Source organism: Leisingera sp. CC-HEC096 (assembly GCF_059429235.1).
This window is the reverse complement of sequence record NZ_JCAIJS010000001.1, coordinates 1670129-1724792: the sequence shown is the minus strand read 5'-3', so window position 1 is coordinate 1724792 and position 54664 is coordinate 1670129. Positions and strand designations below refer to the sequence as shown.

59 protein-coding genes and 1 tRNA gene (2 of these 60 cut by a window edge) are annotated in these 54664 nt (G+C 64.0%); 39 read left to right on the top strand and 21 right to left on the bottom strand.

Features of this window, described 5'->3' with window-relative positions:
• Positions 1-247, top strand: the 3' portion of a protein-coding gene (locus AC5STI_RS08440; RefSeq protein WP_495446344.1) for a GNAT family N-acetyltransferase. 233 nt of this gene lie to the left of the window's left edge; 247 of the gene's 480 nt are visible here — the last part of the coding sequence; its start codon lies beyond the left edge, outside the window; its stop codon occupies positions 245-247.
• Positions 248-266: 19 nt separating this feature from the next.
• Here the strand turns inward: AC5STI_RS08440 and AC5STI_RS08435 are convergent, their stop codons facing one another.
• The 4 genes from AC5STI_RS08435 to AC5STI_RS08420 form a co-directional block, all read right to left on the bottom strand.
• Entirely contained in the window at positions 267-569 is a 303-nt protein-coding gene (locus AC5STI_RS08435) for an antibiotic biosynthesis monooxygenase family protein (RefSeq protein ID WP_475046687.1), read from the bottom strand.
• Positions 570-641: 72 nt separating this feature from the next.
• Positions 642-1553: a pirin family protein gene (locus AC5STI_RS08430; protein ID WP_495446343.1), complete on the bottom strand. Its 912-nt coding sequence runs from the start codon at positions 1551-1553 to the stop codon at positions 642-644.
• Between the two features lie 191 nt (positions 1554-1744).
• Entirely contained in the window at positions 1745-2926 is a 1182-nt protein-coding gene (locus AC5STI_RS08425; protein ID WP_495446342.1) for a 4Fe-4S double cluster binding domain-containing protein, read from the bottom strand.
• Between the two features lie 50 nt (positions 2927-2976).
• Positions 2977-3852 (bottom strand): LysR family transcriptional regulator, encoded by an 876-nt coding sequence (locus AC5STI_RS08420; protein WP_495446341.1) that lies wholly within the window; start codon positions 3850-3852, stop codon positions 2977-2979.
• Positions 3853-3973: 121 nt separating this feature from the next.
• Between AC5STI_RS08420 and AC5STI_RS08415 the strand changes: the two genes are divergently transcribed.
• Together AC5STI_RS08415 and AC5STI_RS08410 are read left to right on the top strand one after the other, a co-directional pair.
• Positions 3974-4930 carry an NAD(P)-dependent oxidoreductase gene (locus AC5STI_RS08415; RefSeq protein WP_495447743.1) on the top strand — a complete coding sequence of 319 codons (957 nt, stop codon included), beginning with the start codon at positions 3974-3976 and terminating at the stop codon, positions 4928-4930.
• Positions 4931-5028: 98 nt separating this feature from the next.
• The gene (locus AC5STI_RS08410; RefSeq protein WP_495446340.1) at positions 5029-5502 is read left to right on the top strand and encodes a hypothetical protein; all 474 of its coding nucleotides are present in this window, start codon (positions 5029-5031) and stop codon (positions 5500-5502) included.
• Between the two features lie 12 nt (positions 5503-5514).
• Here the strand turns inward: AC5STI_RS08410 and AC5STI_RS08405 are convergent, their stop codons facing one another.
• The 3 genes from AC5STI_RS08405 to AC5STI_RS08395 are packed head-to-tail and all read right to left on the bottom strand — an operon-like array spanning position 5515 to position 8300.
• The gene (locus AC5STI_RS08405) at positions 5515-6141 is read right to left on the bottom strand and encodes a TadE/TadG family type IV pilus assembly protein (protein ID WP_495446339.1); all 627 of its coding nucleotides are present in this window, start codon (positions 6139-6141) and stop codon (positions 5515-5517) included.
• Between the two features lie 6 nt (positions 6142-6147).
• A complete protein-coding gene (locus AC5STI_RS08400) occupies positions 6148-6684 on the bottom strand; it encodes a TadE/TadG family type IV pilus assembly protein (RefSeq protein WP_475046678.1) in 537 nt (178 codons plus the stop codon).
• Entirely contained in the window at positions 6681-8300 is a 1620-nt protein-coding gene (locus tag AC5STI_RS08395; RefSeq protein WP_495446338.1) for a pilus assembly protein TadG-related protein, read from the bottom strand. Before AC5STI_RS08395 ends, AC5STI_RS08400 begins: the two co-directional genes overlap by 4 nt.
• Positions 8301-8648: 348 nt before the next feature.
• Here AC5STI_RS08395 and AC5STI_RS08390 point away from each other — a divergent pair, with 348 nt between their 5' ends.
• From AC5STI_RS08390 to ribD, 18 genes are all read left to right on the top strand, one after another.
• Positions 8649-10079, top strand: a complete 1431-nt coding sequence (locus tag AC5STI_RS08390) for a Glu/Leu/Phe/Val family dehydrogenase (protein WP_495446337.1) — start codon at positions 8649-8651, stop codon at positions 10077-10079.
• Between the two features lie 281 nt (positions 10080-10360).
• Entirely contained in the window at positions 10361-11614 is a 1254-nt protein-coding gene (locus AC5STI_RS08385; RefSeq protein WP_495446336.1) for a sarcosine oxidase subunit beta family protein, read from the top strand.
• 66 nt (positions 11615-11680) lie between these two features.
• A complete protein-coding gene (locus AC5STI_RS08380; RefSeq protein ID WP_475046671.1) occupies positions 11681-11950 on the top strand; it encodes a sarcosine oxidase subunit delta in 270 nt (89 codons plus the stop codon).
• Positions 11947-14892, top strand: coding sequence for a sarcosine oxidase subunit alpha family protein (locus tag AC5STI_RS08375; protein WP_495446335.1), 2946 nt, complete (start codon positions 11947-11949; stop codon positions 14890-14892). The genes AC5STI_RS08380 and AC5STI_RS08375 overlap by 4 nt, the downstream gene beginning before the upstream one ends.
• On the top strand, positions 14885-15430 hold the full coding sequence (locus AC5STI_RS08370) for a sarcosine oxidase subunit gamma (protein ID WP_495446334.1): 546 nt from the start codon (positions 14885-14887) through the stop codon (positions 15428-15430). The genes AC5STI_RS08375 and AC5STI_RS08370 overlap by 8 nt, the downstream gene beginning before the upstream one ends.
• A gap of 37 nt (positions 15431-15467) precedes the next feature.
• Complete coding sequence (locus tag AC5STI_RS08365; protein WP_475046666.1) at positions 15468-15806, top strand: hypothetical protein; 339 nt, start codon at positions 15468-15470, stop codon at positions 15804-15806.
• A 1-nt stretch (position 15807) separates the two neighbouring features.
• The gene (dnaG, locus tag AC5STI_RS08360) at positions 15808-17799 is read left to right on the top strand and encodes a DNA primase (protein ID WP_495446333.1); all 1992 of its coding nucleotides are present in this window, start codon (positions 15808-15810) and stop codon (positions 17797-17799) included.
• 132 nt (positions 17800-17931) lie between these two features.
• Positions 17932-19920, top strand: coding sequence for an RNA polymerase sigma factor RpoD (gene rpoD / locus AC5STI_RS08355; RefSeq protein WP_475046663.1), 1989 nt, complete (start codon positions 17932-17934; stop codon positions 19918-19920).
• 39 nt (positions 19921-19959) lie between these two features.
• Positions 19960-20616, top strand: a complete 657-nt coding sequence (locus tag AC5STI_RS08350) for a hypothetical protein (RefSeq protein WP_495446332.1) — start codon at positions 19960-19962, stop codon at positions 20614-20616.
• Positions 20617-20649: 33 nt separating this feature from the next.
• Entirely contained in the window at positions 20650-21078 is a 429-nt protein-coding gene (locus AC5STI_RS08345; protein ID WP_495446331.1) for a thiol-disulfide oxidoreductase DCC family protein, read from the top strand.
• Positions 21075-21620, top strand: a complete 546-nt coding sequence (locus AC5STI_RS08340) for a DUF4166 domain-containing protein (RefSeq protein ID WP_495446330.1) — start codon at positions 21075-21077, stop codon at positions 21618-21620. The genes AC5STI_RS08345 and AC5STI_RS08340 overlap by 4 nt, the downstream gene beginning before the upstream one ends.
• Before the next feature lie 83 nt (positions 21621-21703).
• On the top strand, positions 21704-22000 hold the full coding sequence (locus tag AC5STI_RS08335) for a hypothetical protein (protein ID WP_495446329.1): 297 nt from the start codon (positions 21704-21706) through the stop codon (positions 21998-22000).
• A gap of 106 nt (positions 22001-22106) precedes the next feature.
• On the top strand, positions 22107-22508 hold the full coding sequence (locus tag AC5STI_RS08330; RefSeq protein WP_495446328.1) for a hypothetical protein: 402 nt from the start codon (positions 22107-22109) through the stop codon (positions 22506-22508).
• Between the two features lie 127 nt (positions 22509-22635).
• Positions 22636-23046, top strand: coding sequence for a hypothetical protein (locus AC5STI_RS08325; RefSeq protein ID WP_490399023.1), 411 nt, complete (start codon positions 22636-22638; stop codon positions 23044-23046).
• A 47-nt stretch (positions 23047-23093) separates the two neighbouring features.
• Entirely contained in the window at positions 23094-23519 is a 426-nt protein-coding gene (locus AC5STI_RS08320) for a hypothetical protein (protein ID WP_495446327.1), read from the top strand.
• 60 nt (positions 23520-23579) lie between these two features.
• On the top strand, positions 23580-23996 hold the full coding sequence (locus AC5STI_RS08315) for a secondary thiamine-phosphate synthase enzyme YjbQ (protein WP_490399025.1): 417 nt from the start codon (positions 23580-23582) through the stop codon (positions 23994-23996).
• A gap of 123 nt (positions 23997-24119) precedes the next feature.
• Positions 24120-24587: a transcriptional regulator NrdR gene (gene nrdR / locus AC5STI_RS08310; RefSeq protein WP_027236911.1), complete on the top strand. Its 468-nt coding sequence runs from the start codon at positions 24120-24122 to the stop codon at positions 24585-24587.
• Positions 24587-25684 carry a bifunctional diaminohydroxyphosphoribosylaminopyrimidine deaminase/5-amino-6-(5-phosphoribosylamino)uracil reductase RibD gene (gene ribD, locus AC5STI_RS08305; protein WP_475046646.1) on the top strand — a complete coding sequence of 366 codons (1098 nt, stop codon included), beginning with the start codon at positions 24587-24589 and terminating at the stop codon, positions 25682-25684. Before nrdR ends, ribD begins: the two co-directional genes overlap by 1 nt.
• Positions 25685-25869: 185 nt before the next feature.
• On the opposite strand, the gene AC5STI_RS08300 is transcribed toward ribD, so the two are convergent.
• The 3 genes from AC5STI_RS08300 to AC5STI_RS08290 form a co-directional block, all read right to left on the bottom strand.
• Positions 25870-27882, bottom strand: coding sequence for a capsule polysaccharide biogenesis protein (locus AC5STI_RS08300; protein ID WP_495446326.1), 2013 nt, complete (start codon positions 27880-27882; stop codon positions 25870-25872).
• Between the two features lie 6 nt (positions 27883-27888).
• Positions 27889-29022, bottom strand: coding sequence for a polysaccharide biosynthesis/export family protein (locus tag AC5STI_RS08295; RefSeq protein ID WP_490399028.1), 1134 nt, complete (start codon positions 29020-29022; stop codon positions 27889-27891).
• 95 nt (positions 29023-29117) lie between these two features.
• Positions 29118-30410: a capsule polysaccharide biogenesis protein gene (locus tag AC5STI_RS08290; RefSeq protein WP_495446325.1), complete on the bottom strand. Its 1293-nt coding sequence runs from the start codon at positions 30408-30410 to the stop codon at positions 29118-29120.
• 164 nt (positions 30411-30574) lie between these two features.
• On the opposite strand from AC5STI_RS08290, the gene AC5STI_RS08285 reads away from it, so the two are divergent.
• Positions 30575-31162 (top strand): riboflavin synthase, encoded by a 588-nt coding sequence (locus tag AC5STI_RS08285; protein WP_495446324.1) that lies wholly within the window; start codon positions 30575-30577, stop codon positions 31160-31162.
• A gap of 165 nt (positions 31163-31327) precedes the next feature.
• Here the strand turns inward: AC5STI_RS08285 and AC5STI_RS08280 are convergent, their stop codons facing one another.
• A complete protein-coding gene (locus AC5STI_RS08280; protein ID WP_495446323.1) occupies positions 31328-32380 on the bottom strand; it encodes a proline racemase family protein in 1053 nt (350 codons plus the stop codon).
• A gap of 194 nt (positions 32381-32574) precedes the next feature.
• Here AC5STI_RS08280 and ribB point away from each other — a divergent pair, with 194 nt between their 5' ends.
• The 5 genes from ribB (at position 32575) to AC5STI_RS08255 (ending at position 36073) form a co-directional block, all read left to right on the top strand.
• Positions 32575-33702, top strand: coding sequence for a 3,4-dihydroxy-2-butanone-4-phosphate synthase (gene ribB / locus AC5STI_RS08275; RefSeq protein WP_495446322.1), 1128 nt, complete (start codon positions 32575-32577; stop codon positions 33700-33702).
• A gap of 1 nt (position 33703) precedes the next feature.
• Positions 33704-34255 (top strand): 6,7-dimethyl-8-ribityllumazine synthase, encoded by a 552-nt coding sequence (locus tag AC5STI_RS08270; RefSeq protein WP_475046633.1) that lies wholly within the window; start codon positions 33704-33706, stop codon positions 34253-34255.
• The gene (nusB, locus tag AC5STI_RS08265; RefSeq protein WP_495446321.1) at positions 34252-34734 is read left to right on the top strand and encodes a transcription antitermination factor NusB; all 483 of its coding nucleotides are present in this window, start codon (positions 34252-34254) and stop codon (positions 34732-34734) included. The genes AC5STI_RS08270 and nusB overlap by 4 nt, the downstream gene beginning before the upstream one ends.
• Positions 34735-34905: 171 nt before the next feature.
• On the top strand, positions 34906-35235 hold the full coding sequence (locus AC5STI_RS08260) for a hypothetical protein (RefSeq protein ID WP_495446320.1): 330 nt from the start codon (positions 34906-34908) through the stop codon (positions 35233-35235).
• Between the two features lie 355 nt (positions 35236-35590).
• Positions 35591-36073, top strand: coding sequence for an MmcB family DNA repair protein (locus tag AC5STI_RS08255; protein WP_495446319.1), 483 nt, complete (start codon positions 35591-35593; stop codon positions 36071-36073).
• A gap of 241 nt (positions 36074-36314) precedes the next feature.
• On the opposite strand, the gene AC5STI_RS08250 is transcribed toward AC5STI_RS08255, so the two are convergent.
• Entirely contained in the window at positions 36315-36500 is a 186-nt protein-coding gene (locus AC5STI_RS08250) for a DUF6324 family protein (RefSeq protein ID WP_421054530.1), read from the bottom strand.
• A gap of 71 nt (positions 36501-36571) precedes the next feature.
• Between AC5STI_RS08250 and AC5STI_RS08245 the strand changes: the two genes are divergently transcribed.
• Entirely contained in the window at positions 36572-37087 is a 516-nt protein-coding gene (locus AC5STI_RS08245; RefSeq protein ID WP_495447742.1) for a GNAT family N-acetyltransferase, read from the top strand.
• Between the two features lie 185 nt (positions 37088-37272).
• Positions 37273-37349: transfer RNA gene (locus AC5STI_RS08240), tRNA-His, on the top strand.
• Positions 37350-37550: 201 nt separating this feature from the next.
• Here AC5STI_RS08240 and AC5STI_RS08235 read toward each other — a convergent pair.
• Entirely contained in the window at positions 37551-37910 is a 360-nt protein-coding gene (locus AC5STI_RS08235) for a hypothetical protein (RefSeq protein ID WP_475046626.1), read from the bottom strand.
• Between the two features lie 217 nt (positions 37911-38127).
• On the opposite strand from AC5STI_RS08235, the gene AC5STI_RS08230 reads away from it, so the two are divergent.
• Positions 38128-38658 (top strand): hypothetical protein, encoded by a 531-nt coding sequence (locus tag AC5STI_RS08230; protein WP_495446318.1) that lies wholly within the window; start codon positions 38128-38130, stop codon positions 38656-38658.
• Between the two features lie 10 nt (positions 38659-38668).
• Here the strand turns inward: AC5STI_RS08230 and AC5STI_RS08225 are convergent, their stop codons facing one another.
• The gene (locus AC5STI_RS08225) at positions 38669-38974 is read right to left on the bottom strand and encodes a DUF6476 family protein (protein WP_495446317.1); all 306 of its coding nucleotides are present in this window, start codon (positions 38972-38974) and stop codon (positions 38669-38671) included.
• Here AC5STI_RS08225 and AC5STI_RS08220 point away from each other — a divergent pair.
• The 3 genes from AC5STI_RS08220 to AC5STI_RS08210 all read left to right on the top strand — a co-directional run bounded on the left by AC5STI_RS08220 (position 38973) and on the right by AC5STI_RS08210 (position 41860).
• Positions 38973-39998 (top strand): RluA family pseudouridine synthase, encoded by a 1026-nt coding sequence (locus tag AC5STI_RS08220; protein WP_490399048.1) that lies wholly within the window; start codon positions 38973-38975, stop codon positions 39996-39998. The two genes, AC5STI_RS08225 and AC5STI_RS08220, sit on opposite strands and share 2 nt — an antisense overlap.
• Before the next feature lie 161 nt (positions 39999-40159).
• Positions 40160-41056, top strand: a complete 897-nt coding sequence (gene rpoH, locus AC5STI_RS08215; protein ID WP_475046619.1) for an RNA polymerase sigma factor RpoH — start codon at positions 40160-40162, stop codon at positions 41054-41056.
• A 534-nt stretch (positions 41057-41590) separates the two neighbouring features.
• A complete protein-coding gene (locus AC5STI_RS08210) occupies positions 41591-41860 on the top strand; it encodes a DksA/TraR family C4-type zinc finger protein (protein ID WP_495446316.1) in 270 nt (89 codons plus the stop codon).
• Here the strand turns inward: AC5STI_RS08210 and AC5STI_RS08205 are convergent, their stop codons facing one another.
• The 6 genes from AC5STI_RS08205 to AC5STI_RS08180 all read right to left on the bottom strand — a co-directional run bounded on the left by AC5STI_RS08205 (position 41861) and on the right by AC5STI_RS08180 (position 47634).
• A complete protein-coding gene (locus AC5STI_RS08205) occupies positions 41861-43195 on the bottom strand; it encodes a methyltransferase family protein (RefSeq protein WP_495446315.1) in 1335 nt (444 codons plus the stop codon).
• A 131-nt stretch (positions 43196-43326) separates the two neighbouring features.
• On the bottom strand, positions 43327-43788 hold the full coding sequence (locus AC5STI_RS08200; RefSeq protein ID WP_495446314.1) for a DUF995 domain-containing protein: 462 nt from the start codon (positions 43786-43788) through the stop codon (positions 43327-43329).
• A gap of 133 nt (positions 43789-43921) precedes the next feature.
• Complete coding sequence (locus AC5STI_RS08195) at positions 43922-44401, bottom strand: GNAT family N-acetyltransferase (protein WP_495446313.1); 480 nt, start codon at positions 44399-44401, stop codon at positions 43922-43924.
• A complete protein-coding gene (locus tag AC5STI_RS08190; protein ID WP_495446312.1) occupies positions 44401-46221 on the bottom strand; it encodes a M3 family oligoendopeptidase in 1821 nt (606 codons plus the stop codon). Before AC5STI_RS08190 ends, AC5STI_RS08195 begins: the two co-directional genes overlap by 1 nt.
• A gap of 160 nt (positions 46222-46381) precedes the next feature.
• Positions 46382-47344, bottom strand: a complete 963-nt coding sequence (locus AC5STI_RS08185) for an alpha/beta fold hydrolase (protein ID WP_495446311.1) — start codon at positions 47342-47344, stop codon at positions 46382-46384.
• A complete protein-coding gene (locus AC5STI_RS08180) occupies positions 47344-47634 on the bottom strand; it encodes an SCP2 sterol-binding domain-containing protein (protein WP_475046608.1) in 291 nt (96 codons plus the stop codon). Before AC5STI_RS08180 ends, AC5STI_RS08185 begins: the two co-directional genes overlap by 1 nt.
• Before the next feature lie 100 nt (positions 47635-47734).
• On the opposite strand from AC5STI_RS08180, the gene AC5STI_RS08175 reads away from it, so the two are divergent.
• From AC5STI_RS08175 to AC5STI_RS08155, 5 genes are all read left to right on the top strand, one after another.
• On the top strand, positions 47735-48301 hold the full coding sequence (locus tag AC5STI_RS08175) for a tetratricopeptide repeat protein (protein ID WP_495446310.1): 567 nt from the start codon (positions 47735-47737) through the stop codon (positions 48299-48301).
• Between the two features lie 27 nt (positions 48302-48328).
• Positions 48329-51271 (top strand): helicase-related protein, encoded by a 2943-nt coding sequence (locus tag AC5STI_RS08170; protein ID WP_495446309.1) that lies wholly within the window; start codon positions 48329-48331, stop codon positions 51269-51271.
• Positions 51272-51278: 7 nt separating this feature from the next.
• Positions 51279-51653, top strand: a complete 375-nt coding sequence (locus tag AC5STI_RS08165; RefSeq protein ID WP_475046604.1) for an RNA-binding S4 domain-containing protein — start codon at positions 51279-51281, stop codon at positions 51651-51653.
• A gap of 62 nt (positions 51654-51715) precedes the next feature.
• The gene (fdxA, locus tag AC5STI_RS08160) at positions 51716-52054 is read left to right on the top strand and encodes a ferredoxin FdxA (RefSeq protein ID WP_027236939.1); all 339 of its coding nucleotides are present in this window, start codon (positions 51716-51718) and stop codon (positions 52052-52054) included.
• Positions 52055-52353: 299 nt separating this feature from the next.
• Positions 52354-52863, top strand: a complete 510-nt coding sequence (locus tag AC5STI_RS08155) for a CarD family transcriptional regulator (protein WP_027236940.1) — start codon at positions 52354-52356, stop codon at positions 52861-52863.
• A gap of 67 nt (positions 52864-52930) precedes the next feature.
• On the opposite strand, the gene cobS is transcribed toward AC5STI_RS08155, so the two are convergent.
• Positions 52931-53689 carry an adenosylcobinamide-GDP ribazoletransferase gene (gene cobS / locus AC5STI_RS08150; protein WP_495446308.1) on the bottom strand — a complete coding sequence of 253 codons (759 nt, stop codon included), beginning with the start codon at positions 53687-53689 and terminating at the stop codon, positions 52931-52933.
• 101 nt (positions 53690-53790) lie between these two features.
• Between cobS and cobT the strand changes: the two genes are divergently transcribed.
• Positions 53791-54664, top strand: the 5' portion of a protein-coding gene (gene cobT, locus AC5STI_RS08145; RefSeq protein WP_495446307.1) for a nicotinate-nucleotide--dimethylbenzimidazole phosphoribosyltransferase. It continues 143 nt past the right edge of the window; the window shows 874 of its 1017 coding nt (coding positions 1-874); it begins with the start codon at positions 53791-53793; the stop codon falls past the right edge of the window.

The window sequence follows — 54664 nt, the reverse complement described above, 5'->3', positions numbered from 1 at the left end:
GTCTTATCCGGAGGACGGCAGCAAAACCCGCAACCTTGGCTATCTGTTGGCCGAAGCCGCCTGGGGCCAGGGGCTGGCGAGCGAGCTGATCAGCGGCTTGCAGGCGCATTTCAGCGGCAGCGGCATTTGCCTGAGCGGCGGTGTCATGCAGGAGAACGCGGCCTCGGCCCGGGTGCTGGAGAAGGCGGGGTTCACGCCCCAGCCTGCGGTCGGGGAGACCGTCTACAGATGGTGCGCGGACGGCTGAGGCCCGCGGGGGCAGCCTGTCAGCTCAGCAGGCCGATCATGTCGTAGTGGTCGATCTGGCGGCTCAGCACCATCGGGTCCTCCTCCGGCAGCACATGCGGCTGCTCCCAGTCCTCGCCGGCAAAGGCCTGCAGCGCGTCGATGCTCTCCCACACCATCACCACGCAGAAGGTGGATGGCGAATCCGGACGCGGCAGGCCGGCCGTGACCGAAACCAGCCCCGGCTGGCGGCGCACGTGCGGCACGGCGGTGTTGGTAAGGAAATCCTTGAAGTCGAGGATCTTGTCGTCGCGGACGGTGGCACGGAACACCCGGATAATCATCTCTCCCCCCATCTGGTCGTTGGACGGGGGGAGTATATCACATCAAGGGTCCCATTGGCGGGCCGCAGCCGGTCAGTGCGCGGGCTTTATGAAAGTCCCGTTGCGCAGGTCGCGGAAGGCTTGGTGCAGTTCGGCCTGGGTGTTCATCACGATCGGCCCGTGCCAGGCCACCGGCTCATTGATCGGCGCGCCGGAGATCAGCAGGAAGCGCACGCCTTCGGGGCCTGCCTGCACGGTGATTTCGTCGCCGGTGCCAAAGCGGATCAGGGTGCGGTCGCCGGACAGGTCGCGGATGTTGACCTCCTGGCCTGCGACCTCCTTCTCCAGCAGCACCCCTTGCGGGGCTGAGGCATCGGCAAAGGCGGCCTCGCCTTCGAACACATAGGCGAACGCCCGGCGGTAGGTGTCGATTGGCAGAGTTTTCCTGACGCCCGCCGGGACGTAAACATCCAGGTACTGCGGGTCGGCGGCAATGCCGTCCACCAGGCCGCGCTTGCCCCAGAAATCGCCGGCAATCACCTTCACGCGGGTGCCGTCATCGTCGATGATCTCAGGAATGTCGGCACCCTTCACGTCCTGATAGCGCGGCGCAGTCATCTTCTGGCTGGCGGGCAGGTTGCCCCACAGCTGGAAGCCGTGCATCTGGCCCTTGGCGTTGCCCGAAGGCATCTCCTGGTGCAGGATGCCCGAGCCTGCGGTCATCCATTGCACGTCGCCCGCGCCAAGGGTGCCCTCGTTGCCCAGCGAGTCGCCGTGCTCGACCGTGCCTGCCAGCACATAAGTGATGGTCTCGATGCCGCGGTGCGGATGCCAGGGGAAGCCGCGCAGGTAGTCCTCCGGGTTTTCGTTGCGGAAGTCGTCGAACAGCAGGAACGGGTCCAGCTCCGACGGGTCCTGAAAGCCGAAGGCGCGGTGCAGCTTGACGCCGGCGCCCTCGGTATGGGGCTGGGCGGCGCGGGTTTCGAGAATGGGTCTGAGGGACATATCTATGCCTCCTGTAAACGTTGACTGCGCTAAGATAGGATGTGCGCTGCCGTCCTGAAACCTGCTGCCGGACACGGAGGTTGTGCGCAGGTGAACAATTGCCTTCCCCGCAGCCCGCAGGGCTGCCCGGCCCAACGGGACGCGGTGCCGCAGGTAGCAAGGACGGGCGGGAGCCCTCGCGCTTGTCGGTGCTAACCGGGAGAAGACGCGGCCCACCAATCAGCGGGTTTGCGCCGCGCGCCATGTTTGGCGGACAGCCGCAGCGCCAGTTTGCGCAGCGGGCCAAGCGCCAGCTTCAGCCACAACCGGTTGCGGCGTTTGGAATAGTCGCGGTTGAACGGGCAGACCCGCATGCAGATGGCGCAGTCAGACGCCATCCTGGCCCAGAAGGAAAAGCACTTTTCGGCATCCGAAGTCCATTTCCTGACCCCCTTGATGGCCGAGACATTTGCGGTTTCGGTGGAGGGTGGCCCGTAGGGCAGCGCCTTCACCGGACAGGCATCGGCGCATTTGGTGCAGATATCGCAAAAAGCCTTCACCCCCAGCGGCTGCGGCACGTCATGGGCCAGCGGCAGATTGGTGAAGATCTTGGAGAACCTGAGGCGCGGCCCGAATTCCGGGGTGATGACCATCTGGTTGCGGGCGTATTCGCCCAAGCCCGCCTTGACCGCATAGGGGATCACCAGGCCGGTGTCATTCATCGACGGTACCGCCTCATAGCCCAGGTTGCGGATATAGGCGGCCAGCTGCATCACGATGGAGGCCTCGTGGCTGTATTCCCGCCCCGTCGCGGCGCCTGCCAGCGCGGAGGGGTAGGTGGCCACCAGGTCCTTGTCCATCTCGTGGCCCAGCACGATCACGCTGGTCAGCCCCTCGGGCAGATCGTGCGGCGCCTCGGACATGTCGCGGGCATCGACGCGCGCGGTATAGAGCCAGCGTTCGTCCAGATCGGTGATGCCGCAGAGACCGGCGCCAAAGAACCTGGCAATGCGCTTCACCTCGGCGGACATTTTGGCCGGGTCGCTTATCTCCAGCGCCTCCTTGGCGACTGGCGTGTCGGGGCGGATGGCGGCCTGGAACCCCTCGCGGATGCCTTCATCTGCCCGGCGGCCGGAGACCACGTCGGATATCAGCCAGGCCGCGTTGCGCAGGGCAAAGTCGCGCTGGGCGAAGCCATCCCCGCGGCGCGGGGCAGCCTCCATCCGGTAGGAGGCGAAGAACTTGGCGGTGTGTTTGGATTTCACCCGCTCATCCCAAAAGGCGCGCGTGAAGATGTCGTTGCGCTGCGAGAACCGCTCGAATTCATCGGTGACGTCGATGCCTGCGGCGGCATCGCCGTCGCGCTGGGGCGGTGTGTTGTGGGGCCAGGGCATGGACGGACGCTAGCCGCCAATCCCGGACCCGGCAAGGGCCGGCTTGTGCCTCAGGCGAACAGGGGCACGATCCAGTCGCGCACCAGGGCGGTCTCGGCGCTGTTCGGGGCCTCCCCGGCGGCGGGCATCAGATAGTGCCCCTGGCCCATTGGAATCTCGGCGTCCAGAACCTGCGCCAGCCGGCCTTGCGACAGCGGCAGCTCCGCGTAGCGGCGCATCAGCATGGCGACGCCGGCGCCGGATGCCGCCAGTTCGATCGCCGCCAGCGAAGTGTCGACATAGAGCGGCGCGCTGCGGTCTTTGAGCGGCACGCAGTCCTGCTCCGACAGCCTCAGCCAGTGGTCCTGGTAGCCGTGGATGTGGATCAAGGTCTGGTCAAAAAGCTGATCCACCGACTGCAGCTGCTCTGCCAGCTGCGGCTGCGCGACCGGAATCACGCTTTCGGTGGAGAGCAGATGCGCACGGCGGTCGAACCAGCCCGACGGGCCAAGCCGCAGGTCAATATCCACATCCTCGTCCTGGGTGCTGTCCGCCCAGACCGCGGAAATCAGCCGGATGCGGATATGCGGGTGCGCGCTGTGAAACGCCCCCAGCCGCGGCGCCACCCACAGGACCGCGGTGGAAACCGGCGCCCGCAGGGTCACGGTCCGGGTCTGGGCATGGCCCAGCAGACCACGGGTGGAATAGGCGATATCGGTCAGCGCCTGCGCGACGGAGGGGTAGTAGGCGTGGCCCAGCTGCGTCAGCTCCAGATGCCGCGACCGGCGCAGGAACAGGGTGATGCCAAAGCTCTTCTCAAGGCTGCGCACCTGGTGGCTGACCGCGGCCTGGGTCAGGCCCAGCTCCTCGGCGGCGGCGGTGAAGCTTTGCAGGCGGGCGGCGGCCTCAAAGGCGCGCAGCCAGACGAGATTGGGCAGATCGGACATTTGCGTTGCAAAAATTCTTGGGGCCAGACCGCGTTATTATTCGTTTTTGTTTTGGCCGGGGTCAAGCTAGCCATATCGCATGTGATACCCCGGGGAGGAGAAGCAGGACATGAAAACCGAAATGAAGATCGGCTTTATCGGCCTCGGCAACGTCGGCGGCAAGCTGGCGGGCAGCCTGGTGCGCAACGGACTGGACGTGGCCGTGCATGATCTGGATGCGGCGCTGGTTGAGACGTTCGTGGCGCGGGGCGCCAAGGCGGGCGGGAGCCCGGCGCAGATGATGCAGGACTGCGATGCGGTGATCACCTGCCTTCCAAGCCCGGCGGCCTCGGATGCGGTGGTCACCGAAATGCTGCCGCATGTGCAGCCCGGCAAGATCTGGATGGAGATGTCCACCACCGACGTGGAGGAGGTGAAACGCCTGGGCGCCCTTATCGTTGAGCGCGGCGGTGAGCCGGTCGACTGCCCGGTCTCCGGCGGCTGCCACCGTGCCGACACCGGCAATATCTCGATCTATGCAGGCTGCGAGCGCGCCACCTTCGACCGCATCCTGCCGATCCTGACCACCATGGGCCGCCGCATCCTGCATGTGGGTGAGATCGGGAATTCCTCGACCCTGAAGGTGATGACCAACTACTTGGCCAACTTGAACCTGCTCGCGGTTATGGAAGCGCTGACGGTGATGAAGGCCTGCGGCATGGACCTGGGCATGACGTTCGAGGCAATCTCGATGTCCTCGGGCACGTCCTTTGCGCATGAGACCGAAAGCCAGCTGATCCTGTCCGGCTCTCGCGATGTGAACTTCACCATGGATCTGGTGATGAAGGACATCGGGTTGTTCCAGACCCTGGCCGACCGCCACAATGTGCCGCTGGAGCTGTCGCCGCTGATGATCGAGATGATGAAGGACGGCCAGCGCCGATATGGCGAGCGGGCGCAGTCCGACCGGATGATCGAGCGTCTGGAGGAGGCCACCGGCCTGTCGGTCACTGCGCCGGGCTTTCCGCAGGAGCTGATCGACGATGAGCCGGAAGAGCCCGGCTATGAGGTGTCCGTGCGCCGCGCTGCGGCGGAATAGGCCGCACAGGCGCGACGCATTCAGCCCCTGCTTTGGCGGGGGCTGTTTTCTTTTGCGAATCCGGTTTATGCCCGGCAGAGCAGTAAGGGGAGCAGCTGATGAGCAACGAGATCCTGGCCACAATCGAGGCTTCCGGAGCGCGGCGGGTGATGGGAACAGCGATGCTGGGCCTGACCGGTGCCCTGCTGGTCTATGTGGCTTTTTACGCGCCGCCGTCGCCGGCCTGGCTGGTGTTCCTGCTTGCAGTGGGGGCTGCGGCGCTGTGGCTGGCGGTGCGGATGTGGCAGGCCACGGTGCACCGGATCGAGCTGACCACTGAGGAGCTGCGCTGCTCTGACGGGCAGGTGATCGCAAGGGTGGAGGATATCGAAGCCATCGACCGCGGTTTTTTTGCCTTCAAGCCGTCAAACGGCTTTCTGATCCGCACCGGCACGCCCGGAGACAGAACCTGGATGCCAGGGCTGTGGTGGCGGTCCGGCCGCCGGATCGGCATTGGCGGTGTGACGCCCGGATCGCAGGGCAAGGCGATGTCGGAAATCCTGGCCGCGATGCTGGTTCAGCGCGGCCAGTAAACGCAGGCTGGCTCAGTCGGTGCCTTCGCCGCCATCATCATGGCTGCCGGTGCCTGTTGCGCTGCCTTCGAAGGCAACCAGGGGGGCGAAGCGCGGCCGGGTAAAGATGAAGTTGTCCAGGTTCAGCGTCGGCAGGCCGATATTGAAAGCGGGGTCCATCTCGTTGAAGGTCTCGACCAGAATGACCCGCTCCTGATCCGGCATGTCCGGCAGCTTGGCAGATACCGTGTTGATGGTGGCGTCTGTCCAGGTGGTGTTGGAGGTGCCGCGCACCTCTGACCAGTCCACATAATACTTGTCATCGCCATCGTCCCAGCGCACCACGGAAACACGCAGGCCCAGCTGAGAATCCTGCCGGATCAGCAGCTTGGTCATCTCGTACATGCTGTCGAGGTAGGCGTCGTTGATCGCGGTGGTCTCGCGCGAGATCAGGTCGGAAACGGTGTAGGCCGCCTTGAGGTTGACACCGTCGCGGCGGAAGGCGTCAAAGAAAGTGTAGATGGCGGCGAACAGGCCCAGAAGCAGGGGCGCGTAAAAGACAAATTCGACCGAGACATTGCCTTCCGTGCTGCGCAGGAAAGTGCGCAGGCGGCGGGGCAGGGCAGTTCCGGGTATTTTCCGTGTCAGGGCTGTCAGCATAGCGTCTTACCTCGGTTCCTGAACAAATGCGGAGGTTGCGATCAGGCTGATCCGGCCGTCGCCGTCCTTGTACAGGCTTTCGCCCAGACCCCAGGTCGGGAAGACCGGGTTGAATTTCATGCAGGCGCGGACCAGCATCAGCTCGTTCGATTTGCCGTGTTCAAATGTGCGCACAGGTTTGGGATCTTCGATGCTGTTCACACAGTCCGGATCCGGGTCGACCGGTGACCAGTTGAAAGGGTCCACTTGCACCATCTCCAACCGGAGCGATGTGGCGCAGTTTTCGATGAACCCCGAAAGATCGCAGATCTCGTCGCGAACCTGCGCGTGGCTTTTGTTGGCGCCGGTGTTCAGGCGGATGTCGCGGACCGTCTGGTCCAGCGCGCGTTCCAGCTGCGAATGGCGCAGGTTGATGAGGCCCAGCTCTACCGTTGACATCAGGATCATGATGAAGGCCGGGATGACGATGGCGAATTCCACGGTGGCGTTGCCATCTTCGCGCGCCCGGAAGCGGCGCAGGCTTTGTGCGGTGCGTCGGATCATTGGGTCAGCCTCAGCTGGCGGATGGAGGTTGCAATCGAGGCGAAGGCGTCGGAGATTTCCAGGCCGTCCACATCGAAGTAATGAGAGTCGGAGCTGGCGCAGTCCTGCAGCACCGCCACCCCGTTGGAGGGCGCCTCAAAGCCGATGGTATAGACGATGATCCCCTGGTCCTTGGCCGCTTGGCAGATGCTGCGCGTGCGGGCATTCTTGGTCGAGTTGCCGTAGTAGTCGTAGACACCGTAGTACCAGGTGGACTTGGCGGAACTGGTTCCCATCCAGTCTCGGTAGAGGTTGTAGTACAAGTATTTGAGAGATGTGTAAGCGAACAGGTCTGAATAGCTCAGCCTTTGCGGGTTGTCGCCGTAGGGTTCATCCTTCCAATAGCTCGACACGTCGTGCCAGTAATACTTTCCGGTGGAAGGATTGAGGGTCGAGTAACGCTCCGACGCGGCATCAAACCAGACGTTAGAAACGCCTTCGCGGTGATCGTTCTCGACGTAATACTGCGAGGTATTCTGTCCGTCAGTCATCAGCACGATGACCTTGACGGTATCCGCATCGGTATACTCTGACGGACGCGCTGAGAAATCGTTGGGGACGGTTGCGCCAGCGCCGGTTGTGAGTGCATTGATAACCGGGCGTGCGGAGGGGTCAAGCAGGGTAGTGCCCCATTTCATCCCGATATCAATGGAGGTATTCCCGCCGCCCCAAAGGTTCTCGATGAAACCTTTCAAGACCGTTGCGTCTTTTTGAAACGGAAGAATCTCCCGGCTCGGATCGTCCTCGCAAACCGGGGTGCTGACCAGCCGCGGCGTGCTGTAGTAGGTGCGGTTGTCCCTGCTCCTGCTGTCCCAAGGGGTGAAATGCATAGTGCCTTCCAGAGCCGCCGCTGGTGACAGGGAGGTCGTTAGGAAGTCCGAAGCCGAGAAATTGGCGCAGCGCGAGTAGATCGTGTCGCCAGGAGTCGAGATGTTATACTGCTCGTACAGCTCCTCAGGCAGCGAGACCTGAGTGGCGTAAGGCACGATCGACATCGACATTTTGCCGTCAGTGGTATTGGCCACCATGGTGTCGACAAAATCCTTGGCGGCGATCTTGAGGTTGGTCAGGCGGCTGTTGGATCTCATCGAACCGGAGACGTCCAGCACCAGTGAGATTTCTACCCCGTCAATGCTCTCCTCCGCGCGGGAGGTCGCGTAAAGCGGCATTTCATCGATGCCGGCAAACCCCAGCAAATGGGTGGGGAAGGAGGTGTCGATCGTTGCCTGCACCTTCTTGAAGCCAATCCCGGCTTCCCACCAGGGCGCCTGATAATAGTCTTCCAGACCGGATTTCGAGAGGTAGTCCAGGACCACCGCGTCGGGCGTCTTGGTCTGGTCCAGGTCCGCGGCCGCGAGGGAGGCGCGGTCCAGCGTGTATTGCAGAATGGTGCGGTCGCGCTCCATCCGCATCAGGTCAACCCCGATACCGCCAACCGCAAGCATGGCAAGGAAGGTGCCGATCATTGGCTTTGCCAGCACCCCGTCCTCTTCTTGCAGGAAGCTTTGAACCTTGGACAGGCAGCGCACCATGAGCGGACTGCTCAGCGCTGTTGAGTTCTTGTGACGCATACTCATCTAAACACCCCCAGGATACCCCGGCCGGCTTTGGAACAGGTCAGCACGGCTTTGGCAGCGGAATTTACACTTATTAATGCTTGGTAAAGGTGGCGGAATTGGGGCGCCATTTTGCCGAAATAGCAAAGATTGTAATGGATTGGAGGTTCAATCTTGCGCGGTTTCGGCGCGTTGTCGCGGCGGTGCGGACAATGGCCCTGCTTCAAGCTGCGAATCGTTAACCTTTGGCTAAAAAGCGATTCTTTTGGGCAGGGAATGGTCAAAAAGGTCGCACTCCTTAATCTTCTCTGCATAGAGTGAGGGCACCATCGGCAGCGAGTCGATGTTTGAGCACGGAGAAGTTTTTAGATGAGCAGCCGCACAGAGCCGAGCTTCCGCGAAAGCGTGGACCTGATGTTTAACCGGGCCGTATCCCTGATGGATCTGCCGCCGGGGCTGGAGGAGAAGATACGAGTTTGCAACGCGACCTATACGGTGCGGTTCGGGGTGCGCCTGCGCGGCGCCATGCATACCTTTACCGGCTACCGTTCGGTCCATTCAGAACATATGGAACCCGTGAAGGGCGGCATCCGCTATGCCACCGGTGTGAACCAGGATGAGGTCGAAGCGCTGGCGGCGCTGATGACCTACAAATGCGCCCTGGTTGAGGCGCCGTTCGGCGGCTCCAAGGGGGGCTTGTGCATCGACCCGCGCGAGTATGACGAGCATGAGCTGGAGCTGATCACCCGCCGCTTTGCCTATGAACTGGCAAAGCGCGACCTGATCAACCCGTCCCAGAACGTGCCTGCGCCCGACATGGGCACCGGCGAGCGGGAGATGGCCTGGATTGCAGACCAGTACGCGCGGATGAACACCACCGACATCAACGCCAAGGCCTGTGTCACCGGCAAGCCGTTGAATGCCGGCGGCATTTCCGGCCGGGTCGAGGCCACGGGGCGCGGGGTGCAATATGCCCTGCGCGAGTTCTTCCGCTACGAAGAGGACAAGGCTGCCGCCGGCCTGTCCGGCAAGCTGGAAGGCAAGCGCATCATCGTTCAGGGCCTCGGCAACGTGGGCTTTCACGCGGCCAAGTTCCTGGCCGAGGAAGACGGCTCGCTGATCACCGGCATCATCGAGCGCGATGGCGGGCTTTACAGTGCCGACGGCCTGGACGTGGAGGCGGTGCGCAACTGGATCGTCAAGCACGACGGGGTGTCCGGTTATCCTGATGCGCAGTTCGTCGAGAACGGCTCGCTGCTGCTGGAGGAAGAATGCGACGTTCTGATCCCGGCCGCGCTGGAAGGGGTGATCAACCTGGAAAACGCCGAGCGCGTCAAGGCACCGCTGATCATCGAGGCCGCGAATGGCCCCGTGACCGCCGGCGCGGATGAGGTCCTGCGCAAGAAGGGCACGGTGATCATCCCGGATATGTATGCCAACGCAGGCGGTGTGACGGTATCCTATTTCGAGTGGGTCAAGAACCTCAGCCATATCCGCTTCGGCCGGATGCAGCGCCGTCAGGAAGAAGCGCGCCACCAGCTGGTCATCGACGAGCTGCAGCGGCTGGATGACGTGATGGGAGATACCTGGTCAATGTCGCCGAACTTCAAAGACAAGTACCTGCGCGGCGCGGACGAACTGGAGCTGGTGCGTTCCGGCCTCGATGACACCATGCGGGTGGCCTATCAGTCGATGCGGGAAGTCTGGCACAGCCGCGATGATGTGACGGACCTGCGCACCGCCGCCTATCTGGTGTCGATCGACAAAGTCGCCAAGAGCTATCACGCCAAGGGGCTTTGACGGGCCGCGCGAGCGGACCACAGAGCCAACAGACAGCACCGGGGCGGAGGGGAAACTCTCCGCCCCGTTCTTTTTGCCGTTGGCACCGTATACGTCATCAACGGTCGCAATTAATACTAGACACAAGTGATCAGTTCGTGTGATTTCCAGCAGAGCCGTGCTGATGTGCCGCAAATCGAGCGTTTGGGCTAGGAGCAGCAAGCGAAAGCGGGTAGCAATGCCGCAAGGCCCGGGCCAGCAATTTTCCGGGTGCGGACAAGTGATTTGACGGGAGGGACGACATGCGGTTTTCGGGCTGGCGTGTGCTCCGGGAGGGGCTCACCGGAAACAAGGGGTGGGCACCCCATTGGCGGGACCCTGAGCCCAAATCCGAATATGACGTGGTGATCATTGGCGGCGGCGGCCACGGGCTGGCAACGGCCTATTACCTGGCCAAGGAACACGGCATCACCAATGTCGCGGTGCTGGAGAAGGGCTACCTCGGCGGCGGCAACGTGGGGCGCAACACCACCATCGTGCGGGCCAACTATTACCTGCCGGGCAACTCCGAGTTCTATTCCCATTCGCTGAAGCTGTGGGAAACCATGGAGCAGGACCTGAACTACAACGCGATGATGTCCCAGCGCGGCATCATCAACCTGTTCCACAATGACGGCCAGCGCGATGCGGCGGTGCGTCGGGGCAATTCCATCGTCAACCAGGGCGATGACGCGGAACTGCTGAGCCGTGAGCAGGTGCGCGGGTTGGCGCCTTTCCTCAACTTCGACAACAACCGCTTTCCGATCATGGGCGGGCTGATGCAGCGCCGTGCCGGGACCGCGCGGCATGACGCGGTGGCCTGGGGTTATGCCCGCGGGGCTGACATGCGCGGCGTTGATCTGATCCAGAACTGCGAAGTGACCGGCATCGACGTCGAAAACGGCAAGGTCGTGGGTGTGCAGACCGCGCGCGGCCCGATCCGTGCCAAAAAAGTGGCGCTGGCTGCGGCGGGCCGTTCCGGCCAAGTGGCGGCGATGGCGGGGCTTACTCTGCCTATCGAAAGCCATGTGCTGCAGGCCTTTGTCTCCGAAGGGCTGAAGCCCATCGTCGACCACGTGATCACCTTTGCCGAGGGGCATCTGTACATCAGCCAGTCGGACAAGGGCGGGCTGGTGTTCGGCAGCTACCTGGATTTCTACAGCTCCTATGCGGCACGGGGGAACCTGCCGATGGTGGAGCACACGATGGAAACCTTCGTGGCGATGGTGCCGGCGGTCAGCAAGGCGCGGCTGCTGCGCAGCTGGGGCGGCATCATGGACATGACCCCGGACGGCTCCCCGATCATCGACCATTCGCCGATCGGCGGCCTCTATCTGAACTGCGGCTGGTGTTACGGCGGGTTCAAGGCGACGCCGGGCTCGGGCAGCGTTTACGCGCATCTGATCGCCACGGACCGCCCGCATGGGGCAGCCACGAAATTCAAGCTCGACCGCTTCCGCAGCGGCATTGGCCTGATGGACGAGGAGGGGACCGGTGCGCAGCATAACCTGCACTAAGCGTTTGGAGCGCGCCGGGAATGCCTCCGGCGGGAGTATTTTCAGAAAGATGAAAGGGCGCCGGTCATGAGGATCACCTGTCCGCTCTGCGGTGAGAGGGACCGCCGCGAATTCTATTACAAAGGTGCCGCGCTGGTACGTCCGGCGGAGGGCGCGGATCTGGATGCCTGGCATGAATATGTGAACCTGCGTGAGAACCCGGCCGGGCCGCTGGATGAGCTTTGGTATCACGAGATGGGCTGCAATTCCTGGCTGAAGGTGACCCGCGATACCGCGACCCACGAGATTTTGGCTGTTGAACTGGCCTCCGGGGCCGGGCTGGGAGGTGAGAAATGAGACTTCCCGGAAAAGGCCTGAACCAGGGCGCAAAGCCGATCACCTTTGCCTTCAACGGGCGCCACATGATGGGGCTGGAGGGTGATACGCTGGCCTCTGCCTTGCTGGCCAACGGTGTGCACCTGGTGGGGCGGTCGTTCAAGTACCACCGCCCGCGCGGGGTGCTGACCGCGGGCAGCGAGGAGCCGAACGCGCTGGTAACGATCGGCACCGGCGGCCAGCAGGACCCGAATGTGCGCGCGACCCAGCAGGAGGTATTCGAGGGGCTGGAGGCGCGCAGCCAGAATTGCTGGCCCTCGGTCGAGCGCGACGTGATGGCGTTGAACGATCTGGCGGCGCCGTTCTTTGGCGCGGGGTTTTATTACAAGACCTTCATGTGGCCCGCGGCCTTCTGGGAGAAGGTCTATGAGCCGCTGATCCGCAATGCGGCGGGGCTGGGCGCCTTGTCCGGCGAGGCGGATCAGGACCGGTATGAGAAGGCCTTTGCCTTCTGCGACGTGCTGGTGATCGGATCCGGACCTGCGGGTCTGATGGCGGCGCTGACGGCAGGCAGGGCCGGAGCGGATGTGATCCTGGCCGAAGAAGACAGCCGCATGGGCGGCCGCCTGCTGGCAGAGCGCGAGGAGATCGGCGGCAAACCGGGCCATGAGTGGGCGGCAGAGGTGCTGGCAGAGCTAGAGTCGATGGACAATGTGCGGCTGATGACCCGCACTGCCGTCACCGGCGCCTTTGATCAGGGCACCTATGGCGCGCTGGAGCGGGTCTCGCACCACTTGCCGCGGCGGCATTCGCTGAAGGGCAGCCATCTGCCGCGCGAATGCTTCTGGCGGATTGCGGCCAAGCATGCGGTGCTGGCGGCGGGCGCGATCGAGCGCCCGGTGGCGTTCCGCAACAACGACCGGCCCGGCATCATGATGGCGGGGGCCGTGCGTGCCTATCTGAACCGCTGGGGCGTGGCGCCGGGCGAGCGGGTCACCGTCTTTGCCAACAATGATCAGGCCCACCGCACCGCGCGTGATCTGCATGACGCGGGCGTGCACATCGCGGCGGTGATCGACAGCCGGCATGACGCACCCGACAGCGGTCCCTATCAGGTGATCCGCGGCGCGCAGGTTTGCGACAGCGCAGGCCGTCAGCGGATCGAGAGCATCACCGTGCGCTCGGTCAAGGGCGAGGAGAAGATCCAGACCGACTGCCTGGCGATGTCCGGCGGCTGGAACCCTTCGGTGCATCTGACCTGCCATCTGAACAGCCGTCCTGCGTGGAACCGCGAGGCGCTGGCCTTTGTGCCCGCCGAGGGCGCAGTGCCGGGCATGGTCGCCGCAGGGGCCTGTAACGGCACCTTCTCCACAGCAGGCGCATTGCGCGAAGGTGCGGAGGCTGCTGGCAAGGTGCTGGCGGCGCTCGGCCTGAAAACCGCCGCCGCCGATCTGCCGCAGGCGGAGGACGATCCCTATCGTATCGCCGCGCTGTGGGCGGTGCCGGGCAAGGGCCGCGCCTGGCTCGACTTCCAGAACGACGTGACCGTGAAGGATGTGAAGCAGGCGGCGGTGGAGAACTTCCGCTCTGTCGAGCACATGAAGCGTTACACCACGCAAGGCATGGCGACTGATCAGGGCAAGAATTCCAACGTGGCGGCGCTGGCGGTGCTGGCGGATGCCACCGGGCGGACAATTCCGGAAACCGGCACTACCACCTTCCGTCCGCCGTTTGTGCCGGTGTCCATCGGCGCGATGGGGGCAGGGGCCACGGACGAGGGGTTCAAGCCGCAGCGCTTTCTGACCTCGCACGCCGAGAGCGAGGCGCGCGGGGCGCATCAGCTGGAGGTCGGCCTGTGGTACCGCGCGGCCTATTACCCGAAGCAGGGCGAGACCAATTGGCGCCAGTCCTGCGACCGCGAGGTCACCCTGGTGCGCAAGGCTGTGGGCATCTGCGATGTCTCCACCCTGGGCAAGATCGACATTCAGGGTGCGGATGCGGGCAAGTTCCTGGATTTCCTCTACACCAACACCTTCAGCACGCTGAAGGTGGGCAAGGTCCGCTATGGGCTGATGCTGCGCGAGGATGGCTTTGTCATGGACGACGGCACCACCGCGCGGCTGGGCGAGACCCATTTCGTGATGACCACCACGACCGCCGCGGCGGGGCAGGTGATGGCGCATATGGAGTTCGTTTCCCAGGTGCTCTACCCGGAATGGGATGTGCGGTTTATCTCGGTGACCGAGCAATGGGCGCAGTTTGCTGTCGCCGGTCCCAAGTCGCAGGAACTGCTGGACGGGCTGATCGACGAAGACGTTAATGGCGAGACCTGGCCCTTCATGGGCTGCGGCGAGGCCACCGTTCTGGGCGTCAAGGGACGGCTGTTCCGGATCTCTTTCTCGGGCGAGCATGCCTATGAAGTGGCGGTGCCTGCGCGCTATGGCGAGAGCCTGTACCGTGAGCTATTGAAGCGGGCCGAGGCGCTGGGCGGCGGCGCCTATGGCATGGAGGCGCTGAATGTTTTGCGGATCGAGAAGGGCCTGATTACCCACGCCGAGATCAACGGCACCGTGACCGCCTTTGACCTGGGCCTGCAGGGTATGATGTCCAAGAAGAAGGATTTCCTGGGCAAAGCGATGTCCGCTCGCGAAGGCCTGGTGGCCGAGGACCGGATGCGTCTGGTGGGCCTCAAGCCTGTGGGTGCGGCCAAGGAAATCACCGCAGGTGCGCATCTGTTCACGCCGGGCGATCCGGTCGAGCGGATTTACGACCAGGGCTATGTCACTTCCGCCGGTTATTCGCCGGCGCTGGGGCATCCGATTGGACTGGCTTTCCTGAAAGAGGGCCCGGAGCGGATCGGTGAAACCGTGCGCCTGGTCGACCATATGCGCGGCGTTGATACCCTGTGCGAGGTCGTTTCCCCTGTGTTCATTGACCCGGAAGGAGAACGTGCCCGTGGCTGACTTGATTGCAAAAAGCCCCTGTGAGGGGCTGCTGCCTGCAACCATCGGCGGTATGAGCCTGACTGAGGAACAGCCTGGTGCGATGTGGGCCGTGGCGCCCTTCGACGGCCAGAAGCAGGCGCTGAGCCAAGCGCTGGAGGCGGCCCATGGAATGGCGTTTCCGGCAGCAAACCGCGCCACCGGCAAGGCAGGCAGCCGGGCTGTCTGGTTCGGCCGGGACGTGGCGCTGCTGATGGGGCCTGCGCCCGACGCCGGGCTGGCAAAGCACGCCGCCCTGACGGACCAGAGCGATGCCTGGGCCGTGGTCAAGCTGGACGGCGCGGGCGCAGAGGATGTGCTGGCGCGGCTGGTTCCGGTGGACTTGCGCGGGTCAGTCTTCAAGCGCGGCCATACCGTTCGGACGGAACTCAAGCACATGATGGCCTCGGTGACCCGTACCGGCCCGCAGGCGTTTCAGATCATGGTGTTCCGCTCGATGGCGAAGACGCTTGTGCATGATTTGAAAACAGCCATGGAAGCCGTCGCGGCGCGGGGGTAATCTTCGGGGATCACCAACTGATTCCCGGAGCGCATCTATGATCCGCATCGCCCTTGCAGCCGCCTTGCTGGCGGCTCCGGCCTATGCTTCTGAAAGCAAAGAACAAAGCTGCAAATACCAGGGCCAGGTTATGGCCGCAGTGCAGCAGGCACGGCTGGACCGGGTGAAGCAGCAAGAAGTGGAACAGGTGATTCTGGGCAGCAATCCGGAATGGCCTGAGGCCTATTCCAAAGCGATCCCGCAGCTGACAAGCCATGTCTACGCGATGAAGCGGCGCGACCTGAAAGGCACCGACCTCGGCGCGCTGTTCGAACAGCAGTGCCTGCAAAACTGGGATCAGATTCAGGCGATGCAGAAACAGCTGAAGTCGAACTGATATGTCCCTGCCGCCCGGCTTTCTGGATGAACTGCGCACCCGCATCAGTATTTCTGATGTTGTCGGGCGCAAAGTCATGTGGGACCAGCGCAAGTCGCAGCCTGGCAAAGGCGACTATTGGGGGCCGTGCCCCTTCCACCACGAGAAGACTGCGTCGTTCCACGTGGAGGACCGCAAAGGGTTCTATTACTGCTTCGGCTGCCACGCCAAAGGCGACGCGCTGAAGTTTGTTCAGGAAACCGAGAACGTCGGTTTCATGGAAGCGGTGGAGATCCTGGCGGGCGAAGCGGGTATGGAGATGCCCAAGCGCGACCCGCGCGCTCAGGAAAAACAGGACCGCCGGGCCCTGCTCGCAGATGTGATGGAGCAGGCGGTGCAATTCTTCCGCCTGCAATTGAAAACAAATACCGCCCGGGATGCCCGCGCCTATCTGCAGAGCCGCGGGCTCACAGCGCAGGCGCTGGACCGCTGGGAAATCGGCTTTGCTCCCGATGGCTGGCAGAACCTGTGGGACGCCCTGCGCGGCAAGAACGTTCCCGAAGACCTGATCATCGGAGCGGGCCTGGCCAAGCCTTCGACTAAGGGCGGCAAGCCGTATGACACCTTCCGCAACCGGATCATGTTCCCGATCCGCGATGCGCGGGGCCGGGCGATTGCCTTTGGCGGCCGGGCGATGGACCCGAACGACAACGCCAAGTACCTGAACTCGCCCGAGACCGAACTGTTCGACAAGGGCCGCAGCCTGTACAACCACGGCCCCGCACGGGCGGCCTCCGGGCGCGGCTCGACGCTTATCGTGGCCGAAGGCTACATGGACGTGATTGCGCTGGCGGAGGGGGGCTTCCAATCCTCCGTGGCGCCGCTGGGCACTGCGATCACCGAAAATCAGCTGCAGATGCTGTGGCGGATGTCGGATGAACCGGTCATCGCGCTGGACGGCGACACTGCGGGCCTCCGCGCCGCCATGCGGCTGATCGACCTGGCGCTGCCGCTGCTGGAGGCTGGCAAGTCCCTGCGCTTTGCGATCATGCCCGAGGGCAAGGATCCCGACGACATGATCCGCAGTGAGGGACCAGAGGCGGTGCAGGCGGTGCTGGATCAGGCGATCCCGATGGTCAAGCTGCTTTGGCAGCGCGAGACTGAAGGAAAAGTTTTCGACAGTCCGGAGCGCAAGGCGGCGCTGGACAAGAGCTTGCGGGAAAAGATCAAGCTGATCCGCGACCCGTCGATCCGCAAGCATTACGGCGAAGACGTCAAGGAAATGCGCTGGCAGCTGTTCCGCGGGGGACGCGACAGCGGAGGTTTCCAGCAGCGCAGCGGCAAGGGCGGCGGTTTCCGGGATGGTTCCCGGGCGCCCTGGAAGCCCGGCAAGGGCTTTGGCCCGATCCCGCAGCCGCGTGCAACCACCCGGGCCTCGCTGGTGGCAGGCGCCGATGATGAATCCTTTGCGGCCATGCGGGAGGCAGTGATCCTGGCCACGGCCATCACAACGCCTGCGGTGATCCCGGAATTTGAGACCAGTCTGGAGCGTTTGCAATGCGCCGATCCGGACTTGGCGGCGCTGCGCGATATGGTGCTGCGCCACGGCATCGACGCGCCTGACCGCCTGCGCGAGGAAATCGACTGGGCTTTGGGGCCTCATGCCCTTGAAAACCTGTTTGGCCTTCGCCACGTTGCAATCATCCCCTGCCTGCGCAAACCCGGCGACACCGAACTGGCCGGCATGACCCTTGCCGAGGAGCTCGCAAAACTCGAAGCGCGGCGCGGATTGGATGCGGAACTGGCAGAAGCCGAAGAGGATTTGGACGGTCTGGCGGATGAGGCTTTGACCTGGCGGCTGCGCCAGGCGGCAGAGGCCAGGAACAAGGCCGTGCGCAGCGAAAATGAGGACAAGGCGACATATGACGTGGGCAAGAATGGCGCGCGGCTCAACCGGGATGAGCGCGACGCCTTCGGTGCCCTTTTGGACCGGATCGGCTTTTCTGAGAAGTAACACACGGACTGATTCTGCGTTTTGCTAAGGAAGAGCACAGGAAAATTGGGTAAACGGGGTGACGAATCGGATGATCGCGCTAATGATTCGCGTGATTCGAAACGCCCCGCAGCCCCTGAGTAGGAGCAATGAATGGCCGCCAAAGACACCGACGACCGCAAACCTGACGATCAGGACGCCGAAATCTCCCTTGATATGAGCCAGGCTCAGGTCAAGAAGATGATCGCGGAAGCCCGCGAGAAAGGCTACATCACCTACGATCAGCTCAATCAGGTTCTGCCGCCGGATCAGGTCAGCTCGGAACAGATTGAAGACGTGATGTCGATGCTCAGCGAAATGGGCATCAACATCATCGAGGACGAAGAGGCCGAGGAAGAAGAGAACAAGGGCACGACCGACCTTGTGACCACCGAAGGCCCGCGTGAGGTTGCGCTGGCAGGCGCCCAGACCGAAAAGCTGGACCGCACCGACGACCCGGTGCGCATGTACCTGCGCGAGATGGGCTCGGTCGAGCTGCTGAGCCGCGAAGGCGAGATTGCGATTGCCAAGCGCATCGAGGCTGGCCGCAACACGATGATCGCGGGCCTGTGCGAAAGCCCGTTGACCTTCCAAGCGATCACCATCTGGCACGACGAACTTCTGTCCGAGGACATTCTCCTGCGCGACGTCATCGACCTGGAGGCCACCTTTGGCAACCAGTTGGACGAGGACGGCGAGGAGGAGACACCGGTGGTCGATCCTTCCGCGGTGCAGGCCGCCGCCAAGCCGGCCAAGGAGGAAGGCCCGGAGCTGGATGCCGACGGCAACCCGATTTCCAGTGACGACGACGACGACGAGGACGAACAGGCCAACATGTCGCTCGCCGCGATGGAGGCCGCGCTCAAGGACCGGGTTCTGACCACGCTGGAGCGGATTTCCACCGACTTCGCCGAACTCAGCGAAATGCAGGACAGCCGGATCTCCGCCACTCTGAACGAAGACGGTTCCTTCAGCTCGGAAGACGAGGCGCGCTACCAGTCGCTGCGTTCCGAAATCGTCGAGCTGGTGAACGGGCTGCACCTGCACAACAACCGTATCGAGGCGCTGATCGACCAGCTTTATGGCATCAACCGCCGCGTCATGCAGATCGACAGCTCGATGGTGAAACTGGCCGACCAGGCCCGCATCAACCGCCGCGAGTTCATTGACGCCTACCGCGGCCGCGAGCTGGATCCGAACTGGCTGGCGGAAATGGGCGAAAAGCCGGGCCGCGGCTGGCAGATGTTCATCGAACGCTCCACCGACAAGGTGGAAGAGCTGCGCGCCGACATGGCTCAGGTGGGCCAGTATGTCGGTCTGGACATCTCCGAATTCCGCCGCATCGTGCAGCAGGTTCAGAAGGGTGAGAAAGAGGCGCGGCAGGCCAAGAAGGAAATGGTCGAGGCCAACCTCCGCCTGGTGATCTCGATCGCCAAGAAATACACCAACCGCGGCCTGCAGTTCCTGGACCTGATTCAGGAGGGCAACATCGGTCTGATGAAGGCGGTCGACAAGTTCGAATACCGCCGCGGCTACAAGTTCTCGACCTATGCGACCTGGTGGATCCGCCAGGCCATCACGCGGAGCATCGCGGACCAGGCACGCACCATCCGGATCCCGGTCCACATGATCGAGACCATCAACAAGCTGGTCCGCACCGGCCGCCAGATGCTGCACGAGATCGGCCGCGAGCCGACCCCGGAGGAGCTGGCAGACAAGCTGCAGATGCCGCTGGAGAAGGTCCGCAAGGTGATGAAGATCGCCAAGGAGCCGATCTCGCTCGAAACCCCGATCGGGGACGAGGAAGACTCGCAGCTGGGTGATTTCATCGAGGACAAGAATGCCGTGCTGCCGCTCGACAGCGCCATTCAGGAAAACCTCAAGGAAACCACCACCCGCGTTCTGGCCTCGCTCACCCCGCGCGAGGAGCGGGTCCTGCGGATGCGCTTCGGCATCGGCATGAATACCGACCACACCCTTGAGGAAGTCGGCCAGCAATTCAGCGTCACCCGCGAACGGATCCGCCAGATTGAGGCGAAGGCGCTCAGGAAACTGAAGCACCCCAGCCGCAGCCGCAAGCTGCGCAGCTTCCTGGATCAGTAAGTTGAGAGGCGCCCTAGTGGGCGCCTTTTTCTTGCCGGATTGACCTGTATTCTGCGTGGCATTTCAGCCTGGGAATTTCAGATCATGTTGTTCAGATTCGTATGTGCCGTATTGGCGGCCAGCACAGTTTCCGCGCGGGCAGAAGCCCCCGATTTCCACCAGATTCCATTTCTCTCGGAACCCGCGAGTGCTGCTATTCAAAGAGACTATGAGCGGGTTCGCTGCAAGCAGACCTATTTGGTCGCGGTGTCTCCAAACGGCCATTGGGCGTCCCGTTGCAGCGGCAATAAGCTGTCCTCCACAATTACCAGCGCCGTGCTGCAAAAATGCGAGCACAGTGCCGGCCAGCCTTGCGGGCTGGCAATAGCAAAGGGGCGGAATCTGCCTGAATGGCGGGCCGTGCCCTCAGTGGTTTATGCAGACACGGTCAGTCCTGAAACCATCCCATTTGTGGCAGACCTGCGAAGCCGGGATGTGGTTGCCCGCTACACTGCAGCCCGGAGAAACAAGGCTCTGGCATTGAGCCGGAACGGTGCTTGGGCGTATGCGTCCGGGCGGCTGACAATGCGTGAAGCAGAACAGGCCGCGCTTAGAAAATGTGAAGAAAATGATGGTAACAGGAGGCGGTGCTTCTTGTACGCTTCCGGTAGCGAGGTGGTGTTTGGGCCAGATACGGACATCTATCCTGAGCGCTGATCAAAGCTGGAGTAAAATTGGAAAGGCTGTTTGATGCCCGCCGGTGATCCGCGCCAAAACCTCATCGTCTTCGACGGCGAATGCGTGCTGTGTTCCGGCTTCTTCCGTTTCATGCTGCGCCATGACCGGGCAGGGCGGTTCGCCTTTGCCACAGCACAATCGCCGCTGGGGCAGCAGCTTTACCGCGAACACGGGCTGCCCGTGGATGAGTTCGAGACCAACCTGGTGATCGTCGACGGCCGAACTCATCAGCGCCTGGATGCCTTTGCCGCGGCGATGCGGGCGCTGCCTTGGCCGTGGCCGGTGCTGTCGCTGTGCCGGTTCCTGCCGGGATGGCTGAAGGACCCCGTCTATTTCAGCATCGCGCGCAACCGCTACCGGCTGTTCGGCCGCTATGACCGCTGCATGATCCCCAGCCCGGAGATCCGCGCCCGCTTTGCCGCCGGGGGCTTCGGGGCATGAGGGACGCCTTCGGCGAGATCATCGCGGCGCACAAGCTTGAGGTGCCGCCAGCCCTGCTGCGGTTCCATGCGCAGCCGCCGGAGCGCAGCCAGGGCCTTGTCACGGTCGAGGGTGGCAACCGCTGGGCGCGGCTGCTGGCCGGGCTGGCCGGCTTCCCGCCGCCGCTGCCCCGGACCCGGTTCCGGCTGGACGTTGCGCCGCAGGGCAGGAGCCATGTGTGGCAGCGCAGCTTCGGCAAGCACCAGACCCGCTCGCGCCTGCGGTATGATCCGCGAAAGGGGCGCGCCGTGGAGCGCTTCGGGCCAGTGGAGCTGGAGCTGGTGGCCTCGGTGCAGCAAGGCGCGCTGGTGGTAACGGTCGAGAAGGCACGGCTATTTGGCCTGCCGCTGCCCCGGGCCCTGTGCCCGCAAAGTGCGTCGATGGAGTTTGAAACGCCTGAGGGGCATCTGGGCTTCGACATCTCCGCCAGCCTGCCGCGGATCGGCCTGCTGGTGCGCTACCGCGGCCATCTCGAGTTGCCGGAGCTGGACGTGCGCCGTTAACCATTTGCTAACCCTGGCATTGTCCCACCAATGGCAGGCGCCTAAAATCGCAGCTGTCGCCTATGGTCTTCCGGGGGAAGGGGATGTCTGCACATACCGATATGAACGAGGCGCTTGCGGCGCTGACGGACAAGCTGAGCTCGCTCAACGATCTGGTGGCGGCCAATCATTTCATGGTCGAGGCGCTGGCGCAGCAGGGGGAAACGCTGCAGCACTTGGACGCCAGCGGTTCCAAGGACATGCTGCGCCGCCAGGCGCGGGCCAGGTTCCACCCGGAAACCGGAACTGCGCCCAACGCGGCGGTGCTGGCCATCCTGGAGGAGGTGCTGGGCCGCCAGCCGCAAAGCGCAAAGATCATCCCGTTCCCGGTGCGGGCCTGACGCCAGCCTTCACACATCTGCGAGAGCAGGCGGCGTTGCCCGCAACCGGCACTTGGAGTGCCAGCCGCCAGTCCCTATGTTGGCCGCAGCAAAGGGATAATTCCGGATGAAAAACTTCATTTGCGCGCTTGGCCTGGCCTGTCTCGGCGCAGTTCCTGCTGTTGCAGAACCTTTCATTGCTAACCGGGGCGTGCGGGTGCTGCCGGTCGACAGCATCGTCTACGAAGTGGTGCCGGGCAGATCCGGCGGCACTTGGGATTACTGGTGCGCCGCCGCCCAATATGCCCGCCGGGAACTGGGTGCAAACTGGACTGACCGTTTTTACGTTGTGCGCGGACGGGACATGAGCGTCACCACCGGCCGCCGCTCGTCGGTGCAGTTCACCCTGTACCCGGAGCGTGCGGGCATCACTCCCAAGATCGGCTGGCTGTCGCTTGGCTTCCGCCCGGGTGAGAGCATGTCCGTGCAGCAGGGCTATGGCTATTGCGTGCAGGCGTCGGGCCTGTAACGCAGGCTGCAGGCCTGCCACCGCACGGCAGTGTGACTGGCTTGTGTTCTGAATATTCTTACCCTTGAGAGAGAACCGCCCAGCCGCACGGCCAGGCGGGCAACTTTCAGACCGAAGGGAAGACAGCATGAAACCAGTTTCCGCCGCCACAGTCCTTGCCGCGTCCTTGGTGCTGGCGCTCCCCGATGTTTCCGCCGCCAACGCCAGCCGCCACAGCATCCGGGTCAATCCGGTGTCCGACGGCGTGTTCGAAGTCATCGCCCGGACCGGCAACGGCTACCTGTTCTGGTGCGGTGCCGCGGACCATGTCCAGCGTGTGCTGGGGCGGCCTTGGAGCAGCAAGCTGCATATCTATCGCGGCCTGGGCCCCAGCGAAACAACCGGGCGCCGCTCCGCCGTGCAGTTCACGCTGGACGCCAATCTGGCGGCTGCCGCACCGGCTGACGGCTACAAATCTGTCAACAGCCTGCAAGCTGGTGATACAATGAGCGTGGAGAGGGCCCACGAGTATTGCTTCGTTCCGTTTGGCCGGCCCTGAAACCAGATTGATCCGCGGCCTTTCCGGCGGCGGGGAAGGGGATTGAAATGACCTGCAAAAAACTGTGGTTGCCCGGGCTGCTGGCATTGGTTCTTGCTATTCCGGTGCCGGCATCCGCCTGGCGGGCAATCAACCGCAATGAGGTTTTGCCCGTCTCCCAAGGGGTTTGGGAGGTGGTGGCCCGCAGCCGGTCGGGCGCACAGGATTACTGGTGCAGCATCGCCGACTTTGCCATCCGCCAGCTGCGCGCGCCGGCGAACCAGCGGATTTACGTCTGGCGCGGGGAGGGGCCGTCCGTCAACCGTCCGGGACGCAAGGCGGTGCAATTCGCCTTTGGCCTGCCGCCGGGTGTGCCGGACCGGTCGGGCAGCCTGACGCTGAATGTGCGCGAAGCGGGCGACAGCCTGCGGGTGACCTCTGCGCAGAACTACTGCTATGACCGGCTGCCCGGGCGCGACCGCTGGCTGCGCTGACCGGGGAATTTGCGCGGCGTATCAGTTGCCTGCCGGGCCGGTTTGAGCCAAAACTGCCCCATGCATCACGAATTCACCATACCGACGCGCGGGCAGGGCCTTTATGAATTCACCGATGGGGTGCGGTCCTGGGTGGCTGCAAGCGGCCTGCGGGACGGGCTGCTGACCCTTTTCGTCCGCCACACCTCCTGTTCGCTGCTGATCCAGGAAAATGCCGACCCGGAGGTGCAGACCGATCTGCGCGCCTTTTTCGCCAGGCTGGTGCCGCCGTCGAACCATCCCTCGATGTCCTATCTGCGCCACACCTATGAGGGCCCGGACGATATGCCAGCCCATATCAAGGCGGCTATGATGCCGGTAAGCCTGTCGGTCCCGGTGGCGGACGGAGCGCCTGTGCTGGGCACCTGGCAGGGTATTTATCTGTTTGAACACCGCGATGCTCCGCATCAGCGCAGGGTGTCGGCGCACCTTGCGTAAACCTCTTTATCTAGCGGCGGGAAATCACCTCTACCCAAATTCTGGAGGGTAGCCTATAGTTGTGGATAACCGGGCCGATCCCGGCACTAATAATCAGGCTGACAGGATTGAGGAAGCAGGCGGATGCGCTGCCCATTTTGCGGAAATATCGACACTCAGGTCAAGGATTCACGCCCCGCCGAAGATCATGTTTCGATCCGGAGGCGCCGGTTCTGCCCGGCCTGCGGCGGCCGTTTCACGACCTATGAGCGGGTGCAGCTGCGCGACCTGGTGGTGATCAAGTCCAATGGCAAGCGCGAGGACTTCGACCGCGACAAGCTGGAGCGCTCTATCCGCATCTCAATGCAGAAACGCCCGATTGAGCCGGAGCGCATTGACCAGATGATCTCTGGCATTGTGCGGCGGCTGGAAAGCATGGGGGAGACCGACATACCCTCCAAGAAGATCGGCGAGATCGTGATGGAGGCGCTGGCCCGGATCGACACCGTGGCTTACGTGCGATTTGCCAGTGTTTACAAGAACTTCCAGGCAGCGGATGATTTCGAGGATTTTGTCCACGAGCTGCGCCCGCCGGTGGCGCCGGAAGAATAATGGACACTGATCACCGTTTCATGGCGCTGGCGCTGTCTCTGGGCCGGCGCGGCCAGGGCAACTGCTGGCCAAACCCGGCTGTCGGCTGTGTCATCGTGCAGGGCGACCGCGTGGTCGGGCGCGGCTGGACCAAGCCGGGCGGCCGCCCGCATGCGGAAACCGAAGCGCTGGCGCAGGCTGGTGAAGCCGCCCGCGGCGCCACCGCCTATGTCACTCTTGAACCTTGCGCCCATCAGGGCGAAACCCCGCCTTGCGCCCAGGCATTGATCAATGCCGGGGTGGCACGGGTTGTGGCTGCGATCGGGGACAGTGATCCGCGGGTCTCCGGCCAGGGCATCCGGATGCTGCGGGATGCCGGTATCAGAGTGGATACAGGCGTCTGGGGTGCGCAGGCGGCACGCGACCATGCAGGGTTCTTTCTGAAGACCGAACAGGGCCGTCCGCTGGTGACGCTGAAACTGGCCAGCAGCTTTGACGGCCGCATTGCCACCGGATCGGGGCAAAGCAAGTGGATCACCGGGCCGGAGGCACGCCGCGTTGTGCATGCGATGCGCGCCCGCCACGATGCGGTGATGGTCGGCGGCGGTACAGCGCGCGCGGATGATCCCTCGCTGACGGTGCGTGATCTGGGGGTCGAGCAGCAGCCTGTGCGGGTGGTGATCTCGCGCCACCTGGACCTGCCGCTGATGGGCCAGTTGGCACGCACCGCAAAACAGGTGCCGGTTTGGCTTTGCCACGGCCATGGCGCCGACCATGAGCGTATCCAGGCCTGGGAAGGGCTGGGCGCCAAGCTGATCCCCTGCGCCTCGCACGGGGTGCAGCTGGATGCGGGCGATGTGCTGCAGCAGCTGGGGCAGGCGGGGCTGACCCGCGTGTTCTGCGAGGGCGGCAGCGCTTTGGCGGCCTCGCTCCTGGCATTTGACCTGGTGGATGAGCTGATCGGTTTCACTGCCGGTCTGGGGATCGGTGCCGAAGGGCTGCCCTCGATCGGCGCCTTGGGTATCGGCCGCCTGGACGAGGCCCCCCGGTTCGAGCTGGTGGAAACCCGCCCGGTCGGACGTGACATTCTGCACCGCTGGACCCGCGCGCTGCGCTGACTTTCTGCTGTTTTTCTGACAGGCGGGCTCTCCCGCCCGTCGCCGGAGCATTACCATGCTCCGCTCCCGTTGGGCGTGGCCCGGCGTCTTGCGCCGGGCCACGCCCAAGGCCGCCAAGGACGCGCTGGCGCCAGCCAGGGCGTCCTGCGGGCGCGGGAGTTCTGCCTGTGCTGTCAATGCTTCCGTCAGCGCCAGAGGCGGGTGTAGGTTGCAAACAGCCCCTGCAGCTTGGACAGAAGGCGGTTGCCGAGACCCGGGTGCGGCAGGCGCCCTTGGCGCAGGCGCAACACTGCCACTTCTGGCGGGCAGGGCTGGCCGGTCACCGGGTCGAAATAGCGCGGATAGTCGATCAGCGCGGCATGGGCGAGACCCAAGAGCGGCACCTGCGCCTGGCGCCAGGACGGCACCGGGGACAGATCGGTGGTCAACCCCCAGCCAGCATAAAATGGCATTCCCAACGTAGTGACCTTCACCCCGCGCAGCAGCGCCTCGAAACCCAGGAGGGAAGTCATTGTCCAGACCTCCTGCACTTGGCCTAGCAGGGCCATGGGGTCGGCCTGCGCAGCAACAACGTCCGCAAGGCCTTTTGCGTCCACCCCGCCTTTGCGCAGCCCAGCCTCCACATCCGGGTGCGGCTTATAGATGATGACGGCTTCGGGGTTGGCCTCGCGCGCGGCGCGCAGCAGCTCCAGGTTGGTCCGCACCTGCCCGCCGCCGCACAGGATCGAGGCGTCATCCTCCACCTGGCCCGGAACCAGGATCCGGTGGCCCTCCGGCAGGGCAGGGGCGGCGCCGCCAAGGTTGTACTTCGACACGCCGTCGCGGATCAGCGACTGTGCCAGGCGATCAGCCCGCAGCTCCTCCGCCTGAGTCATTTCCACCCGGCGGGCAATCAGCGCGTCCAAGTCAGAGGGGGTGCGCGGATCGTAGTATATCCCGCCCCGGTCGGTCACCAGAGACAGGGGCGGCACCAATTCGGCGCCCAGCCCGCGCGAGCGCAAGAAGCCGTCCTCGACGCGCACCGCGCCGCTGTGTGCGCCTGTGGCTTTTCCGGCCCAGACCATCCAGTTCCGGCCGCTGGCCTGCGCCTTGGCCGCGTCCCCGGTGAACAGCACTTTCTTTTCAGCGCCAAAGAACTTTTGCAGCGGTTTGCGTTTCCACATCCTCATACCGCAGGCGGCCCAGCCCTTACGGTCCTGCCGCCAGGCGCGGACACGCGCCTCCAGATTGTCCAGCACCGTCTCCAGCGGGCACAGCTCATCCCGGAACGGGTCGTACCATTTCGGATAAAGGATCATTGCAACAGCAAACAGCTGCGCCCGTGTCAGCTGCCGCTGCCGCCGTGCTGGCGGCGCGTCGTCTATGCTCAGCCCCCATCCCGCATAAAACGGCTGGCCAAAGACCCGCGGCTTGTGTCCGGCCAGGATCGCCTCAAACCCCAGCTGGGAGGAGACCGTATAGACCCCTACAGCCCCTTCCAGCAGCGCCCAGGGAGAGACGCTGCCGGTGAACAGCTCGACCCGGCCCTGCGCATCCCCGGCATCGTAATAGCCCGCCCGGTAGCCGCGCAGCGTCTCCGGGTGGGTCTTGATCAGCACCCGCGCGCCGGGGTGCTCCTCCTGGGCAAAGGCCAGCATTTCCAGGAACCGGGCCCGGTCCGCACGCGAGGCTTTGACCGAGGCATCATCCCGCGCCTGATCCGCCACCAGCACATAGCCGGGTTCCGGCACCGGGTTTTCGGGGTCAAAGGCGTTGTACTTGCTGAGGTGTGCGGCTTTGAGACGGGCAACCGCATCACGCGCCCGGCGCATCAGATGGGCATCATCCAGCGGGTGGCTGGCCAGGAGCTGCTCCAGGTCCGACGGCACGCCGGCATCGAAGTGCACTCCTGCCCGGTCCAGCAGCAGCCCCGCCGGCGGCTCCCCCGCGCGGCCGGGGTGGATTGAGCGCAGAAAGGCGTCCTCCACCCGCAGCAGCCCGCAGCCGCGGCGCTCGGCGACTGCAAGGCCCCGGTGCGCCGTGGGGGAGGCGCCCCAGATGCCGATCAGATCCTCCGGCCGCGGCAGGCCCAGCCGGATATCATACCCGGACAGCTGCAAAATCCGCCGTACCCGCCGCTGGGTCAGAAAACCGCCGTTGAAAACAAAAAGCCGGGACGCATCGCTCCCGGCTTTTTGCTGGCCTGTGTTCAGGCGCATGGAGGTTTAGCCATCCAGCGCAGTGGAGACGCTCGACAGCGAGCCCACCGGGGTCAACAGGACCGAGATGGTCTTGGTCCACTGTGTGTAGGGCGCTTCGGTGACATAAAGCGTGTCATCGTCGCGGATCACGAAGTCGCGGGCGACAAAAAGGCCGTTCGGCTGGGTCAGGTCCAGCACATAAACCATGCGCTGGGCACCGATCAGGTCGTCGCGGCCCAGCACCTGGTTGGCGATCTCGGACGGCTCGTTGCGCAGCACGAACACGCCGGTGGGGTCCGAGGCGTTGGATATCAGCCCGCCGACCTGGGCAATCGCTTCCAGCGCTGACAGGTCCTGGCTTTCAAACGGCACCCGCGCCTGGGCGGAGGTTGCGCCCAAAGCGGTGAAGGAGCGGGTGTCTTCCTCAACCAGAATTCGGTCGCCGCCGCGCAGGGCGACATCCAGCTGCGGATTGTCGAACAGGTCCTGGAACCAGATCTTGCCCTTCTCCTGGCCGCGGATCACGGTGACCTGGGCGATCTCCGGCTGGATCGTCACCCCGCCGGCCTGGGCCAGCATGGCGGACAGGGTCCGGGTCGGGCGTTCGATCGGGTAGACGCCCTGAGCACCGACAGAGCCGGTCAGGCTGACGGTGGCGCCATCACCTGCCAGGCGGCGCACCTGCACCTGCGGGTCAGGAGTCTGGTCTTCCAGTTTCCGGGTGATGGTCTCGCGCAGCTGGTCCGGCGTGTTGCCGGAGGCGCGCAGGCGGCCTGCGTACGGCACAAAGATATAGCCCGCGCTGTCCACCTGCACCTCTTCGAGCACGGTGGAGTTGGTGGCTTCTGCCGCCAGCAGCCCGTCATCGACGTTTTCCCAGACGGTGAGACCCAGCACATCGCCGGGGCGGATGGTGTCGGAGGTCAGCCTGCCCGCGGATGTAAAGCCGGAGGAAAACCCAAGGGCGGGCACCACGGCGGTTGCACGGGCAACCCGGTCGTTGACGGATACGATAAAGGCATCGCCTTCCCGCTGCACGGACCCGGCGAAGATCTGGCGCTTGTTGGGGCCGACTTTGGGCAGGCCGCAAGAGGCTGCCAGCGTCAAGGCCGCCAGCATGGCCACCGGACGCGCCCAGCGAAGGGGAACGGATTTCACTGCTCGGTCTCCTCGACCAATTATTGTTTGCCTCAAGTTTTACCGGCAACCTAACCGGGCAGCAGGGAAAAATCCAGTCTTTGGGCAATTCTGCGTCAGGTCACCAGGCGCAACTGTTGCCGTGGTGCCGCTGTGCCTAGGCGCAGCGCGTCATAGGGATCTTCGTCTGCCAGCATCATATCGGCCACCTGGCGCAGCAGCTGGCGGCGCCCCTCGCGGGAATAAAACCCGCCGGGCACCTGCGACGTTTCCAGCAGAAAGCGGCGGTAATCCTTGTAGGCGCGGCTGTCGGGGCGGCAGGCGGCTGCAAAGAATTCTGCCAGCGGCTGCTGCGAGACAAACTCCGGCTTGCCATAAACCGCGCGTCCGAACACCCGCAGCGGAATGCCGCGCCACAGCACCTGCTGGCCGGCGGTAGAGTTGACGGTCACCGCGGTGCGCGCCTCGTTCAGCAGCTGCGCCAGCTTGCCGCCGCGCACATAATGGACCCGGCCGGCGATGCCATGCTCCCGCGCCAGCCGCCGCAGCGTGCGGCGCACCTGGGCGCGGCCATCTTCCAACGGGTGTGCCTTGATCACCAGGTGATGATGGCGCGGTGCGCCTTCGGCAAAGCCGCTGATCACTTCCTCCAGGAAATCGCGCATGCTGCTGAACGGGGAGTGCATCTGGAAGGAGCTGTCATGCTCCAGCTGCAGCAGCGCCAGATGGTAGGGAAAGCCGCCGTTGCGGATGCGCAGCTCCGCCAGCCGCCGCTCCAGCGCCTGCGCGGGCATCAGCAGCAAGCGCTTGAGGTAAAGCTGGAATTCCTTGGTCACCGGCAGCGCCCGGTGGGGGCAGAAGTTGCGGTACTTGCGGTTCCAGAACATCACGAACCAGTGGTACAGCGCGCCGTAAAAGACATGCTGGCGCATATCGCCCCAATGCGCCGGCGGCAGCGGCGCTTCCATGTCAGACAGCGCCAGTGCCTCCTGCATGCCGGGAACCGTCATATCCATCAGCCGCGAATGGCCATTGGCGCCGCCGCGCTCGTAGGTCACCCAATAGGGGCGCAGATAGCCTTCTTCGAACACATGCACGGTAAGGCCGCGCTGCTGCGCCGCCGCCACTGCTGCTGCGTGAATAGGGCGGGTGTCGCCGTAGAGCACAATGTCGGTGACGGACCGGCTGTCCAGCAGCCCGGCCAGCACCTCCGGCCATTCCTGCTGGCTGCCGGTGAAAGGAATGTAGCTGTCCCTGCCGCGCCAGAAGGCTTGGTCGCCGGCATTGAACCCCACCCGCGCCACCTCGCAGCCTGCAGCCCGCAGCATCTTGCCAAGCGCGGCGAAAAACGGCCCGTGCGGGCCCTGCAGGAACAGGAAGCTTCGGTGTGTCGCAGGATGGTTGGGCATCACGGGGTGCAGAACTCGAAATACAAGAATAAGGACCGGCTAACATTTGAGTGCGGCGAAACTATGGCCTCAGCAGGGGAGAACGCAAGCCGGGGCTTGTGAAGACCGTGCGGCTTGGCTACCTCTGCCGCAGGATAGACATTGCACCGGCGGGGAGCGTACCCATGTTCACAGGCATCATCACTGACGTCGGCACCATCGCCGAACTGGAGCAGCAGGGCGACCTGCGCGCGCGGATCCGCACAGCCTATGACACGGCCACCATCGACATCGGCGCTTCAATCGCGTCCGATGGTGTCTGCCTGACCGTGGTTGCGCTGGGCGATGACTGGTACGACGTGCAGGTCTCGGCGGAGACCGTCTCCAAGACCAACCTCGGCGCCTGGGCCGTAGGCAAGCGGGTGAACCTGGAGCGCGCGTTGAAAGTGGGCGACGAGCTGGGCGGCCATATCGTGTCCGGCCATGTGGACGGCGTCGCCGAAGTGGTGGCCATGACGGATGAGGGCGACAGCACCCGCGTCACCCTGCGCGCACCGGAGGCGCTGGCGCGCTTCATTGCCCCCAAGGGCTCGGTAGCGCTGAACGGCACTTCGCTGACGGTGAACGATGTGGATGGCTGCGACTTCGGCATCAACTTCATCCCGCACACCAAGGACGTCACCACCTGGGGCGAAGTGAAGACCGGTGACCGCATCAACCTGGAAATCGACACCCTGGCCCGCTACGTCGCGCGCCTGCAGGAAGCCGGATAAGCGCGTCGGCCCTTTCATCTTTCCCGAAATACTCCGGGGTGAGGCCGTCAGGCCGAGGGGCAGCGCCCCTCAACCTCCTTTTGCAGAAGCTCTCCCGCCCTTTCAGCCAGCATCTTAGATGCTGTCTCAAGCGTTGGGCCGGGCGCGCCGCCAAGGCGCCGCGCATCACCACATGTCGCCGACGGTGTATCCCGCAGGGAACGGGTCGCTGGGATCCAGCGTGTAGCTGGAGAGGCCATAGATCCAGCCTTGGCCGGACAAGGTCGGGACAATAGCCTTGTATGGCCCCACCTGTGTCTCTTCGGCAATCCGCCCGGTGAAGGTGGTGCCCAGCGGCCCGGCATTCACATAATCCTGCCCGGCGCCCAGCAGCCCGCGCGCGTGCAGCACCGCCATTTTGGCGCAAGTGCCGGTGCCGCAGGGCGAGCGGTCGAGGATGCCGCTGGCGTCCTGCGGGCGCTCCGGGTTGAAGGGGCCGGTCGAAATGGTGATCGCACCGCGGCCGTGGGTTCCTTCGGCAACCGGCGCGCCCCAGAGGTTCGTGATGGTCGGGCCGGTGATCTCAGGATTGTCCGGATGCACCACCGGCAACTGCTCGGCGGCAGCGTGGCGGATCGCCTCGGATACGCGCACGATCTCCGCGCCGTTGTCCGCGTCCAGCGAAACACCCAGCCGTTCAGCCTCGGCCAGCACAAAGAACATGCCGCCCCAGGCCACATCCACGGTAACGGTGCCGAGCCCCGCCACCTCCACCTGCGCATCCAGATGCACGGCAAAGGCGGGCACGTTCCGGAACGCCACCCGTGTCACCTTGCCGTCCCGGCATTCGGCCCGCACCCGGATCAGCCCGGCCGGCGCCTCCAGCACCAGCTCCGTCACCGGCTCCACCATCGGCACGATGCCGGTTTCCAGCAGCACCGTCACCACGCAGATGGTGTTGGAGCCGGACATCGGCGGGTATTCGGTCTGCTCGAAGATGATGAAACCCGCATCGGCCTCCGGGTGGCAGGGCGGCACGATGGCATTGCCGCACAGGCCGGGATTGCCGCGCGGCTCGCGCAGCATCGAGAGGCGGATCCCGTCATGGTTCGCCGCCATGTCCTGCATCTTCTCAAACACCGAATTGCCCCGCAGCAGGGGCATGCCGCCGGTGATCACCCGGCCTGGCTCGCCCTCTGCATGAGCCTCGACCGCCTGCAGTATGCGGGATGCGCGCATGTCTGGTCCTCCCAACCCATTGATGCTTGATCCGGAGATTGGATCCAAAACCACTTGTGCACAGATGCACAGGGCGCGTCCAGACCCCTTGTTGCCGTTTGCGGGACTGGCATTTGCTGCCGGCCTGGGCTATCTGGCTGGGAAAGAACCCGCAGTGCCAGGCGTGCTGCCCACGCACATCGAAAGGCTGCCATATGAGCTTTGAAACACCGGGGCCGGTTGAGGCGCAACTGCGCGATGCCATCAGCCCGATTGAAGAGATCATCGAAGAGGCCCGCCAGGGCCGTATGTTCATCCTGGTCGACCACGAGGACCGCGAGAACGAAGGCGACCTGGTGATCCCGGCCCAGCACGCCGATGCCGCCGCGATCAACTTCATGGCCACCCACGGCCGCGGGCTGATCTGCCTGACGATGCCGGCCGAGCGGATCGAGGAACTGGGCCTGCCGATGATGGCGCTGCACAACTCCTCGCGCCACGAAACCGCCTTTACGGTCTCCATTGAAGCGCGCGAGGGCGTGTCCACCGGCATCTCCGCCGCGGACCGCGCCCTGACCGTGGCCACCGCCATCGACCCGGACAAGACCGCAGCCGACATCGCCACACCAGGCCATGTTTTCCCGCTGCGTGCGCGCCGGGGCGGGGTTTTGGTCCGCGCAGGCCACACCGAGGCCGGTTGCGACGTGGCCCGCCTGGCAGGCCACTACCCGTCCTCCGTGATCTGCGAGATCATGAAGGAAGACGGCACCATGGCGCGTCTGCCCGACCTGGTGGAGTACGCGCAGAAGCACGGGCTGAAAATCGGCACCATCTCCGACCTGATCACCTACCGCGCCCGCAACGACAACCTGGTGGTGGAGACCTCGCGCGAGACCGTGACCTCCGAAATCGGCGGCGAGTGGGAGATGCGCCTGTTCACCGATCAGACCCAAGGCATTGAGCACGTGGTGATGATCAAGGGCGACATCACCACGCCGGAGCCGGTGCTGGTGCGCACCCACGCGCTGCATGAGGCGACCGACATCCTGGGCCTCGGCCCCAAGTCCGCCCGCCAGCTGCCCCGCGCGATGGAGATCATCGCCGAAGAGGGCCGCGGCGTGGTGACCCTGTTCCGCCAGCCGCGCAATGCTTTGTACGCTAATGAGGACGAGGGCCCGCGCACGGTGACCATCAAGCAGACCGGCATCGGCGCCCAAATCCTGTCGAGCCTGGGCCTGCATGAGCTGGTCCTGCTGACTGACTCGCCCTCGACCAAATACGTCGGGCTGGACGCCTATGGCCTGTCCATCACCGGCAGCCGCCCCATTCTGAAGGACGCTTGATATGGCTGGACATGAAACCCACTACACCCTGCCGCGCGCCGAGTTCGACAAGCCGGTGAAGCTGCTAATTGTTGTCGCGCCCTACTACAAGGATATCGCCGACAATCTGGTCGCCGGCGCCGCGGCCGAGATCGAAGCCGCGGGCGGCACTTTTGAAATCGTGGAAGTGCCCGGCGCGCTGGAAGTGCCCACCGCGATTGCCATTGCCGACCGCAGCTCGAACTTCGACGGCTATGTGGCGCTGGGCTGCGTGATCCGCGGCGAGACCACCCATTACGAGACGGTCTGTAACGACAGCTCCCGCGCGATCCAGCTGATGGGCTTGCAGGGCCTGTGCATCGGCAACGGCATCCTGACCGTGGAAAACCGCAAGCAAGCCGAGGTGCGCGCCGATACCGCCGATCAGAACAAAGGCGGCGGCGCTGCGGCTGCGGCCTTGCATCTGATCGCGCTCACGCGTAAGTGGGGCGCCCAGACCAAAGGCATCGGCTTCAAGGCACCCGCAGGGGCGTATCAGGTCGCCGGTACAGACAACGGATCCACCAGCGCATGAGCACCCAGGACAGCCGCCCCAAGGGCAACGGCAAGAATCAGATGAGATCGGCAGCGCGGCTCTACGCCGTGCAGGCGCTGTTCCAGATGGAACACAGCGGCCTCACCTTCGACAAGGTGATCGTCGAGTTCGAGGATCACCGGTTTGGTGCTGTCTATGAGGGTGACGAAATGGCGGAGGGCGATACCAAAATCTTCCGCAATCTGGTGCGCGAAGCGGTGAACCATCAGGCGCGGATCGACCAGATGACCGACCGCGCTCTGGTGGCGAAATGGCCGATTGCCCGCATCGACCCGACCCTGCGGGCGCTGTTCCGCGCCGCTGGCGCCGAGATGACCCAGTCCGATACTCCGCCCAAAGTCGTAATCAACGAGTTTGTCGACATCGCCCGCGCCTTCTTTCCCGAAGGCAAGGAGCCGAAGTTCGTCAATGCCGTGCTCGACCACATGGCGCGTGAGGCCAAACCCGAAGCGTTCTGAGGCTGCCGGTCAGGGAGCTGAAAAGAAAAAAAGCGCGCCGATGGGCGCGCTTTTTTGCGTTTGGGGCAGGCGCTGCGCAAGGGGTGCGACAAATTCCGCTCATCTCCTCCGGAACCGCTGGACGGCGCCGCAAAGGCTGATAACCTCACTTTGCAATTCTGGAGGATTCAGATGCCTGAACTGGTGAAGATGTATATCCGCAATGTTGTGATCGGCTTTGCAATCGCCGCGGCCTTTGTGGCGGTGCTTCTGTGGTTCAATGTAATGAACCTCTGGTCGCTGGTCACCGCCTCGGATGCAGGAGTTCTGGCGGTGTTCCTGCTCTGGTTCATGCATGGCATCGTCTTTGCCGGCGTGCAGTTTGCCTGGGCAGTGATGGCGATGGCTGAGAAAGACAGCGGCCCCCGCCGCGGCACTCCGGTGGCGCATGACTTCCAGCCGGTGAAAGTGCCCGCTGAAAAGCCTTCCCAGCGCCAGCAGCAGCTGCGCACGCGCCGCTAAGCAAACCGGCGCACAGGCGTTCTGCCCGCGCTTTCCCCCGGAAGGCGCGGTTTTCTTTTGCAGAGAGGGTGGTGGAAGCGGCGGGACCACCAATCAACCGTGCGGCTTTGATTCCCGAGGACCTGTATATACAGGTGGGCGCCAGGTAAACGGACCAGGATCCGAACAGAGCCAGCTCCCTCGGAATTGCTTAAGGCCACCGGAATGCTGCCTGTCACGAGAAGGGCAGAACCCGCCAAGGGCGTAAGTAAGCTGCCCGGTCCTTCGTTACAAGGGGGAGCGCGGCGCGGCTTCGCCATTTCCGGGCAAAACCGCGGGATTGCAATTTGTTCTCTAATTGTTCACATTCGCGTCCATGATTGAAGATCTGCAGCCCGGACAAAGACTGGCCCGCGGGGTGTCGCGCTATCTGCGCTCGCTTGGGTTCGCGCCCCTGGAGGAATTCGTCCCCGCCCGCGGCTTGCGGGTGGACGTGATGGCGCTGGGTCCCAAGGGGGAGCTCTGGGTGATCGAGTGCAAATCCAGCCGCGCCGATTTCCAGGCGGATGGCAAGTGGGAAGGCTATCTGGAGTGGTGCGACCGCTATTTCTGGGCGGTGGACATGGAGTTTCCAACCGATCTGTTGCCGGATGGCTCCGGGCTGATCATAGCCGATCCCTATGATGCGGAGATCATCCGAATGGCGCCGGAGGATAAGGTGGCGCCGACGCGCCGCAAGAAGCTGGTGCAGAAATTCGCCATGGACGCCGCCCGCCGCCTGCAAATCCTGCGCGATCCGGACCCTGGCAAGGACGGGCTGCTGCTGGGCGGGGCAGGGGGCGAAGAGCCGGGCGTGTGACTGCGAAAGGGGGCGCTCCCGCGCCTGCAGGTGCCCCCCCCCGGCTGCGCCGGAACCCCTTGGCGGCCTTGGGCCCGGCAGCACGCTTTGCAAGCGCGCTGCGGATAGCGTCTGGAAGCACCCGGTCCGGCAATCCCAAGCGCGCCGGGATGCGGGACGGGTCAACCGTCCCGATTAAAGGGCCGGGACAAGAGACTGCGCGCCAGCCAGCAGGGGCGCGCAATGGGTCAGGCAGGCAGGATCACTTGATGCTGCGCGCCGCCTGGGCAGCCGCGCGGATCTCGTCGGCAATTTCCTCGGCCTCTTCCGGATCAAAGTCCATCGGGATCTCGGTGCCGCCCGCCTCGATGAAGATCCGCACCATGCCCTGATCTGTGGGGCCGATTTGCAGGTTTGCCTCGATGTCGCGTTCGGTATTGATACTCATCTTGCGCTCCTAAGCCGGTCAGCGGATTGCAGCCGGTGCTAGCCCGCCGCACGCTGAAAGGCAAGCCGGGTTTGCGCTACACTCGGTCCATGACGGATGTGACCCTGCGCCGATTCGCCCCGACCGACATGCAATGGCTGGTAGCCCGCCACCAGGATCTCTACGCCCGCGAGGCCGGCTTTGATGAAACTTTCGGGCCGCTGGTTGCCGACATTCTGCACAGTTTCTGCGCGGGCCATGACCCGGGCTGCGAACGGGGCTGGATGGCGGAAAGCCGCGGCGAGCGGCTGGGCACAGTCTTTTGCATGAGGAAGGACGAACAGACCGCGCAGCTGCGGCTGTTCCTGCTGACGCCCAAAGCGCGCGGCAAGGGGCTGGGCAAGCGGCTGTTGCGGGAATGCATGGCGTTTGCCCGCGCCGCAGGCTACCGCGGCATGATGCTGAAAACCCATGAAAGCCACCGCACCGCCTGCGCCTTGTACCGCGCCTTCGGCTGGCAGCTGCGCGGCAGCCGCCCGGTCCACAGCTATGGCCAAGATCTGGTGGAGCAGACCTGGAAGCTGACTTTTGAGGTCTCGGGCGCATAACCAATGCGGTTCCAGGCGGAATTGGATTCGCCTGTAATAGCAAGCGCTTGTGGATAACTCCGCGGCCGCGCCTGCCGCTGGTCCGGCCCGCTGAACCTGTAGGCGCGATGCCTGGGATTTCTGCGGCGGAAAGGCAAAAAAACCTCTTGCGTGCCTCTGGGACGTGCTATAAATGCCCCCTCAGTGCCGCCTTAGCTCAGTTGGTTAGAGCGCTGGATTGTGGATCCAGAGGTCCCCCGTTCAAGCCGGGGAGGCGGTACCATCTCCCCTTGGTAAAATATGAAGTCAGCAAGCGCCGGGCTCATTTGCTTGGCGGTTCTATAGTTTGCGCATTTGCCTGTGACGTTTGCGGCAGCGCAGGGCGGGCCTTGCTGAGCCTGTGCGGAAGCCTCTGCCGGGGCTGGGCTGTTTCTCTCGTGGGATGCAGACCGGCCGCTGCCTGAACCAGCGGCCGGCCCCGGCCTCAATCGGCGGTGCTTGTGGTGGTTGTTGTCGTCGTAGTGGTGGTGCCATCATCGTCATCGGCGATCACAACCAGGAACAGGGCTCCTGCGACCACCCCGGCGGTGGCACCGGCTGACAGGCCGGTCTCCGGCATACGGCCGGTATCAGCTTGGGTCACGGTTTCGGCGCCTGTGGCCTGGCAGGTCACCTGCAGCGAGCCGTCCGGAAGATAGCTGGCGGACACGGGCACACCGGCACCGCAGGCCAGGCGGCGCTTGGCCTCATCCAAGGCCGGGCCCGACGCTTGGGCCAATGCCGCCTGTCCGGCAAAGGCCAGCGGAATAATGAGCGAAGCCGCCCGCAAGATACTGGTATACATGTATAAACAACCTTATGATTGGGACAAATTCAGATTAGTTAACGGCCGTTCACCGGGCAACATTGCTGCGCCGCGGCCCATTCGTTCCGGCAAGAAGCCGCGCAGCGCTGCTGCGCGGACTGCCCGCCGCCGGCGGGCAGTTTCATGCAACAGTTGGGGTTACGAGATGTTCAATTCAATCTGCAAGTGTTTGACAGCAGGGGTTTCCTGCCTGGGCTTGTCCGCCTCGCCCGTCCTGGCGCAAAGCCCGGGTCCGCTTGTCTACACGGTGGTTGTGCCGGGCGGAGAGTTCGGCTCGGCGGCGTTTCTGGCGGAACTGCTGGCAACCCTGGCTGCGGCCAAAGCTTTCTGCGGCGCCACCGGCGATTCGGCTCTGCAGGTCGATTGTCTGTCCGAAAGGCTTGAAGCCGCCGCAGACGGCATCCCGGAAGACACCGACTACGACGAAGTGCGCAGCGTGCTCAAGGACACCTCCGGCAGGCTCAAGCGACTGGCCCGCCAGAACCGCGATCCGGAACGGAACCGGGTGACCGTGTCCAGCGCCGCCGACCCGGCAGAACGCACCGCCCGGCCGCTCACGCCGGTGCGCGCCTCTGTACAGGCCGCCGTGAACCTGGAGGCCACCCGGATATTGGAGGAAGCTGCCACAGTCCTTCTGCGCAGTGCGGAAACCGCGCGGGAGCGGCAGACGCAATACGCCCAAATCGCCGCGGCAATCGACTCGAACAAGGTACTGCTCCGGTCCTGATCGGGCCGGCTTAGTCGGTGATCTGCACCTCTTGGCGCAGTTCACCGGTTTCCCGGTCGTAAATAAGAATGCGGTTGTCGTGGCTCACAACGGCAATCCAGTCCCGGCCCAGAGTCACTGCCTCGGCCTCCGCGCCATCGGGCAGGGCAATTTCCGCAGGCAGCGGCGCGTCACTTGCCTGCAGGCGGATGACAAGCAGCGAGATAATCACTACAAGCCCGCCAATCATCACCACGGTCAGCGTGGTCACCAGCCGCCGCAGGAACCGGATCTGCGGCGGTTCCTGTTGGATTTCGGTCTCGGAAGGATCAGTCATGGGCAGCCGCCGGATTGAGTTTGTCATCGCGGAAAACCCGCCTAAGCGGCTTGATAAAGCGGTTTCGCGCGATGTGCCAGAGGAGGCGTCGCTGTCGCGCACCCGTCTGGCCCGGCTGATCGAGGAGGGGGCGCTGACGGTGGATGGTGCCGTGGTGAGGGATCCCAAGGCGAAGATTGCCGAAGGCGCGCAGATTGCGATCGAGGTGGAAGAGGCCGAAGACAGCCATATCGGCCCCGAGGATATCCCGCTGGAGATCGTTTTTGAGGACGACGATCTGATTGTCATCAACAAGCCCGCGGGCATGGTGGTGCATCCGGCGCCGGGTTCGCCCTCGGGCACGCTGGTCAACGCGCTGCTGCATCACTTTGGCGGCAACCTGTCGGGTGTCGGCGGGGTCAAGCGTCCTGGTATCGTCCACCGCATTGACAAGGAAACCAGCGGCCTCCTGGTGGTGGCCAAATCCGATGCCGCGCATCAGGGGCTGGCCGCGCAATTTGAGAAACACACGGTGGAACGCTACTATCAGGCGGTTTGCTACGGGGTTCCGGACGGCAACGACCCGCGTCTGCGCGGCGTCAAGGGCGCGAGCTTTGAGCCCGGCAATATCCTCAAGCTCACCACTCAGCTGGCCAGGCACAAGACCGACCGGCAGCGCCAGGCCGTTTTGTTTCAGGGCGGACGCCACGCGGTGACCCGCGCCCGCATCTGCGAAAGTTTCGGCAATCCCCCCTGCGCGGCGCTGATCGAGTGCTGGCTGGAAACCGGCCGCACCCACCAGATCCGGGTGCATATGGCTCATGCCGGCCACGGGCTGGTGGGCGATCCCACCTATGGCGGCCGCCGCAAGCTGCCTGCCAAGGTGCTGAGCGCGGCGGCGCAGGCTGCGGTGCAGGCCTTCCCGCGCCAGGCGCTGCACGCAGCGGTGCTCGGCTTTGCGCATCCGGTCACCGGTGAGCCGCTCAGATTCGAAGCGCCGCTGCCGCAGGATATGGCGGATTTGCTGGCGGCTTTGCGGCAGTAAATTACCAGCAAATAGTTGTGTTCTTACCTGTGATGCAATTCACAGACCGCCCCGCCGGAGCTAACATAGAAGAATTCCACAAGCGGTCCTTGAAAAGGGCTTAGCGCTAACACATATGCGCTAATGTTAAGTCCTTATACATTTTGGGAGGGACACTTTAGATGGCGAATTATGCAAACCTGCCTGCCCCGACGCCCGAAGGCGGCCTGAACCGGTATCTCCAGGAAATCCGCAAATTTCCGCTGCTGGAACCGGAAGAGGAATACATGCTGGCGAAGCGCTGGGTCGAGGAACAGGATGCGGCTTCGGCCCACAAGATGGTGACCTCCCATCTGCGGCTCGCGGCAAAAATCGCCATGGGCTACCGCGGCTATGGCTTGCCGCAGGCCGAAGTGATCTCTGAGGCGAATGTTGGCCTGATGCAGGCGGTGAAACGCTTTGATCCGGAAAAGGGCTTCCGCCTGGCGACCTATGCCATGTGGTGGATCCGCGCCTCGATCCAGGAATACATCCTGCGTTCCTGGTCGCTGGTGAAGCTGGGCACCACCTCGGCGCAAAAGAAACTGTTCTTCAACCTGCGCAAGGCCAAGGCCCGCATCGGCGCGCTGGAAGACGGCGATCTGCGCCCCGAGAATGTCAAGAAAATCGCCACGGATCTCGGCGTGACCGAGGACGAGGTGATCTCGATGAACCGCCGCATGTCCGGCGGCGATGCCTCGCTGAATGCCACTGTCGGCAGCGAGGGCGAGGGCACCATGCAGTGGCAGGACTGGCTGGAGGATGAAGATGCCGACCAGGCCGGCGATTACGAGGCTCGTGATGAGCTGGAGGCGCGGCGCGAGCTGCTGGCCGAAGCGCTGGATGTGCTCAACGATCGCGAGAAGGACATCCTGACCCAGCGCCGCCTGATGGATCAGGCGGTGACGCTTGAGGACTTGAGCTCGCAGTATAACGTCAGCCGCGAACGGATCCGCCAGATCGAGGTGCGGGCGTTTGAAAAGCTGCAGAAGAAGATGCGCGAGCTGGCAAGCGAAAAGGGCATGCTGTCCAGCGTCTGACCGCTGTGTCCCGAAGAAACGTATAAAGGCGGTGCTCCGGCACCGCCTTTTTTCGTGCCCCGGGCTGCTGGCGGTTGCGCTGGCTTTACGGCAGCAGTGTTTCCCCAATGTTTCGCGCGCGAAACATTGGGTCAGTCAGGCTGACCTGAATGGCTGGCGGATGCTGGCAGGAAACCTGTCTGGCGCGTGCCTGGCTGCTGCGGAGCTGGGTGCGCTTAGGCTGGATGGGGCTGACTGGCGGAAGTGCTGGCTGCAAGTCTGGCGCGTGGCTGGCTGAAATCACTCTGGTGGCGGGCATCGCTGGCGGTCTGGCTGTCCCGGAGGATGGCTGGTGCGCTGGCTGCTTGCGGCCTGGTGATTCTGGCTTGCTTGCAATCTTTGTGTTCTGTGTATCGGCTGCCTGCCGGCCGGTCAATGGAAAATGCAATAAAATCAAATAGTTGACAGAATTGCTCGGATATTGCCGGCGCACGGCACTGGTCAGGCTGCCTGTGCGTACCTACATTCACATCCTCTGGCACAGGAGGAGGAGCCATGGCAGGCGGCTGGGCGCAGGACGGCGCGGTGAATGAACAGATCGAAGCTTCGATCAATGATGAGCTGGCGCGGCTGAAGGCGCAGAAGCGCCCGGTGGGCGAAAGCCGGACCCATTGCGCTGAATGCGAGGAGCCGATCCCGGAAAAACGCCGCGTGGCCATTCCCGGCGTCAAGCTCTGCATCGACTGCCAGCAGGAGCGCGACGGCGCGCATCAGGCGCGCGGCGGCATCAACCGGCGCGGCTCCAAGGACAGCCAGCTGAAGTAATCAGAGCCGGGATCGCGGCACGGGCGCCGTGCGGTCAGCAATATCGTTTGGACCGCCCGCAGGCGGCTGATACCGCAGAAGCGGCAGCATACGCCCCAGCCAGCGCAGCCTGCCGTGCTGTTCGACCCACAGCGCGTAGGCGACATAGGTCGGGTCCTCGGACAGGTGCTTTTCCTCCGCCTTGGCGCGCAGGAAATAAATCCCGTTGATGCCTAGCAGCAGCAAGCAGTGGCGCAGTGCCTCGGCGGTGCCTTCGGTGGTGAAAAAGGGCACCGACAGCAGCCACCAAGATATGTTCTTGAACAGATACGACGGATGGCGGGTCCAGCGGTAGGGGCCGTTGGTGATGATGCCGCGGTGGGTGAGGTTGGAAAACCGGATGCCAAAGGAGGCGTTGGCCCAGGCCCACAGCACCTTGGCCGTGACGATGGCGGCGCCCCAAAGGGCCACCCAAAGCCCCCAGCCGGTCCCGAACATGTCCAGCCAGCCGAGACCGTCATTGTACTCCAGATACTTGCGGCCGATGACCGAGAAGAACGGCACATACATTGCCAGCGTCACCACCCAGCCCCAGAACAGCGGATTGCAGGAGCGGATGTGCGAATTGGTGAGCCGCAGGGTCAGCATATAGCCGATGCTGACAAAGGCCAGGTCGACACCCACCGCCAGCCGGCCGGTGTAGCTGACAAAGGCGGGAAAGCTCTCCACTGCCGCGGTCAGCGGCGTCTTCAGCAAATAGGCGGCATTACCGCTGAAATAGACAAACATCAGCGGCAGAAAGAACCCCTTGATCAGCCAGCCGAGGCTGTAGTCCAGCAAAGCTGCCCTGTTCGCTGGGGCGAGGCGGCCAAGGAGCAGGTTGCCTGCGTGAAAATAGCCGTCTTCTGGCCTGCACATCCGGAGATCGGTGAGGATGAAGTAGGGAACCGCCAGGACCAGAAGCACCGGCACGCAGATGCGGCAAGCCTCCCAGAACGGCGCGTAGAATGAACGGTGGTATTCCGGAAACAGCCAATAGGCCGCGGCGATCACGGCGAGGGTGCCGCACAGGCCAACCAGCTTCACCAGCACACGCGGCCAGTGGATGTGCTGCCAGCGCAGCGCAGTCAGCTGCCCAAGCCCGGCTGCCTTGTGGCGGTACACCCGCAGCACCAGGACCTCATGCGCCATCATTGGCAGCGCGGTGGCGAGCATCGCAATAATCCCGGCCTCAACCCGCCCGGTGCCAGTGCCCCGCATCAGCAACAAGGCGGCGAAGTAGCCAGCAAGCCCAAGCAGCATGGTGACCTGGCTGGTCGCTGAGGCTGGCGGGTCTGATCTGGGACGTTCACTCATTCTGCTCGAACCGGATGCATGTGGCATTGCAGCATCAAGCTAGCTCAGGCAGCAGCAGTTTCCCGTCAATTCAGAAATTCGCAGCTGCTGGTCGCCGTTTTCAGAGCGTGACCCGTGGAGCCTGCCGGGGGTCAGACGCCGTATCTCTTGCGAAGCTTGCGGACCTGCCTGCCAATCTTGTTGCCTGGCTTAACCCGTTCGGCGAACTCTTTTTTGGTCCGGTACCACTCATTCTTTTTCTGGTCGTGCTTCCACAGGCGCCCCTGGCTGTCTGCAACGTGCCGCCAGCATTTCTTTTCCGGCTCCTCGCCGACCTTACCGCCGTCATCGTAGTACCAAACGGCTTCATAGCAGAGGTTTCCCCGAGTGGTGGCATACCACTTGCCAATTCCGACACTCTCTTTCCATACCGCCTGGAATTTGCCGTCAGCCCCCCAGTAGGACCCGCCTTTGCTCCAGACCCACGTTTTTCCCGCGTACAGTTCTGCAATTGTTTGACCGCTGACAGCATTCTTCCGGTCAGGACCAGCGGCAAACACCGCGGTTGCTGCAAGAACGGATGCTACTATGCTGATGTTTCTGAGCAATGACATCACTTATCCCCTCAAACTAGTGAACTGCGTTACTATACCACAAATTGACTGGTTTTCCGAGAATGTGACTTTGAGAGGTATCCTGTTTTGCTGCTTCCGGTGGCTGACCCGCGCGCGGATGCAGCTTTTGGCTTCAGGCGCGCGCCAGGTCCATCCGAAGGATGTGCTGCGGGCCGGCAAGGCCGTGGGGGTATATGCCGCCGGTATCGGCAAAGCCGCCCTTCAGGTAACAGCGGACGGCGCCAGGGTTCTGCAGGTTGACCGTCAGCACCACCGCGCGGCGGTCCGGGTAATGGCCGGGCAGGTAGTCTTTCAGCGCTGCCACGGCCGCGGTGGCATAGCCGTTGCCCTGATCCTCCCGGCCGATCATAAAGGCGCGCAGGCCCAGCTCATCCGCTTGGGCGAACTCATAGGTCTCATGATACAGCCGGTCGATTTTGAAGAAGCCGACCGCGCGGGCATCGTCGAGGATGGCGTGAAAATCCACGCCCTCCTCATTCTCTTCAAACGCCTGCGCCACAGTGCCGGAAAAGCGGATCTGATCCGGTTCCACCTGGATGCGGGAAACCAGATCAAATTCGTTGCGGGCCACCGGGTGCAAGGTGATGGGCATCAGTCTTCCATCGCTTCCAGCTCGTCAATGAAGCCGGAGATCATGCTGAGGCCCTTGTCCCAGAACTTGGGGTCGGTGGCATCGAGGCCGAAGGGCGCTAGCAGCTCCTTGTGGTGCTTGGAGCCGCCTGCCTTGAGCATCTCGAAATACTTGTCCTCGAACCCTTCGCCGCCTTCGGCGTAGACCGAGTAGAGCGCGTTCACCAGCCCGTCGCCAAAGGCATAGGCGTAAACGTAGAAGGGCGAATGCACAAAGTGCGGGATGTAGGCCCAGAAGGTCTCATACCCGTCCATGTACTCAAACGCTTCGCCCAGGCTTTCGGCCTGCACAGACATCCAGATGGCGTTGATGTCGTCCGGGGTCAGCTCGCCCTCGGCACGGGCGGCGTGCAGTTTGCATTCAAAATCATAAAAGGCGATCTGGCGCACGACCGTGTTGATCATGTCCTCGACCTTGCCCGCCAGCAGCACCTTGCGCTGCTCCTTGGTTTCGGCCTTGTCGAGCATCTTGCGGAAGGTGAGCATCTCGCCGAACACGGACGCGGTTTCCGCCAGCGTCAGCGGGGTGGAGGAGAGCATTTCGCCCTGTTCTGCCGCCAGCACCTGGTGCACGCCGTGGCCCAGCTCATGCGCCAGGGTCATCACGTCGCGCGGTTTGCCCAGGTAGTTCAGCATCACATAGGGGTGGACGTTGGTGACAGTCGGGTGGGCAAAGGCGCCGGGCGCCTTGCCGGGCTTCACGCCGGCGTCGATCCAGCCGTCGGAGAAGAACGGCGCAGCGATCTCGCCCATGCGGGGGTCAAAGGAGTTATAAGCCTCCATCACCGTCTTTTCAGCCTCGTCCCAGCTGATGGTGCGGGTGTCTTCCAGCGGCAAGGGCGCGTTGCGGTCCCAGACCTGCATGACGTCGAGGCCGAGCCATTTGCGCTTCAGCTCGTAATAGCGGTGGCTCAGCTTAGGGTAGGCGGCAACCACCGCCTCGCGCAGCGCCTCGACCACCTCAGGCTCCACGTCGTTGGAGAGGTGGCGCCCCATCTGTGCGCTGGGCATGCCGCGCCAGCGGTCGATGATCTCTTTTTCCTTGGCTTGCGTGTTGTGGACGCGGGCAAAGGTCTTGATGTTTTCGCCGAACACGCGGGCCAGTTCGCGGGCCGCAGCCTCGCGTTTAGAACGATCCTGCTCTGTCAGCAGGTTCAGGGTGCCTTCGATGTTCAGCTCTTCGCCGTTCACGGTGAAGGTGAGGCCGGCGATGGTCTCGTCAAACAGCTTTTCCCAGGCGTCGCCAACGATGCCGAGGTCGTGCATGAATTTCTCCAGCTCATCGGACAACTGGTAGGGCTTCATCGCGCGGATGCGGCGGAAGACGCTCTCATAACGCCCCAGTTCCGCGTTGGCGGCCAGATGCGCGTCCATCACGCTGTCTTCGATCCGGTTCAGCTCCAGCGTGAAGAACACCAGCGGGGTGGTGGCGATGGTCACCTTTTCCTGGCAGTCCGACAGGAAGGCCGCGCGGTCCGCGTCGGTGGTCAGCTGGTAATAGCGCAGGCCCGCAAAGGACATGATGCGGCCGGCGATGTTGTTGATCTTCTCGTTGCGCTGCACGCACTCCAGCAGGCCATCCGCGTCAAGATCCGCCAGCTTGCCCTCGTAATCGGCGGCGAAGGCGGCGCATTCCTGCTGGAGCCAGTCCAGATCGCGGGCCAGTTCGGGGGCGTCCTCGGAGGTGTAGAGGTCGCTGAGGTCCCATTCCGGCAGGTCGCCAAGGCCGCCGGAACCGGCTGTGGCGTTTGCGTCGCGGACGGGGAAGGGAAGCTGGAACATGGGGGCTCCTGTCATGTGAAATGCTTTGCCCCAACATCTAAGCGGCGGCTTGCGGGATCACAAGCAGCCGGGGGCGGATCAGCACAGGAGAATGGCAGAGGCGGGTAACGGCCGGGTAAAAGAGGGGTGCGCTGCACAGGCAACGGACAAAGGCACGCCGTCAGCCGCCGTGCTGCTCAAACAGGCGGCACATGCTGGTAAAGACATGGGTGCGGATTTCCGGGGTCTCCATCATCACTTCGTGCTGGCCGCCCTTGATCAGGTCCAGCTTGCCGCCGGGCCAGCGGTCCATGCGGTCATGGATGGCTTGCACGTTAACGATCTGCTCGTCGGTGCCAAGGAAGGTGATGCAGGGCAGCGCGGGGGAGGGCATTGCTGCCAGCTCGGCGCATTCCTCAAGGCTGACGCGCAGCCATTGGATGGTGGGGCCGCCAAGCGCCAGGTCCGGCTGCGCCGCCAGCTGGGCGTGCATCATCCGGTACATCTCCGGATCGGTGGTCAGCGTGTTGCCCTCAAACGGGGTGATCTGGACGTATTGCTCCAGCGCGGTCGTCGGCAGCAGCCGCTCCTGCAGGCGCAGATAGGGGGCGATGCCGCTTATCACACGAACCAGCGGGCGCATCAGCGGCGGGATCTGGATGCCCCACATCGGGCCGGTGAAGCAGCAGGCATTGACGTCCAAGCCTTCGATCAGCGCCCGCAGGCCGATGGCGCCGCCCATGGAATGGCCAACCAGGAACCACGGCCGGGGCAGGTCCAGCTGTTCCGCCAGCGCCGCCAGCGCCTGCACGTCTTTCTGGAAATCGGTGAAATGGCCCACATGACCCAGCCGCCGTTCCGCCAGCATCCGCCCGGCCAGCCCCTGGCCGCGCCAGTCAACGGTGAGGGTGGCATAGCCGCAAGCGGCAAACTCCGCCGCGGCCAGCCCGTATTTCTCGATATACTCGGTGCGCCCGGGGAACAGCAGGACCGTGCCCTTGGCCGCTCCTTCAGGACGCCAGTGGCCTGCACGGATGCGCAGGCCATCTGAGGTCTGGACCCAATGGGCTGCGCCGTCCGCAGGCCCCTGCGCGATCTCCGCGTACAAGGGCGCCGGCTGCAGCTCCACCGGGGCGCCGTCCATCAGGCGAGGGCCGAGGCCAGCTTCATCGCAGCGCCCATGTCGCCGTCGATGGTCAGCTTGCCGGACATGAAGGCGGCAGTCGGGTTCAGCTCGCCGTCCAGGATCGACTGGAAGGTGTCGGCATCTGCGGTCATGGTCACATCCGCCTCTTCGTCGCCGACACGCGCGCCTGCGCCGTCCAGCATGATGGCGCCCAGGTCTTCGATCTGGAACTTGGCGGTGGAATCGAATTCGCCTGCGTCCAGTTTGCCGTTCAGGGCTTCTGCTGCCTGTTCAAGGGTAACGCTCATATCGGTCCTCAATCTGTTTGGCGCGCTTATAGCACAAACCTGTGAAGCATGTGCATCCAATACTGGAAAATGCAGCGCGCGGGATTACACTGGAGGCATCATGCGGAGAAATTTCCCAAAGCTCAAAGCTATCGTGGCGGCAACGGCCGCCGCAGCCGCGCTGTCCCTGCCTGGCCAGGGGCTTGCGCAGGGCCTGTCGGCCGATGTGCTGCTGCAGGACCTCGTGATGGCCGAAGCAGCGGAGGCTGCGGCAATAGATCGCGAGCTGCAGGCGCTGTGGGCGAAGAGCGGCTCGCCGTCGATGGACCTGCTGCTGCGGCGCGGCACCGATGCGATGGAGCGCGGAGACTTGCAGCAGGCGGCAGAGCATCTGACGGCGCTGACCGACCACGCGCCGGGGTTCGCCCGCGGCTGGTACGAGCGTGCACGGGTCTATTTCGCGCTTGGTCTCTACGGGCCATCGGTGGCCGACCTGGAACGGGCGCTGGCCTTGAACCCCAAGGATTACAACGCCATCTATGCGCTGGGCGCGCTTTTTGAACAGTTCCGCGAGCCTGAGCGCGCCTATCAGGCCTACCGGCGCGCCAAGGCTATACATCCGCATCACGAGGAAGTAAGCAGCGCCCTCGAACGTCTGAAGCCCTCTGTCGAGGGCAGGGAACTCTAAGCCCTTTCGGGGGCGGGGGCTGAAGCAATGGCAAGCGCATCGCGGATCGTGGCCGTCCTGGGCCCGACCAATACCGGCAAAACACATTACGCCATCGAACGCATGCTCGGCTACCGCACCGGGATCATGGGATTCCCGCTGCGTCTGCTGGCGCGCGAGGTTTACGACAAGGTGGTCGCCGCCCGCGGGCCGTCCGTTGTGGCGCTGGTCACAGGCGAGGAGCGGATCGTGCCGCCGCGGGCGCAGTACTGGATCTGCACGGTGGAGGCGATGCCGGAGGGCATGGGCTGCGACTTCCTGGCGATCGACGAGATCCAGTTGTGCGCCGACCCTGAGCGCGGCCACGTGTTCACCGACCGGCTGCTGCGCGCCCGCGGCACGCTAGAGACGCTGTTCTTGGGCGCCGACACCATGCGCGGGCCGATTTCCGCGCTGGTGCCGGGCGTGGAATTCCACCGCCGCGAGCGGATGTCCGATCTGGTCTACGCAGGTTCGAAAAAGATAAGCCGGATGCCGCCGCGCACCGCCATCGTCGGGTTTTCGGTTGATAATGTCTATGCGATTGCCGAGCTGATCCGCCGCCAGAAGGGCGGCGCGGCGGTGGTGATGGGCGCGCTTTCCCCGCGCACCCGCAACGCCCAGGTGGCGCTCTACCAGAATGGCGAGGTCGATTATCTGGTTGCCACCGATGCCATCGGCATGGGGCTCAACCTCGACATCGACCACGTGGCGTTTTCCTCCACCACCAAGTTCGACGGCCGCCGGATGCGCGAGCTGGCCCCCAATGAGCTGGCGCAGATCGCAGGCCGCGCGGGCCGGGGGATGAGCCACGGCACCTTCGGCGTCACCGGCGACGCCCGGCCGCTGGACGAGGGAACCGCCTCGGCCATCATGAACCACCAGTTCACGCCGCTGAAAAAGCTCAACTGGCGCTCTGCGGACTTGCAGTTCGGCACCGTCGAAGCGCTGATCAACTCGCTCGAATCAAGCCCCTCGAACGAGCACCTGATCAAGGCGCGCGAGGCCGACGACCTGGGCGCGCTGAAAATGCTGTCGCGGGAATCCGCCGTGATCGCCCGCACAACCAATGCGCAATCTGTGAAACTGCTGTGGGACGTCTGCCGGATTCCCGACTTCCGCGGCATCAGCCATGCGGAACATTCTTCGCTTCTGGGCGTTATATTTGAGCATCTGCACGGCGGCGGCGTGGTGCCGGACGACTGGATGGCTCGCCAGATCAAGCGGATTGACCGGACCGACGGCAACATCGATACCCTGTCCAAACGTCTGGCATTTATCCGGACGTGGACATATGTCGCGCAGCGGAATGGCTGGCTGCGTGACGAAAGCCATTGGCGCGGGGAGACGCGCGCTGTAGAAGACAGGTTGTCAGACGCGCTGCACGAGCGCTTGACTCAGCGATTTGTGGACCGGCGCACATCCGTGCTTCTGCGCCGGCTCAAACAGAAGGAGGCCCTTTTGGCCGAAGTGAATGACAAGGGTGAAGTGACGGTCGAAGGCGAATTCGTCGGCCGTCTGGAAGGGTTCCGGTTCAGCCCGGACAAAGGTGCGCAGGGTGCTGAGGCGAAAGCCTTGAAAGCGGCCTCGCTGCAGGCTTTGGCGCCGCAATTCCATCTGCGTGCGGACCGGTTCTATAACGCGCCCGATACCGAGATCGATTTTACCGAGCAAGGCGGCCTGATGTGGGGCGGCGACGCGGTGGGCAAGCTGGTGGCCGGCGCGGACGCGCTGAGCCCGCAGATCGAGGTGTTCGTCGATGACGCCGCCGGGCCGGATGTCGCCCAGAAGGTCGAGCGCCGCCTGCTGCATTTCATCACCCGCAAGATCAACGCGCTGTTCGAACCGCTCTTGAACCTGCAGAAGGACGAAGAGCTGTCGGGCCTGGCCCGCGGTTTTGCCTTCCGGATGGTCGAAAACCTCGGCGTGCTGCCGCGTGCAGGCGTTGCGCAAGAGGTCAAGGACCTGGATCAGGACGCCCGCGGCGCGCTGCGCAAGCATGGCATCCGCTTCGGCCAGTTCACCATCTTCATGCCGCTGCTGCTGAAGCCCGCACCGACCCGTCTGCGCCTGGTGCTGTGGTCGCTGGCCAATGGCCTGCAGGACTTCCCCGAAGCACCGCCCCCGGGCCTGGTCACCGTGCCGTCGATCAAGGACGCGCCGGAAGGTTACGACACCATGTGCGGTTACCGTGCCGCAGGCGAGCGGATGATCCGCATCGACATGCTGGAGCGCCTGGCCGACATGCTGCGCGCCGAAGACAGCCGCGGCGGCTTTGAAGCCAAGGCCGACATGCTGTCGATCACCGGCATGACGCTGGAGCAGTTTGCCGACCTGATGCAGGGCCTGGGCTACAAGGCCGAGAAGGGCGAGCGCCAGAAGGTGAAGCCGGTGGACGCCGTGGTAACCGAAACCGGAACCCCGTCCGAAGACAAGCCGGTGATGGACGCCGCCGCTGAGGTGGAGAACACGCCCGCCGCCGCACCGGCCGAAGACGGCGAAGCCGCACCCGCAGATGTGCCCGCAGGCACTGAAGCGATTGAGGATGCAGGCGTTGCTCCGATCGCCGAAGAACCGGCCGAGCCGATGGCCGAGACGCCGGTTGCGGAAACCGCTGCCGATGAAACCCCGGTTGGCGAGGCTGCCGATGCCGTGGTGGACGAGCCGGAAATGGAGGTCTTCTATACCTTCACTTGGGGCGGCAACCGTGGCGGCCGACAAGGCGGCCAGCGCCAGCAGAACCGCCGTCCGCAGGGCGAAGGCAAGCCTGGCGGCAAGGGCAAGCCGCGCGGCGGCGAAGGCGGAGGCCGCGGCAAGCCGGGCCGCAAGGGCGGTCCGCGCCAGGACAAAGGCGCCAAGACTTATTCCTCGCGTCCCGCCAAGAAGGAAAAGCAGATCGACCCGGACAACCCCTTTGCCGCTGCGCTGATGGGGCTGAAACAGGGCGACTGACCCGGCCATGGCCGAAGGCGCGCCCAAGATCCGCATCGACAAGTGGCTGTGGTATGCGCGGTTTTTCAAAACCCGCAGCCTTGCCGCCAAACAGGTCGGTGCGGGCCATGTGCGCGTCAATGGCGCCAAGGCATTGAAACCGGCTCAGAACGTCTCCCCCGGGGACGTTCTGACCTTTGCCCAGGGCAAGATGATCCGCGTGGTCCGCATTGAGGCCATCGGCGAGCGCCGCGGCCCGGCACCGGAAGCGCAGGCGCTGTACTTTGACATGACGGAAAAGCAGGAAAAAGTTCCGGCCAACCCCAAGTTCGAAGGAAAAGGCCGCCCGGACAAAAAAGCCCGCAGGGCGCTTGATCTTACTCGCAAGCAGGATACCCTTTGACGGCTTGAAGCCTTGGCCGGTCTGGATTAGCTAGGCGCAAACGGATAACGGGACTCGGTACTATGACCTATGTCGTGACGGAAAACTGCATCGCCTGCAAATACACCGACTGTGTCGAGGTATGCCCGGTGGATTGCTTCTATGAGGGCGAGAACACTCTGGTGATCCACCCCGACGAATGCATCGATTGCGGCGTCTGCGAACCGGAATGCCCGGCGGATGCCATCCGCCCGGACACCGAGCCGGACATGGACAAATGGGTTGAATTCAACCGCAAATACTCCGAAATGTGGCCGGTGATCGTGTCCAAGAAGGACCCGCTGCCCGACGCCGAAGAACGCGACGGCGAAGAGGGCAAGATGGAGAAGTATTTCTCCGAGGCACCCGGCGAAGGCGGCTGATTCTCCGCCACACGCAGAGGTGCCGCATTTGTGCGGAAATTCGCCGTATTGCATTGGGATTTTACGGCTCCTTGCCAGCAGGCCGCCTTCCGGGCGGCCCTTTTTTATGATATACTCCAAGCACAATAGACATAAACAATCGGAGTCCGCCCCCGGCGCACGCCTCAAGCGGTGCGCACTTTGGGCGGTATTTCTGCGGAGAAAATGTCCCGGGGACTGGTCCAGATGAACTGGCCGGAGCCGGGTGCTTTTTCGCGTTAATGCCGGTGCCGCCCGGCTGTGAGTGAGGAAAAACCTGTATGACCAAGTCGAAGAAGCTCGAATTCCGCCCCAATGATTACGTGGTCTACCCGGCGCATGGCGTTGGCCAGATCATCTCGATCGAGGAGCAGGAAGTGGCCGGCTTTGCGCTGGAGCTTTTCGTGATCACCTTTGAAAAGGACAAGATGACCCTGCGGGTGCCGACCAACAAGGCGACCGAAGTGGGGATGCGTTCGCTGAGCTCGCCCGATGTGATCGAGCAGGCGATGAAGACGCTCAAGGGCAAGGCCAAGGTGAAGCGCGCCATGTGGTCGCGCCGCGCCCAGGAGTATGAGCAGAAGATCAATTCCGGCGATCTGATCTCGATCGCTGAAGTGGTCCGCGACCTGCACCGCACCGACGACCAGCGCGAGCAGAGCTACTCCGAGCGCCAGCTGTACGAAGCTGCGCTGGAGCGCCTGACCCGCGAAGTGGCCGCCGTCTCCGGCAATGACGAGATTGCCGCCGCCAAGCAGGTGGATGAGGTTCTGACCTCCCGCGCTGCCTGATCTGACAGATCATAAGTTGGAGGGCCGTGCCTGCGAAGGCGCGGCCCTTTTTCATGCCCGGACCGGCTCAGCTGCAGATGGCGAGGAGGGCGAGAAGCCCAGCGATCTCCGCCACTTGCTGCGAAGCGCCGAGGATGTCGCCGGTCTGGCCGCCGATCTTGGCCTTGGCCAGCGCGCCCAGGCCCAAGGCGGCTGCGCCCATTGCAAGCGCGACTGCAATGGCCGCCGAACCAATCAGCGGCAAGGACAGCAGAACCGCCAGAAACGCTGCCAGCCCGCAGGGCAGGGCACGGGGGCGGCCCACAGTCTGCGACAGCCCCGCGGCGCGCGCGTTGGGCAGCACCGCCATCAGCGCGGGCATCACCGCCCGGCTCATCATCGCCAGCGCCAGCAGCGGCCAGGGGCCCGCAACTTGCAGCAAGGCCGTCAAAGCGCTCCAGCGCAGGCCGAACCCGAGGATCAGCGCAATCACCCCATAGGCGCCGATGCGGCTGTCCTTCATGATCTCCAGCCGCCGTTCGCGGCTGAAGCCGCCCCACAGCCCGTCGGCCGTATCGGCCAGCCCGTCTTCATGCATGGCGCCGGTCAGCATGACCTGAACCGCCAGCGCCAGCCCCGCGGCCACCGTGGCAGGCAAGCCCGCCGCCAGCGCCAGCGCGGCAAGCAGTGCTGCGGGCAGGGCAACCGCAAGACCCGCCAGCGGAAACGCCCAGACAGCCTTGGCCTGGCGCTGGAACGCCTCCGCCGGCAGATGCGGCAGCGGCAGCCGGGTCAGCAGCACCAGTGCTAAAGCCACGTCTTTTGCCTGGATGTCGTTTTTTCGCATTTACGGGCCTATTGCGGGGCTTGCGGCACTGCCGCCAGCGGTTAAACAGATTGCCAACCGCTTTATCCGCGTCACCCGCTCAGATGCAACGAGGCTTTCACATGCTGCCACAGCTTTCCTCCCTTGATGATTTCCGCGCCGCACTCGCCGCCGCACCGGCCCAGGATCAGGCCGCCCTGCAGGGGGCAGCCGCGCGCAATACCCAGCTGACCAAACCGCCGGGCGCGCTGGGGCGGCTGGAGGATCTCGCCGTCTGGTACGGCGGCTGGCGCGGCAGCGACCGGCCCGAAATCGCCGCGCCGCAGGTGATCGTCTTTGCCGGCAATCACGGGGTGACCGCGCAAGGCGTTTCGGCCTTTCCGCCGGAGGTTACCGCGCAGATGGTGATCAACTTCGAGCACGGCGGCGCCGCGATCAACCAGCTGGCCAAACTGGCAGGCGCGCGCATGGATGTGCTCGCCCTGGAGCTGGACCGCCCGACCGCCGATTTCACCCAAGGTGCAGCGATGAGCGGTGACGACCTGCTGGCAGCGCTGCAGGCGGGGTGGGATGCGGTCGACCCGAGCGCTGACCTGCTGGTGGTTGGCGAGATGGGCATTGGCAATACCACCCCGGCCGCAGCCCTGGCCTGTGCCCTGTTCGGCGGGGACGCGGCGGATTGGACCGGGCGCGGCACCGGTGTGGATGACGCGGGCCTTGCGAACAAAACCCGGGTGGTGGCGGAAGGCGTGGCACTGCACAAGGACGCTATCCGCGACGGCCTCGACGCGCTGGCCTGCCTTGGCGGGCGCGAGATTGCCGCCATGGCCGGGGCCATTGCCGCGGCCCGGGTGCTGCGCATCCCGGTGATCCTGGACGGCTTCATCTGCTGCGCCGCAGCCGCCTGCCTGCTGCAGACCGCAGACGGGGCGCTGGACCACACGCTGGCAGGCCATCAAAGCGCCGAGGGCGCGCATCCGGCGCTTCTGGAGAAGC

Excerpts from the sequence above, each read along its gene's own strand:
- AC5STI_RS08435 (WP_475046687.1), bottom strand. The coding sequence starts at position 569 with ATGATTATCCGGGTGTTCCGTGCCACCGTCCGCGACGACAAGATCCTC.
- AC5STI_RS08430 (WP_495446343.1), bottom strand. The coding sequence starts at position 1,553 with ATGTCCCTCAGACCCATTCTCGAAACCCGCGCCGCCCAGCCCCATACC.
- AC5STI_RS08425 (WP_495446342.1), bottom strand. The coding sequence starts at position 2,926 with ATGCCCTGGCCCCACAACACACCGCCCCAGCGCGACGGCGATGCCGCC.
- AC5STI_RS08420 (WP_495446341.1), bottom strand. The coding sequence starts at position 3,852 with ATGTCCGATCTGCCCAATCTCGTCTGGCTGCGCGCCTTTGAGGCCGCC.
- AC5STI_RS08415 (WP_495447743.1), top strand. The coding sequence starts at position 3,974 with ATGAAGATCGGCTTTATCGGCCTCGGCAACGTCGGCGGCAAGCTGGCG.
- AC5STI_RS08410 (WP_495446340.1), top strand. The coding sequence starts at position 5,029 with ATGAGCAACGAGATCCTGGCCACAATCGAGGCTTCCGGAGCGCGGCGG.
- AC5STI_RS08405 (WP_495446339.1), bottom strand. The coding sequence starts at position 6,141 with ATGCTGACAGCCCTGACACGGAAAATACCCGGAACTGCCCTGCCCCGC.
- AC5STI_RS08400 (WP_475046678.1), bottom strand. The coding sequence starts at position 6,684 with ATGATCCGACGCACCGCACAAAGCCTGCGCCGCTTCCGGGCGCGCGAA.
- AC5STI_RS08395 (WP_495446338.1), bottom strand. The coding sequence starts at position 8,300 with ATGAGTATGCGTCACAAGAACTCAACAGCGCTGAGCAGTCCGCTCATG.
- AC5STI_RS08390 (WP_495446337.1), top strand. The coding sequence starts at position 8,649 with ATGAGCAGCCGCACAGAGCCGAGCTTCCGCGAAAGCGTGGACCTGATG.
- AC5STI_RS08385 (WP_495446336.1), top strand. The coding sequence starts at position 10,361 with ATGCGGTTTTCGGGCTGGCGTGTGCTCCGGGAGGGGCTCACCGGAAAC.
- AC5STI_RS08380 (WP_475046671.1), top strand. The coding sequence starts at position 11,681 with ATGAGGATCACCTGTCCGCTCTGCGGTGAGAGGGACCGCCGCGAATTC.
- AC5STI_RS08375 (WP_495446335.1), top strand. The coding sequence starts at position 11,947 with ATGAGACTTCCCGGAAAAGGCCTGAACCAGGGCGCAAAGCCGATCACC.
- AC5STI_RS08365 (WP_475046666.1), top strand. The coding sequence starts at position 15,468 with ATGATCCGCATCGCCCTTGCAGCCGCCTTGCTGGCGGCTCCGGCCTAT.
- dnaG (WP_495446333.1), top strand. The coding sequence starts at position 15,808 with ATGTCCCTGCCGCCCGGCTTTCTGGATGAACTGCGCACCCGCATCAGT.
- rpoD (WP_475046663.1), top strand. The coding sequence starts at position 17,932 with ATGGCCGCCAAAGACACCGACGACCGCAAACCTGACGATCAGGACGCC.
- AC5STI_RS08345 (WP_495446331.1), top strand. The coding sequence starts at position 20,650 with ATGCCCGCCGGTGATCCGCGCCAAAACCTCATCGTCTTCGACGGCGAA.
- AC5STI_RS08340 (WP_495446330.1), top strand. The coding sequence starts at position 21,075 with ATGAGGGACGCCTTCGGCGAGATCATCGCGGCGCACAAGCTTGAGGTG.
- AC5STI_RS08335 (WP_495446329.1), top strand. The coding sequence starts at position 21,704 with ATGTCTGCACATACCGATATGAACGAGGCGCTTGCGGCGCTGACGGAC.
- AC5STI_RS08330 (WP_495446328.1), top strand. The coding sequence starts at position 22,107 with ATGAAAAACTTCATTTGCGCGCTTGGCCTGGCCTGTCTCGGCGCAGTT.
- AC5STI_RS08325 (WP_490399023.1), top strand. The coding sequence starts at position 22,636 with ATGAAACCAGTTTCCGCCGCCACAGTCCTTGCCGCGTCCTTGGTGCTG.
- AC5STI_RS08320 (WP_495446327.1), top strand. The coding sequence starts at position 23,094 with ATGACCTGCAAAAAACTGTGGTTGCCCGGGCTGCTGGCATTGGTTCTT.
- AC5STI_RS08315 (WP_490399025.1), top strand. The coding sequence starts at position 23,580 with ATGCATCACGAATTCACCATACCGACGCGCGGGCAGGGCCTTTATGAA.
- nrdR (WP_027236911.1), top strand. The coding sequence starts at position 24,120 with ATGCGCTGCCCATTTTGCGGAAATATCGACACTCAGGTCAAGGATTCA.
- ribD (WP_475046646.1), top strand. The coding sequence starts at position 24,587 with ATGGACACTGATCACCGTTTCATGGCGCTGGCGCTGTCTCTGGGCCGG.
- AC5STI_RS08300 (WP_495446326.1), bottom strand. The coding sequence starts at position 27,882 with ATGCGCCTGAACACAGGCCAGCAAAAAGCCGGGAGCGATGCGTCCCGG.
- AC5STI_RS08290 (WP_495446325.1), bottom strand. The coding sequence starts at position 30,410 with ATGCCCAACCATCCTGCGACACACCGAAGCTTCCTGTTCCTGCAGGGC.
- AC5STI_RS08285 (WP_495446324.1), top strand. The coding sequence starts at position 30,575 with ATGTTCACAGGCATCATCACTGACGTCGGCACCATCGCCGAACTGGAG.
- AC5STI_RS08280 (WP_495446323.1), bottom strand. The coding sequence starts at position 32,380 with ATGCGCGCATCCCGCATACTGCAGGCGGTCGAGGCTCATGCAGAGGGC.
- ribB (WP_495446322.1), top strand. The coding sequence starts at position 32,575 with ATGAGCTTTGAAACACCGGGGCCGGTTGAGGCGCAACTGCGCGATGCC.
- AC5STI_RS08270 (WP_475046633.1), top strand. The coding sequence starts at position 33,704 with ATGGCTGGACATGAAACCCACTACACCCTGCCGCGCGCCGAGTTCGAC.
- nusB (WP_495446321.1), top strand. The coding sequence starts at position 34,252 with ATGAGCACCCAGGACAGCCGCCCCAAGGGCAACGGCAAGAATCAGATG.
- AC5STI_RS08260 (WP_495446320.1), top strand. The coding sequence starts at position 34,906 with ATGCCTGAACTGGTGAAGATGTATATCCGCAATGTTGTGATCGGCTTT.
- AC5STI_RS08255 (WP_495446319.1), top strand. The coding sequence starts at position 35,591 with ATGATTGAAGATCTGCAGCCCGGACAAAGACTGGCCCGCGGGGTGTCG.
- AC5STI_RS08250 (WP_421054530.1), bottom strand. The coding sequence starts at position 36,500 with ATGAGTATCAATACCGAACGCGACATCGAGGCAAACCTGCAAATCGGC.
- AC5STI_RS08235 (WP_475046626.1), bottom strand. The coding sequence starts at position 37,910 with ATGTATACCAGTATCTTGCGGGCGGCTTCGCTCATTATTCCGCTGGCC.
- AC5STI_RS08220 (WP_490399048.1), top strand. The coding sequence starts at position 38,973 with ATGGGCAGCCGCCGGATTGAGTTTGTCATCGCGGAAAACCCGCCTAAG.
- AC5STI_RS08225 (WP_495446317.1), bottom strand. The coding sequence starts at position 38,974 with ATGACTGATCCTTCCGAGACCGAAATCCAACAGGAACCGCCGCAGATC.
- rpoH (WP_475046619.1), top strand. The coding sequence starts at position 40,160 with ATGGCGAATTATGCAAACCTGCCTGCCCCGACGCCCGAAGGCGGCCTG.
- AC5STI_RS08210 (WP_495446316.1), top strand. The coding sequence starts at position 41,591 with ATGGCAGGCGGCTGGGCGCAGGACGGCGCGGTGAATGAACAGATCGAA.
- AC5STI_RS08205 (WP_495446315.1), bottom strand. The coding sequence starts at position 43,195 with ATGAGTGAACGTCCCAGATCAGACCCGCCAGCCTCAGCGACCAGCCAG.
- AC5STI_RS08200 (WP_495446314.1), bottom strand. The coding sequence starts at position 43,788 with ATGTCATTGCTCAGAAACATCAGCATAGTAGCATCCGTTCTTGCAGCA.
- AC5STI_RS08195 (WP_495446313.1), bottom strand. The coding sequence starts at position 44,401 with ATGCCCATCACCTTGCACCCGGTGGCCCGCAACGAATTTGATCTGGTT.
- AC5STI_RS08190 (WP_495446312.1), bottom strand. The coding sequence starts at position 46,221 with ATGTTCCAGCTTCCCTTCCCCGTCCGCGACGCAAACGCCACAGCCGGT.
- AC5STI_RS08185 (WP_495446311.1), bottom strand. The coding sequence starts at position 47,344 with ATGGACGGCGCCCCGGTGGAGCTGCAGCCGGCGCCCTTGTACGCGGAG.
- AC5STI_RS08180 (WP_475046608.1), bottom strand. The coding sequence starts at position 47,634 with ATGAGCGTTACCCTTGAACAGGCAGCAGAAGCCCTGAACGGCAAACTG.
- AC5STI_RS08175 (WP_495446310.1), top strand. The coding sequence starts at position 47,735 with ATGCGGAGAAATTTCCCAAAGCTCAAAGCTATCGTGGCGGCAACGGCC.
- AC5STI_RS08170 (WP_495446309.1), top strand. The coding sequence starts at position 48,329 with ATGGCAAGCGCATCGCGGATCGTGGCCGTCCTGGGCCCGACCAATACC.
- AC5STI_RS08165 (WP_475046604.1), top strand. The coding sequence starts at position 51,279 with ATGGCCGAAGGCGCGCCCAAGATCCGCATCGACAAGTGGCTGTGGTAT.
- fdxA (WP_027236939.1), top strand. The coding sequence starts at position 51,716 with ATGACCTATGTCGTGACGGAAAACTGCATCGCCTGCAAATACACCGAC.
- AC5STI_RS08155 (WP_027236940.1), top strand. The coding sequence starts at position 52,354 with ATGACCAAGTCGAAGAAGCTCGAATTCCGCCCCAATGATTACGTGGTC.
- cobS (WP_495446308.1), bottom strand. The coding sequence starts at position 53,689 with ATGCGAAAAAACGACATCCAGGCAAAAGACGTGGCTTTAGCACTGGTG.